At 67.7% G+C, this 54603-nt stretch carries 56 protein-coding genes and 1 tRNA gene (1 of these 57 only partly in view); 30 read left to right on the top strand and 27 right to left on the bottom strand.

The genetic code is table 11. The features are described 5' to 3' along the window. The 4 genes in view from ACQUQR_RS00910 to ACQUQR_RS00895 are tightly spaced (each overlapping or abutting the next) and all read right to left on the bottom strand, a layout consistent with a single transcriptional unit that may run on beyond the window. Positions 1 to 1069, bottom strand: partial view of a SpoVR family protein gene (locus ACQUQR_RS00910; protein ID WP_435194008.1) — the 5' portion only. It extends 2099 nt beyond the left edge of the window; the window shows 1069 of its 3168 coding nt (coding positions 1-1069); it begins with the start codon at positions 1067 to 1069; the stop codon falls past the left edge of the window. After that, a complete protein-coding gene (locus ACQUQR_RS00905) occupies positions 1066 to 2382 on the bottom strand; it encodes a YeaH/YhbH family protein (protein ID WP_435194007.1) in 1317 nt (438 codons plus the stop codon). Before ACQUQR_RS00905 ends, ACQUQR_RS00910 begins: the two co-directional genes overlap by 4 nt. Further along, positions 2373 to 4649 carry a PrkA family serine protein kinase gene (locus ACQUQR_RS00900; protein WP_435194006.1) on the bottom strand — a complete coding sequence of 759 codons (2277 nt, stop codon included), beginning with the start codon at positions 4647 to 4649 and terminating at the stop codon, positions 2373 to 2375. The genes ACQUQR_RS00905 and ACQUQR_RS00900 overlap by 10 nt, the downstream gene beginning before the upstream one ends. Then, on the bottom strand, positions 4646 to 6715 hold the full coding sequence (locus tag ACQUQR_RS00895) for a PrkA family serine protein kinase (RefSeq protein ID WP_435194004.1): 2070 nt from the start codon (positions 6713 to 6715) through the stop codon (positions 4646 to 4648). Before ACQUQR_RS00895 ends, ACQUQR_RS00900 begins: the two co-directional genes overlap by 4 nt. A gap of 474 nt (positions 6716 to 7189) precedes the next feature. Between ACQUQR_RS00895 and ACQUQR_RS00890 the strand changes: the two genes are divergently transcribed. Both ACQUQR_RS00890 and ACQUQR_RS00885 read left to right on the top strand, forming a co-directional pair. Continuing rightward, the gene (locus tag ACQUQR_RS00890; protein ID WP_435194003.1) at positions 7190 to 7570 is read left to right on the top strand and encodes a DUF5820 family protein; all 381 of its coding nucleotides are present in this window, start codon (positions 7190 to 7192) and stop codon (positions 7568 to 7570) included. A gap of 85 nt (positions 7571 to 7655) precedes the next feature. After that, positions 7656 to 8105, top strand: coding sequence for a UPF0179 family protein (locus tag ACQUQR_RS00885; RefSeq protein WP_435194002.1), 450 nt, complete (start codon positions 7656 to 7658; stop codon positions 8103 to 8105). Between the two features lie 19 nt (positions 8106 to 8124). Here ACQUQR_RS00885 and ACQUQR_RS00880 read toward each other — a convergent pair whose 3' ends face one another. The 3 genes from ACQUQR_RS00880 to ACQUQR_RS00870 form a co-directional block, all read right to left on the bottom strand. Next, positions 8125 to 8931 (bottom strand): succinylglutamate desuccinylase, encoded by an 807-nt coding sequence (locus ACQUQR_RS00880; RefSeq protein WP_435194001.1) that lies wholly within the window; start codon positions 8929 to 8931, stop codon positions 8125 to 8127. Positions 8932 to 9619: 688 nt separating this feature from the next. Further along, on the bottom strand, positions 9620 to 10099 hold the full coding sequence (locus ACQUQR_RS00875; RefSeq protein ID WP_435193999.1) for a DUF309 domain-containing protein: 480 nt from the start codon (positions 10097 to 10099) through the stop codon (positions 9620 to 9622). Between the two features lie 2 nt (positions 10100 to 10101). After that, on the bottom strand, positions 10102 to 10548 hold the full coding sequence (locus ACQUQR_RS00870; RefSeq protein ID WP_435193998.1) for a hypothetical protein: 447 nt from the start codon (positions 10546 to 10548) through the stop codon (positions 10102 to 10104). Positions 10549 to 10669: 121 nt separating this feature from the next. Between ACQUQR_RS00870 and ACQUQR_RS00865 the strand changes: the two genes are divergently transcribed. Then, the gene (locus ACQUQR_RS00865) at positions 10670 to 11899 is read left to right on the top strand and encodes an NADH dehydrogenase subunit (RefSeq protein ID WP_435193997.1); all 1230 of its coding nucleotides are present in this window, start codon (positions 10670 to 10672) and stop codon (positions 11897 to 11899) included. A gap of 22 nt (positions 11900 to 11921) precedes the next feature. Here the strand turns inward: ACQUQR_RS00865 and ACQUQR_RS00860 are convergent, their stop codons facing one another. Beyond that, complete coding sequence (locus ACQUQR_RS00860) at positions 11922 to 12086, bottom strand: DUF7331 family protein (protein ID WP_435193996.1); 165 nt, start codon at positions 12084 to 12086, stop codon at positions 11922 to 11924. Between the two features lie 144 nt (positions 12087 to 12230). Here ACQUQR_RS00860 and ACQUQR_RS00855 point away from each other — a divergent pair. After that, a tRNA-Leu gene (locus ACQUQR_RS00855) sits at positions 12231 to 12313 on the top strand. A gap of 174 nt (positions 12314 to 12487) precedes the next feature. On the opposite strand, the gene ACQUQR_RS00850 is transcribed toward ACQUQR_RS00855, so the two are convergent. After that, the gene (locus tag ACQUQR_RS00850; RefSeq protein ID WP_435193995.1) at positions 12488 to 12742 is read right to left on the bottom strand and encodes a hypothetical protein; all 255 of its coding nucleotides are present in this window, start codon (positions 12740 to 12742) and stop codon (positions 12488 to 12490) included. A gap of 65 nt (positions 12743 to 12807) precedes the next feature. Here ACQUQR_RS00850 and ACQUQR_RS00845 point away from each other — a divergent pair, with 65 nt between their 5' ends. Both ACQUQR_RS00845 and ACQUQR_RS00840 read left to right on the top strand, forming a co-directional pair. After that, positions 12808 to 13593 carry an inositol monophosphatase family protein gene (locus ACQUQR_RS00845; protein WP_435193993.1) on the top strand — a complete coding sequence of 262 codons (786 nt, stop codon included), beginning with the start codon at positions 12808 to 12810 and terminating at the stop codon, positions 13591 to 13593. Positions 13594 to 13655: 62 nt separating this feature from the next. Next, the gene (locus tag ACQUQR_RS00840; protein WP_435193991.1) at positions 13656 to 14807 is read left to right on the top strand and encodes a DUF63 family protein; all 1152 of its coding nucleotides are present in this window, start codon (positions 13656 to 13658) and stop codon (positions 14805 to 14807) included. Positions 14808 to 14820: 13 nt separating this feature from the next. Here ACQUQR_RS00840 and ACQUQR_RS00835 read toward each other — a convergent pair whose 3' ends face one another. From ACQUQR_RS00835 to ACQUQR_RS00825, 3 genes are all read right to left on the bottom strand, one after another. After that, the gene (locus ACQUQR_RS00835) at positions 14821 to 16488 is read right to left on the bottom strand and encodes a YcaO-like family protein (protein ID WP_435193990.1); all 1668 of its coding nucleotides are present in this window, start codon (positions 16486 to 16488) and stop codon (positions 14821 to 14823) included. A 49-nt stretch (positions 16489 to 16537) separates the two neighbouring features. Next, a complete protein-coding gene (gene tbsP, locus ACQUQR_RS00830; RefSeq protein WP_435195495.1) occupies positions 16538 to 17356 on the bottom strand; it encodes a transcriptional regulator TbsP in 819 nt (272 codons plus the stop codon). A gap of 84 nt (positions 17357 to 17440) precedes the next feature. Beyond that, entirely contained in the window at positions 17441 to 19408 is a 1968-nt protein-coding gene (locus ACQUQR_RS00825) for a hypothetical protein (protein WP_435193988.1), read from the bottom strand. Between the two features lie 108 nt (positions 19409 to 19516). On the opposite strand from ACQUQR_RS00825, the gene glyA reads away from it, so the two are divergent. The 3 genes from glyA (at position 19517) to ACQUQR_RS00810 (ending at position 22228) form a co-directional block, all read left to right on the top strand. Next, a complete protein-coding gene (gene glyA, locus ACQUQR_RS00820) occupies positions 19517 to 20764 on the top strand; it encodes a serine hydroxymethyltransferase (protein WP_435193986.1) in 1248 nt (415 codons plus the stop codon). A gap of 96 nt (positions 20765 to 20860) precedes the next feature. Then, positions 20861 to 21754 (top strand): bifunctional methylenetetrahydrofolate dehydrogenase/methenyltetrahydrofolate cyclohydrolase FolD, encoded by an 894-nt coding sequence (folD, locus tag ACQUQR_RS00815; protein WP_435193984.1) that lies wholly within the window; start codon positions 20861 to 20863, stop codon positions 21752 to 21754. Then, a complete protein-coding gene (locus ACQUQR_RS00810) occupies positions 21755 to 22228 on the top strand; it encodes an NUDIX hydrolase (RefSeq protein ID WP_435193982.1) in 474 nt (157 codons plus the stop codon). Positions 22229 to 22334: 106 nt separating this feature from the next. Here the strand turns inward: ACQUQR_RS00810 and ACQUQR_RS00805 are convergent, their stop codons facing one another. After that, the gene (locus ACQUQR_RS00805; RefSeq protein WP_435193980.1) at positions 22335 to 23048 is read right to left on the bottom strand and encodes a DUF7117 family protein; all 714 of its coding nucleotides are present in this window, start codon (positions 23046 to 23048) and stop codon (positions 22335 to 22337) included. A 214-nt stretch (positions 23049 to 23262) separates the two neighbouring features. Between ACQUQR_RS00805 and ACQUQR_RS00800 the strand changes: the two genes are divergently transcribed. From ACQUQR_RS00800 to ACQUQR_RS00790, 3 genes are read left to right on the top strand one after another with little or no spacing between them, the layout of a single operon-like run. Next, positions 23263 to 23628, top strand: coding sequence for a DUF7528 family protein (locus tag ACQUQR_RS00800; protein ID WP_435193979.1), 366 nt, complete (start codon positions 23263 to 23265; stop codon positions 23626 to 23628). A 31-nt stretch (positions 23629 to 23659) separates the two neighbouring features. Next, entirely contained in the window at positions 23660 to 24568 is a 909-nt protein-coding gene (locus tag ACQUQR_RS00795; protein ID WP_435193978.1) for a DUF1028 domain-containing protein, read from the top strand. Between the two features lie 30 nt (positions 24569 to 24598). Next, positions 24599 to 24745: a hypothetical protein gene (locus ACQUQR_RS00790; RefSeq protein WP_435193976.1), complete on the top strand. Its 147-nt coding sequence runs from the start codon at positions 24599 to 24601 to the stop codon at positions 24743 to 24745. 297 nt (positions 24746 to 25042) lie between these two features. Here ACQUQR_RS00790 and ACQUQR_RS00785 read toward each other — a convergent pair whose 3' ends face one another. Continuing rightward, entirely contained in the window at positions 25043 to 25315 is a 273-nt protein-coding gene (locus ACQUQR_RS00785) for an amphi-Trp domain-containing protein (RefSeq protein WP_435193975.1), read from the bottom strand. Between the two features lie 224 nt (positions 25316 to 25539). On the opposite strand from ACQUQR_RS00785, the gene ACQUQR_RS00780 reads away from it, so the two are divergent. Both ACQUQR_RS00780 and ACQUQR_RS00775 read left to right on the top strand, forming a co-directional pair. Beyond that, positions 25540 to 25818 carry a PadR family transcriptional regulator gene (locus ACQUQR_RS00780; protein WP_435193973.1) on the top strand — a complete coding sequence of 93 codons (279 nt, stop codon included), beginning with the start codon at positions 25540 to 25542 and terminating at the stop codon, positions 25816 to 25818. A gap of 27 nt (positions 25819 to 25845) precedes the next feature. Then, a complete protein-coding gene (locus ACQUQR_RS00775) occupies positions 25846 to 26115 on the top strand; it encodes a hypothetical protein (RefSeq protein WP_435193972.1) in 270 nt (89 codons plus the stop codon). Here ACQUQR_RS00775 and ACQUQR_RS00770 read toward each other — a convergent pair. Together ACQUQR_RS00770 and ACQUQR_RS00765 are read right to left on the bottom strand one after the other, a co-directional pair. Next, positions 26066 to 27214 carry an AI-2E family transporter gene (locus ACQUQR_RS00770; protein ID WP_435193971.1) on the bottom strand — a complete coding sequence of 383 codons (1149 nt, stop codon included), beginning with the start codon at positions 27212 to 27214 and terminating at the stop codon, positions 26066 to 26068. The genes ACQUQR_RS00775 and ACQUQR_RS00770 overlap by 50 nt on opposite strands. Positions 27215 to 27283: 69 nt before the next feature. After that, the gene (locus ACQUQR_RS00765; RefSeq protein ID WP_435193969.1) at positions 27284 to 27463 is read right to left on the bottom strand and encodes a hypothetical protein; all 180 of its coding nucleotides are present in this window, start codon (positions 27461 to 27463) and stop codon (positions 27284 to 27286) included. 214 nt (positions 27464 to 27677) lie between these two features. Here ACQUQR_RS00765 and ACQUQR_RS00760 point away from each other — a divergent pair, with 214 nt between their 5' ends. Both ACQUQR_RS00760 and ACQUQR_RS00755 read left to right on the top strand, forming a co-directional pair. Further along, positions 27678 to 28934 (top strand): MgtC/SapB family protein, encoded by a 1257-nt coding sequence (locus ACQUQR_RS00760; RefSeq protein WP_435193968.1) that lies wholly within the window; start codon positions 27678 to 27680, stop codon positions 28932 to 28934. A gap of 45 nt (positions 28935 to 28979) precedes the next feature. Beyond that, positions 28980 to 30326, top strand: a complete 1347-nt coding sequence (locus ACQUQR_RS00755) for an aspartate aminotransferase family protein (protein WP_435193967.1) — start codon at positions 28980 to 28982, stop codon at positions 30324 to 30326. Between the two features lie 2 nt (positions 30327 to 30328). Here the strand turns inward: ACQUQR_RS00755 and ACQUQR_RS00750 are convergent, their stop codons facing one another. Beyond that, the gene (locus ACQUQR_RS00750; RefSeq protein ID WP_435193966.1) at positions 30329 to 30652 is read right to left on the bottom strand and encodes a hypothetical protein; all 324 of its coding nucleotides are present in this window, start codon (positions 30650 to 30652) and stop codon (positions 30329 to 30331) included. A 47-nt stretch (positions 30653 to 30699) separates the two neighbouring features. Next, a complete protein-coding gene (gene tenA / locus ACQUQR_RS00745; RefSeq protein WP_435193964.1) occupies positions 30700 to 31365 on the bottom strand; it encodes a thiaminase II in 666 nt (221 codons plus the stop codon). Between the two features lie 109 nt (positions 31366 to 31474). On the opposite strand from tenA, the gene ACQUQR_RS00740 reads away from it, so the two are divergent. The 4 genes from ACQUQR_RS00740 to ACQUQR_RS00725 are packed head-to-tail and all read left to right on the top strand — an operon-like array spanning position 31475 to position 34243. Further along, a complete protein-coding gene (locus ACQUQR_RS00740) occupies positions 31475 to 32377 on the top strand; it encodes an A/G-specific adenine glycosylase (protein ID WP_435193963.1) in 903 nt (300 codons plus the stop codon). A 47-nt stretch (positions 32378 to 32424) separates the two neighbouring features. Beyond that, the gene (locus ACQUQR_RS00735) at positions 32425 to 33396 is read left to right on the top strand and encodes a quinone oxidoreductase family protein (RefSeq protein WP_435193961.1); all 972 of its coding nucleotides are present in this window, start codon (positions 32425 to 32427) and stop codon (positions 33394 to 33396) included. Positions 33397 to 33435: 39 nt separating this feature from the next. Further along, positions 33436 to 33609 carry a hypothetical protein gene (locus tag ACQUQR_RS00730; protein ID WP_435193960.1) on the top strand — a complete coding sequence of 58 codons (174 nt, stop codon included), beginning with the start codon at positions 33436 to 33438 and terminating at the stop codon, positions 33607 to 33609. 55 nt (positions 33610 to 33664) lie between these two features. Beyond that, complete coding sequence (locus ACQUQR_RS00725) at positions 33665 to 34243, top strand: NADPH-dependent FMN reductase (protein ID WP_435193959.1); 579 nt, start codon at positions 33665 to 33667, stop codon at positions 34241 to 34243. Here the strand turns inward: ACQUQR_RS00725 and ACQUQR_RS00720 are convergent, their stop codons facing one another. Further along, positions 34244 to 35188, bottom strand: coding sequence for a hypothetical protein (locus tag ACQUQR_RS00720; RefSeq protein ID WP_435193958.1), 945 nt, complete (start codon positions 35186 to 35188; stop codon positions 34244 to 34246). 99 nt (positions 35189 to 35287) lie between these two features. Here ACQUQR_RS00720 and ACQUQR_RS00715 point away from each other — a divergent pair, with 99 nt between their 5' ends. From ACQUQR_RS00715 to ACQUQR_RS00695, 5 genes are all read left to right on the top strand, one after another. Next, a complete protein-coding gene (locus tag ACQUQR_RS00715) occupies positions 35288 to 35872 on the top strand; it encodes a thymidine kinase (protein ID WP_435193956.1) in 585 nt (194 codons plus the stop codon). Positions 35873 to 35928: 56 nt separating this feature from the next. Then, positions 35929 to 36588 (top strand): YIP1 family protein, encoded by a 660-nt coding sequence (locus tag ACQUQR_RS00710; protein ID WP_435193954.1) that lies wholly within the window; start codon positions 35929 to 35931, stop codon positions 36586 to 36588. 43 nt (positions 36589 to 36631) lie between these two features. Further along, positions 36632 to 36895 (top strand): hypothetical protein, encoded by a 264-nt coding sequence (locus tag ACQUQR_RS00705; protein ID WP_435193952.1) that lies wholly within the window; start codon positions 36632 to 36634, stop codon positions 36893 to 36895. Positions 36896 to 37291: 396 nt separating this feature from the next. Further along, the gene (locus tag ACQUQR_RS00700) at positions 37292 to 39367 is read left to right on the top strand and encodes a DHH family phosphoesterase (RefSeq protein WP_435193950.1); all 2076 of its coding nucleotides are present in this window, start codon (positions 37292 to 37294) and stop codon (positions 39365 to 39367) included. Positions 39368 to 39405: 38 nt separating this feature from the next. Then, positions 39406 to 41088 (top strand): tRNA uridine(34) 5-carboxymethylaminomethyl modification radical SAM/GNAT enzyme Elp3, encoded by a 1683-nt coding sequence (locus tag ACQUQR_RS00695; protein ID WP_435193948.1) that lies wholly within the window; start codon positions 39406 to 39408, stop codon positions 41086 to 41088. Here the strand turns inward: ACQUQR_RS00695 and ACQUQR_RS00690 are convergent, their stop codons facing one another. Then, entirely contained in the window at positions 41089 to 41940 is an 852-nt protein-coding gene (locus ACQUQR_RS00690) for a succinylglutamate desuccinylase (protein WP_435193947.1), read from the bottom strand. Between the two features lie 75 nt (positions 41941 to 42015). On the opposite strand from ACQUQR_RS00690, the gene ACQUQR_RS00685 reads away from it, so the two are divergent. The 3 genes from ACQUQR_RS00685 (at position 42016) to ACQUQR_RS00675 (ending at position 44230) form a co-directional block, all read left to right on the top strand. Then, the gene (locus tag ACQUQR_RS00685; RefSeq protein WP_435193946.1) at positions 42016 to 42696 is read left to right on the top strand and encodes an MBL fold metallo-hydrolase; all 681 of its coding nucleotides are present in this window, start codon (positions 42016 to 42018) and stop codon (positions 42694 to 42696) included. Between the two features lie 45 nt (positions 42697 to 42741). Beyond that, on the top strand, positions 42742 to 43794 hold the full coding sequence (locus ACQUQR_RS00680; protein WP_435193945.1) for an NAD(P)/FAD-dependent oxidoreductase: 1053 nt from the start codon (positions 42742 to 42744) through the stop codon (positions 43792 to 43794). 217 nt (positions 43795 to 44011) lie between these two features. After that, a complete protein-coding gene (locus tag ACQUQR_RS00675) occupies positions 44012 to 44230 on the top strand; it encodes a hypothetical protein (RefSeq protein WP_435193944.1) in 219 nt (72 codons plus the stop codon). Between the two features lie 588 nt (positions 44231 to 44818). On the opposite strand, the gene ACQUQR_RS00670 is transcribed toward ACQUQR_RS00675, so the two are convergent. Together ACQUQR_RS00670 and ACQUQR_RS00665 are read right to left on the bottom strand one after the other, a co-directional pair. Next, positions 44819 to 45571: a YIP1 family protein gene (locus ACQUQR_RS00670; protein ID WP_435193943.1), complete on the bottom strand. Its 753-nt coding sequence runs from the start codon at positions 45569 to 45571 to the stop codon at positions 44819 to 44821. 139 nt (positions 45572 to 45710) lie between these two features. After that, entirely contained in the window at positions 45711 to 46322 is a 612-nt protein-coding gene (locus ACQUQR_RS00665) for an MBL fold metallo-hydrolase (protein WP_435193941.1), read from the bottom strand. A gap of 72 nt (positions 46323 to 46394) precedes the next feature. Between ACQUQR_RS00665 and ACQUQR_RS00660 the strand changes: the two genes are divergently transcribed. Continuing rightward, positions 46395 to 47159, top strand: coding sequence for an MBL fold metallo-hydrolase (locus tag ACQUQR_RS00660; protein WP_435193939.1), 765 nt, complete (start codon positions 46395 to 46397; stop codon positions 47157 to 47159). Between the two features lie 42 nt (positions 47160 to 47201). Beyond that, positions 47202 to 48359 carry a sensor histidine kinase gene (locus tag ACQUQR_RS00655; RefSeq protein ID WP_435193938.1) on the top strand — a complete coding sequence of 386 codons (1158 nt, stop codon included), beginning with the start codon at positions 47202 to 47204 and terminating at the stop codon, positions 48357 to 48359. Positions 48360 to 48365: 6 nt separating this feature from the next. On the opposite strand, the gene ACQUQR_RS00650 is transcribed toward ACQUQR_RS00655, so the two are convergent. The 5 genes from ACQUQR_RS00650 to rqcH form a co-directional block, all read right to left on the bottom strand. After that, positions 48366 to 49433, bottom strand: a complete 1068-nt coding sequence (locus ACQUQR_RS00650) for an mRNA surveillance protein pelota (protein WP_435193936.1) — start codon at positions 49431 to 49433, stop codon at positions 48366 to 48368. A 34-nt stretch (positions 49434 to 49467) separates the two neighbouring features. Continuing rightward, entirely contained in the window at positions 49468 to 50151 is a 684-nt protein-coding gene (locus ACQUQR_RS00645; RefSeq protein WP_435193935.1) for a DUF4013 domain-containing protein, read from the bottom strand. A 31-nt stretch (positions 50152 to 50182) separates the two neighbouring features. Beyond that, positions 50183 to 51286 (bottom strand): DUF4013 domain-containing protein, encoded by a 1104-nt coding sequence (locus ACQUQR_RS00640; protein ID WP_435193934.1) that lies wholly within the window; start codon positions 51284 to 51286, stop codon positions 50183 to 50185. A gap of 72 nt (positions 51287 to 51358) precedes the next feature. Further along, positions 51359 to 52048: a DUF4013 domain-containing protein gene (locus ACQUQR_RS00635; protein ID WP_435193932.1), complete on the bottom strand. Its 690-nt coding sequence runs from the start codon at positions 52046 to 52048 to the stop codon at positions 51359 to 51361. A 128-nt stretch (positions 52049 to 52176) separates the two neighbouring features. Beyond that, positions 52177 to 54309: a ribosome rescue protein RqcH gene (rqcH, locus tag ACQUQR_RS00630; protein ID WP_435193930.1), complete on the bottom strand. Its 2133-nt coding sequence runs from the start codon at positions 54307 to 54309 to the stop codon at positions 52177 to 52179. Positions 54310 to 54603 lie beyond the last annotated feature (294 nt).

Genomic DNA, 54603 nt, shown 5'->3' with positions numbered 1-54603 from the left:
GAATCCGATGGTTGTTCGAGCCGGTGAGTTCGAGCCCACGCCGGGTCGTCACGGTCACCGTCTCGTGGTCTGGGATGACGTTCGCGTCGTAGACCGTTCGCGGAGCGTCCCCGTCCGAGACGGTCACGTGCGAGTCGACGACGTCTCGCATCGGAATGAGGCCCTCGGTGGTGAACACGAGGGTATCGGGGGCGACACAGGCCCACCCCTCGTTCATCACCTTCGTCATCTTCTGCGGGGCGAAGTAGTACGCCTCCTTCCGGAGCATATCGAGGACGGCCCGCTGCCAGTCCTCGTACTCCACCGCCTTCCCGGACTCCTCGTCGTACTGCTTCCCGTGCGCGTAGAGGAACGCGAGCACGTCCTTCTGCGGTTTCGCGGGGAACCGCTTCGGCGTCTCGCTTTCGCGCATCGAGTCGAGCCACTCCTCGTCGAACACCTCCCTGCGAACCTCCTCGGAGAACCCCAGCTGTTCCAGTCGGTCGCCGATGTCCTCCAGCTCCCGCACCGTCTCCGTCCACTCCTCGGCGGGCTCGTAGGGTCGGTGCTGGTCGATGTTGTCCTCCAGACAGAGCACGTCGTCGATGAACGCCTCGACGTCCTCGCGGGAGACCTCCGGGTCCTCCATGATCTCCCGGATGGACTCGGCGTGGCGGGCGAGCATCGCCGCGGCGTCGGGGGTGTCGCCGAACAGCCGGAACCACTCGTTGTTCTTGAAGAAGTCGGCGTGGGCCTCGACGTGGGTGATGACGGCCTTCTGGTCGGCGAGCGTGTTCGACTCCTGGAGGAACGCATGTGAAGGGTTGTCGTTGTTGACGATCTCGAACGCCTTCCCGCCGAGGAACTGCCCCTGCTTGCGCTGGCGGTCGTACTGCATCCCCCAGCGCCAGTGGGGGTAGCGGCGCTGGAACCCACCGTAGGCGATGAGCTCGTTCATCTCGTCGTAGTCGATGATCCAGTACTTCACCGGGTAGGGGTCGAGCCCGAGCTTCCGGGCGAGGTTGTTGGCCTCGCGGACCGGTTCCTCCAGTCCCTTGGCGATGCGTCGTTTCGCGATGATGTCGTTCATGATTCGTGCGAGAGGATGTCGTAGATGGCGTCGACCACGTCGTCCTGACTCTGGACGAACGTGACGACGACGTTGCTGTCATCGCCGAAGTACTCCGCTACCTCCTCCGCGTGGGTGGCGTTGATGGCGTTGCCCGATGGCTGGGTCTCCACGTACGCGTGGAGGTTCGCCGGGATGGACTCCATGAGGGGAATCACCCGCTCGGTGGTGTCGTTCGAGGAGTTCTCGGAGTCGCCCGCGGCGAACACGTAGCGGTTCCAGTCCGACCATGGATACCGCTCTTCTAAGAGCTCCTTCGCGAGGTCGTACGCGCTGGAGATGCGGGTGCCACCGCCCGACCGGATGCCGAAGAACTCCGGGCGTTCGACCTCCCACGCCTCGGCGTCGTGGGCGATGTAGACGAACTCCGCGCGGTCGTACTTCCCGACGAGATACCAGTCGAGCGGCGTGAAGACGCGCTCGACGAGTTCGCGCTTCTTCTCGCGCATCGACCCCGACACGTCGCGGATGTTGACGACGACGACGTTCGTCTCGCGCTCCTCGACGATCTCCGGGTAGCGGAACCGTTCGTCCTCCCGGCGGAAGGGGACCTCCTTCAGCCCCTCGCGGCGCAGGCGGGTCGCCGTCGACTCCTCCTCGACGTTCGCCTCCATCTCCTCGATGGACGCCCACGTGCCGAGCTCGTCGCGCGGGATGTCGTCGTAGGCGTCGTCGATCCACGCCCGCGAGACGGGCATGTGGCGCGCACGGGCCCACTCGAACACCTTCTTCGGCCCCCAGCCGTCGACCTTGAGCGCCTCGCGGACGTAGTTCTCGTCGAAGTCCATCGCGAGCTTCCGCTTCAGGCCGGATTTAAAGAGGCGCTCGAAGTCGAGCGTGGAGGCCGGCCCCACGCGGGTGATGTCGGTGTAGTCGCCCTCCTTCTCCTCGACGACGGACTTCCCCTTCGGTTCGAGGTCGAGCCCGAGCGTCTCGTCGAGTTCGGCCGCGAACTCCTCGGGGTCCATCTCGTAGTACTCGTGGTCGGCGCCCTCCTCGCCCGGCTCCCCGTCCTCGCCGTCACCGTCGCCCTGCCCGGGCTGTGGCTGGCCGACCGGGTCGCCGGGCTGCGGGGTGCCGCCCTGTCCCTGCCCGACGCCACCCCTGTCGAGGCGGTCGTACTCGAAGGCGGGGAGGTCGACGATCTTGATGGGGATCTTCACCTTATCCGGAAGCGACTGGCCCAGATCGCCGTACTGGATGAACTCGGAGAGGTCCTGCCGTCGCTTCTCGCCGACCTCCCGGAACCGGTCTACGTCGTCTCTCAGTCCCATCGGTAGCTCACCTGGCTCATGACGTGGCGGCTCGTCAGCTCCGCGGAGGCCTCGCTGTACCCCCGGTCGACGAGCGCCTCGATGGTGCGTTCTTTCACCGCGGCCGTCTCGGTGCCGGCCGGCGGGTCGGCCCACTGGCTCGGCGTGAAGTCCTCGAAGGTGCGGCGGACGTCCTCCCAGCTGTAGCTTCCCAGCACCGTCTTGATGATGGGGATCTCCTTCACGTCCACGTCGGCGACGCGGAACTCCTCGTCGCGGTGTTTCCACGCGTGGCGGTTCAACGCGGTGACGATCTTCTCCGCGCGGAACGCCCGCACGTCGTCGTTCGGCTCCGTCCCCTCGTAGTCGGCGTCGCGGAACCGCCCGAGATGCTCCGTCTCGAACACCTTCAGCTTCAGCGGGTCCGGCTCCTCCAGCTCGCCGCGGTCGTTCTCGATCTGCTCGCCCTCGACCCACGCGTAGACGTGCTCGATGTACTCCTCGACGGTCTCTCTGTCCACGCGCTTGTCGGCGAGCACGGCGTCGAGCACGTCCCGCTCCTGGGCGTCGAAGACGTAGCTCTTCACCTGGACGAGCCGGTTCTCGTACTCCATCTGCTCGGCGGTGGAGAACACCGGGGCCTCACGCAGCCCCTCGACCATCGCGTTCAGCACGTCACGCGGCATGATGACGTCCTCGACGGGGAGGCTGGGGTGGTGGCGGTCCGTCCGCTCGTGGAGCAGGTCGGCGATGATGTCGCGGGTGAAGGTGACCGGAATCCCCGCCCGCCCGTCGTTCGCGGTCGAGGAGAACCCCAGGTCATCCATATCCCGGCGGTCGTCCCCCTGCTGGAGATACCCCCTGTCGAAGACGACGGCCTTGTCCGTGAGGTCGAGCCCCGGGGGGAGGTCCTCCTCGTCGAGCCGGGAGACGACGGCGTACATCGCCGCGGCCTCCATCGCGTGGGGCGCGAGTTCGCGCTCGTGGACCTCGCCCGCGTGCCCGCGAACGTGGATGCGGACGGGTGCCCGGATGCGCGCCTCCAGCGTCTCGTAATCCTCGGCCTCCCAGACGCTCGTGTCGTTCGTCACCTCGCGGTTGATGAGCTCCGTCTCCAGCGAGAGGTTCGTCAGGTAGCGGAACTCGTGTTTGTTCAGTCGTCGTTTGAGCGCTTTCAGCGGGTCCGACCCCTCCATCTCCGCGTGCTGGTCCAGCCGCGCCTCCAGATCGGGGTTCGAGATGATGATCATCTGCGTGTCGATGTCCATCCCGATGCCCTTGTCGAGTTTTACGTGCCCCTCGTCGGGGACGTTCAGCAGTTTCTGGAGCAGGTCGGCGTGCTGGGCCGCGTCCTCGACGATGGTGAGCAGGCCGTTCCCCTGCGAGAGCACGCCGTCGTAGGAGAACGCCTGGGGGTTCTTGCGTCCCCGAGAGCCGAGCTCCCGGAGCATCCCGGGCATCCACGAGCCGACGAGTCGCTCCTTCGGCGAGCCGTCGTCCTCGCTGTGGAGGACGCCGATCCCGTGGCCCACGTCGACGACGTAGTTCTTCACCCGGAGGTGTTTCGGGGCGGTCACCGCGGAGAACAGGTCCGCCCTCCCGCGCCGGCGGTACTGCTCTTCGAGGTAGTCGTACGCCTCGCGCGAGAAGGGGTCGAGTCGCCCCTCCACCCGGACCGGGACGTGGTCGTCGAGTTCGGCGTTCAAATCGCGAAGCAGCCCCCGGCGCACCGGCTCGGGGAACACCTGCAACGGGTGTGCCTGCACGGGCGACTCGTACCAGTCGTCCTCGCTCTCGGGGGTGGTCTCACCGTAGGAGAGCCCACGCGTCGCGTTCTCCGCGCCCGCGACGTTCCACTCGACGGTGTAGCGTCGCCCGTCCGGGGTCTTCGAGTACTCGCGGAGCCCGTTGATGAGACACCGTTTGAGTTCGGATTTCCCGGTCGCGGTGGGGCCGTCGAGCCAGATGATCTTCTCCTCTTTCCCCCGGCGGGCGGCGATGGCTCTGAGGTCGTCGACGAAGTCGTTCAGCACGTCCGTGTTGCCGAGGATGGCGTGCTCACCGTCGTTGTACGGGTCGTCGAAGAAGCGGTAGCGCCGCTTCGTCTCGCCCTGTTCGACGACCTCGCGGGTGCCCGCAGCCTCGATGGCTTCGAGGAGATATTTCGAGGCGTGGCTCGCCAGCGTGGGCCGTTCGAACACCGCGTCGACGTACGCCTGGAGGCTCATCGGCGGCTCGTACGTCTCCCGCAGTTCCTCGTCCGCCTCGTGGATGTAGTCGGGGCTCATTCCTCCATTTCGGTCTTCGCCACCTCGGCGCCGGCGAACTCGAGCACCTCCTTTGCGCCTTCCCGGGAGTACCCCTGTTCCATCAGGGCGTCGACCCACGCGCTGCGGTCCGCGTCGTCGCTCTCTCCCGACGACACCAACGCCGAGAAGTTGATGTTGTGTTTCTTGTCCTCCCAGAGCTTTCGTTCGAGGGCGCGGCGCAGCCGGTCGTTGTCCTGCGGATTGAACGAGGTGCCCTCGCGCGCACGTCGCGAGACCCAATTGCTCACCTCCTGCCGGAAGTCGTCTTTTCGGTCTTCGGGGATCTCCAGTTTGTCCTCGACGGCCCGCAGGAACTTCTCGTCGGGCTCCTGTTCGCGACCCGTGATCTCGTCCATCACCGTGTCGTCGTCGATGTACGCCATCACGTGGTCCATGTACTTCTCGCCCTGCCGCTGGATCTCCTCCACGTCGTACGCGAGCGCGTGACGCACGTCCTCGATGGCGCGTTCCCGGTACTCCTCACGGACCATCTCGAGGAAGCGGTAGTAGTCCTCGAACCGTTCGTCCGGGATGGAGCCGTGATTTTCGAGGTTCTCCTCTAAGTGGTTGAACGTCGTGAGCGGCGAGAGGAACGCTCTGCCGCGGTGCATCGAGTCCATGATGGCTTCGGCGATCTCGTCGCCGATGAACCGCGGGGAGACGCCGTCCATCCCCTCACCGATGTCGGCGACGCCCTCGGCCTCCTCGCGGAGCTTCTTCACGTCCACGTCGTCGAGTTCGTCGATCTCGCCGTTGTACGCCTTCGCCTTCTGGACGACGTTGACGGTTCCTCCATCGGGTTCGGTGATGCGCGTGAGGACGCCGAACAGCCCCGCCATCTCCAGCGTGTGGGGCTCGACGTGGATGTCGGGCACGTCGGCGTTCTTCAGCATCTTCCGGTAGATCTTCGCCTCCTCGCCGTACTGGAGGACGTACGGGAAGTCGATGCGTTTCGTTCGGTCGTTGAACGCCTCCATCTTCTCGTCGCCCTTCTTGTCCCGGTACTCGGGCATGTTCGTCCGGCCGACGATGACCTGGTCGATGTCGATTCTGGGATTGTTCTTGGGTTTGATCGTCTGCTCCTGGGTCGCGTGCAGGAAGTCGTAGAGGAACTCCCGCTGGAGTTTGAGCAGCTCCTCACCGGAGAAGATGCCCCTGTTCGCGTTACAGAACGCGCCGGAGTAGTCGAAGGCTCGGGGGTCCGACTCGCCGTAGATGGCGATCTTCGAGTAGTTGACGTCGCCGGTGAGTTCGGTCTCGTCCTGGTTCTTCTTGTCCTTCGGCTCGAACGTCTCGATACACAGTCTCCGATTCTCGCTCGCGATGAGCCGGATGACCTCGATGTGGTTCTCTAAGACGGCTTTCAGGTCGTCGTCGTAGTGTTCGAGCAGGCGGTCCATGTAGAACTCCGAGGCGGGGTCGAGGCTCTGTTCGTTCCGGATGGTGTACGGAGCCTCCAACACCTCGTTCAGGTCGTCGATGACGCGCTCGCGCTGTTCGAGCGGGAGCAGGACGAGCGGGTCCTGGTTCATCTGCGACCGGACGCTGTCGTCGGAGGGGTCCTGGTCGTGGAGGATGTCACAGAGGTTCGTCCACCGGAAGGTGTACATCCGCCCCTCCTCGCGGGCCGAGTAGTCCTCGAAGTAGCGCCTGCACTGGCGGTCGAAGTCCGATTTCCCGGAGCCGACGGGACCAAGCAGGAGCTTGATGCGTTTCTCGGGGCCCAGCCCGCGAGCCCCGGATTTCACCTTGTTGACGAACTCGTGGATGGACTCGTGGATGTTCCGCCCGTAGAAGGTGTTCTCCCCGTCACCGAGGGGGTCCTCGCTCGCGAGGAGATACTCCACGATCCCCTCGTCCTCGTCGTAGCGCGTGCCGTAGAAGTCGAACATGTCGGCGACGCGCTGGTGGGCGTTGCGGGCGATTTTCGGGTCGTCGTACAGCTCCTCGAGATACCAGCCGAACGAGCGGGACTCCCGCAGGTCGTCGGGTATCGAGCGTCTGTACTCCTGACTGAGTGCTTCGAGTGTTTCCATTTCGGTCATTCTATCACGGAGACGCCGTCGCGTCTCGGGCCGGAGGCCGGGGGGCCGACGGCCGTAGTTCGGCCGGCGCGAATGGACCCGTCACTGGGCAGGGGCAACCGAGCGAGTCCCCGTCGGGACGGTGCGTCGTGCTGCATGGCAGGGCGGCATCCCCCAGCGCGTCGACGACACACTTCGACCGACGGGCACAGCGGAGGGGAGCGATGGGGGAAGTCCGTATCGAGCCGTACCGATACTGTATTGTAGGTGTGTGCCACGCTACCATAACACTTCCGCCAAATCGCGCCGAATTCCCCCGTCCGTCCGTCGTTTCGTGTCCACGTTCGGGGAGGTTCGGCGACGGAGTTATCACCGGTGAGGACACGACCGGGCCAGAAATTCGATTCCGATGGCTCGCGCGCGAGGCCGGAGTCGGGGGCACGGCGCGACGGCACAGACCGTCGCGCTCATACGGCCCGCGGCTGAATCCCGGGTATGGACCTCCCGACGGGCTGGCAGGTGTGGAACGAGGGCGCACACAAGATCGTCCTCGTCTACCGCCCCGACGTGTTCAACGGCAGCGAGTTCCCCGCCCCCTGTCTCCCCACCATCTACCTCACGCAGGGCCGGCGCTCCCGGCGCCCCGGCGCGGAGCTGACCCCCGACCCCGAGACGCCCTGGTACGTCACGCTCTTTCTGGAACCCGACGTGAACGACACCGAGCAGTCGTTCGACTCCCGGGAGGCGGCGCTCGACGGCGCGCGGGCCATCGCCCGGGCGTTCACCGAGGGGGACGTGGACTACCGCGGGCTGTATCAGGTCCCCCGCGAGCGCTACTTCGAGAAACTCGACGAGCTGACGGGGCGGGCGGACTGACACGGCTCACGGGATGACGCGGGTCGTGGACTGACGCGAGCCGTGGCCCCGCCACGCTTAACGGGCGGCTCGCCCTATCCACCCCATGTCCAAAGTCACGCTCATCGGGACCCGTCTCGCCGAACCCGGCGTGGAGTTCACCTACGGCGGGGAGTCCCCCGCCTGCGAGGGCTGCCCCTACCGGGGGCAGTGTCTCAACCTCGAAGAAGGGCGGAAATACCGCATCACCGAGGTCCGGGAGAACACCCAGACGCTCGACTGTGCCGTCCACGACGCCGGCGTCCAGGCCGTCGAGGTCGAACCCGCCCCGGTCCGCGCGAACGTCCCCTCGAAGGGCGCGTACGCCGGCTCCCGCGCGCAGCTGGCCGGCCCCTGCCCGTACACCGACTGCCCGAGCCACGAGTTCTGTGAGCCCGCCGGCGCCGAGTTCGACGAGGAGTACCGCATCGCGGAGGTCGTCGGGGAGCCACCCCACGACTACTGCATGCTCGAACGCGACCTCACGCTCGTGGAGTTCACACCACCCGAGGAGTAGCGCGACGACGAAGGGGGCCTCAGGCCTCGGTCGGAACGTACGCCTCGTGGGTGAGCTGCCCCGCGAGGTCGGCCGCGTAGCCGAAGACGTCCTCGTAGCCGTACGCGGAGAGGAGGATGGGGTAGAACGGCTCCTCGGCCGCGAACGCCTCGTCGTCCGCGACGGCGAACCGCTCACCCGCCGCGACGCGCTCGAAGTTCTCGACGAACACCTCGTACTCCGCCGGCACGGGCTTCGCGATCTTTCTCGCGAGCCGGAACACCGGCACCTCGGTCGGCTCGGGGCGACCGGGGAGCGCCCCCGTCGCCCGCAGGAACTCCAGACACAGCTCCACGGCGTTCTCCTTCGCGCCGGCGGAGCCCTGGAGCCCACACTCCACCTCGATCACGTCCACGATCTCGATGAGCCGCCCCTTCGAGAAGTGCGCCGTCTCCACGAGCGCGTCCACCGAGAGGTACGGAACGAGACTCCGGTCCGCCCCCGAGACCGCATCCACGAGCGCGAACGGCTTCGCGTACGACTGCGTCGAATGCAGCGAGAGCACCGTACACCCGCGGAGCTCGCGAGCGACGGCGTGGGCGAGCCGCCCCTCGTGGGTGTCGGCGTCCTCGTCGCCCGGGAACGCCCGGTTCAGGTCCTCGTCGAGATAGCGCGTCCCGGCCGCGAGCGCCTCCTCGTTCGCGATGACGAGCTTGACCGGCTTCTCGACCTCGAGGCCCATCTCCAGGAGTGCCTCCACGGCGTGCGGACCGCACGGCTCGTCGCCGTGGATACCACCGATTATCGCGAGTTCGGGCTCACCGTCTCCCACCTGTTCGACACGCATCTGATTTTCGTAGTGGGTGTAGGGTCTAAAGGGACGCGCTTTTTGATTTTTCTCTCGGGGTCGTGTCTCCGTCGAGCACACCTGCAAAGCCCCCACTTGATTCGATTTCAGGAACTACATCACCTGCAAAGCCCCCACCTGATTCGGTAGCCGGACCGCGAACACCTGCAAAGCCCCCACTTGATTCGGTATCCGGACCGCGAACACCTGCAAAGCCATCACCTGAGTCTGTATCCGGACCGCGAACACCTGCAAAGCCCCCACTTGATTCGATTTCAGGAACTACATCACCTGCAAATCCCCCACCTGATTCGGTAGCCGGACCGCGAACACCTGCAAAGCCCTCGGCCGCTCGCGTGTCCTGACTCGCTGCGCTCCTCGCTTCGCTGCGATGCTTGCGTCGTCACGCCACGCGACCGCCCTCGCCCTTTGCGATTCCGCCAGGACCGTACCACACGGCACCGCAGCCACACCCTCCCCAGCCGATTCGCTCACTTCGTTCGCTCATCCCTCGCGCGCTCGCGCTCGCACGGGGCGAGCGCTGCGCGCGCCTGTTGCTGCATGTACGCTGTGCACCTGCGGCATGTACGCTGTGCACCTGCTGCTGTACGCTGTGCGCTTGCAGTCTGTGCGCTTGCAGTACGACGATGCGCGCTCGTTGCGGTCTGCGCGCGTGCACGCCGAGCGATCAGTCGAGTGCGTCGGCGTAGGCGAAGTCGGCCTCGCGGGCCTCGGGCTGCGAGCCGTCGAGGCGGATACGCCAGCCGTCGAGGACCTCGGGGTCGGTGAGCGCGTTCGTGAGCACGGTCCGCACGTCGAGGAGGTCGACGCCGTAGAAGTCGTTGGGGACGCCGTGGAAGTACTGGAGGGCGGTCCGAAAGAGCGAGCGCATCCCGTCGTCGTTCTCGAAGTCGTAGTGTTTGTACGCGCCGGCGGCGACCTGCACCATCCCGTGGAGGAACTTCGATTCGTCCGTCCCTCGGCCGTAGTTGTACCACTCGTCCTCGAAGCAGTCGTGTGATTCGTGGTACTCGCCGGCGTTGTAGAGCCGGACGCCGTGGACGGTCGCGCGCCGGAGCGTCGCGTGTTCCCACTGGCCGTCCGCCCGCCAGCCCGTGGGGTTCCCGTCGGGCGGGTCGACGCTTGGGTCGCGCGTGTGGTCGTCCATCCTCAGAGGTCCTTGGCGATGTTGCGCAGGCCGTCGACCCGGTCCGCACGCGACCGGAGCTCCGCGGGGTCGAGGTACTGTGCGAGACGGGTCTGCTCGACGTGCTCCTTCATCGTCTCGAAGACGCGCTCGTCCACCGTGGTCCCCCGGAGGAACGCCGCGAGCGCGCGGAGTTCGTCGACGGTGGCTTCGCGACCGCCGTCGGCACCGGCGATGGTCCACGCCTGCCCCTGCGGGTCGTACTCCTCGTCGGGGACCGTCGCGGCGCCCGCGATGACGAACGACTTCGCGACGACGAACGGGACGATGTCGGGGGCATCGAGGTCGAAGTCGTCCTGCAGGAGCGACACCGCGCGGTCCGAGAGGTCGAACCGTCGTCGCGTTCCGCCGACGGCCATCTCCAGTGTGAGTTCGTCGCGTTCGTAGGTGAGGTGGGGTGCGCGTGCCATACCGCGAGATAGGGGGCCGGGGGCAAGTGCGTCACGCTTTCGACCCTCTCGCACCGACGGCGGGGGGCGACCCCCGACAACATCGTTATTCGCGCGGCCAACCTATATTTCGGGTGATACTATGACCCTCCACGGCCAGCGGCTCGATGCGGAGACCGTCTCGGGGATCGCCACGACGCTTCGAAACGCCGGTATCTCGGGTGCTGGCGGGGCGGGGTTCCCCACGTACGCGAAGTGGGAACGGCTCGACAGCGTGCCGTTCCTGCTCGTGAACCATCAGGAAAGTGAACCGAACTTCTACATCGACAAGTGGCTCGCGAAGACCCACGCGGCGGGGTTCGCCGGCTTCTTCGAGTCGCTGCTCGAGGACAGCTTCGACCTGATCGTCGTCTGCGCGAAGCAGTCGAATCGGGAGGCGTGGCTGGGCGACCTCGAGGCCGCGGTCGACGGGACGGTCTACGGCCCCGCGGACCTCCCGCTCGACCCCGAATCGGAGTCGGGTATCGTCTTCGCCTACACCGACGACCGCTACGAGTACGGGATGGAGAGTGTCCTCCTGCGGCTCGTCGCCGGCGTCGTCCTGCGTGGCGACCTGCCGATGGACCACGGCTGGATCGTCCAGAACACGGAGACGCTGTGGAACGTCCGCCACGCGCTGGACGATGGTAGCCCCGTCACCCGTAAGTTCGTCCACGTGGACGGGAACGTCGACCGTCACCGCTTCCTCGACGTCCCGGTCGGCACCCCGGTCGCGACACTCCTCGAGGCCGCCGGCCGCGACGCGGGGTCGCTCGGCGGCGACGAGACGGTCGTCGACGGCGGCCCCGGCTGGTGCTTTCCGGTCGATGACCCCGAAACGTTCGGCGTGACGAAGCGGACGAACTGCGTCCTCCTCCTCGATTCGGAGATGGTCGCGGCGAACACCCTCGGCGGCGGGCGGGTGAACGTCCTCCGTGCCCGCGAGTGGACGGGGAAACACGAGACCGAACCCACCGTCATCGAGCCCGAGCTCGTCCGGGTGCCGCTCACCAGCAACCCCGACCTCGCGCCCGTCGTCACCGCAAGCCAGCCCATCGTCGAGGTCGGTGCTGAGGTCGCCGCTGGTGAGATGATCGCCACGCCGGGGGCGGAGGGGTTCAGCACCGCCCAGCACGCCTCCATCGACGGCACCGTGACCGCGGTCACGGAGCGCTACATCGAGATCAGCCGCGATACGGGTGAGCGGGGAAGGGAAACCGGGCAGCTGCTCATCTACTGGACGTGGTGTGAGGAGTGCGGGGAGTACATCGCCCGGCCCGAGCCCGAACGGCTCGTCGGGGCGACGGGGTACGTCTGCGAGGACTGTGCGTGAGCTGGCCGTCGCGGTCGGCGGCTCAGCGTTCGAGTGAGGCCGTCACGTCCGAGCGGATCCACGCGTTGGCGTTCGATTTCTCACAGAGGACGAACGTCGACCCGTCCCGGTAGCCGGTGACGGCGTGGTAGTCCGGAAGCGCGGCTTCCATCGGGTCGAGTCGTTCGTCCGGCGGGTCGTCAATCATGGGTCGGGATGGGAGGGTGTCTCATGTTCAGTGGGGTCGTAGCGCTATCTTCGCGAGGAGGCATATAAATCGCGCGCCGAAGGCCCCTCGCCGACGTGGAAATCACAGAGTAGATAAACCGGAGTGGCCAACGCTCCGGTGCGTGCGAGGGTAGCCAAGCGGCCAACGGCGGCGGACTCAAGATCCGCTCTCATAGGAGTTCAGGGGTTCAAATCCCTTCCCTCGCATGAGTGGACGCCGACAGGCGTCCTCGAATGCGCCAGAAGGGTTTGAACGCTGCCGGGTCTCCCGGCTGACGTTCAAATCCCTTCCCTCGCATGTTCCACGGGCCTCGCTTGAAGGTCCGAACATGCGGGAAGACGACTCTCGGAGTGGTCTTCCCTCGCAAAAACCCTTCTCGGCTACGCGGCTTCCACGTCAGTGACGTCTCCCATGGATTTCCAGCCGCCGTCGACCTGTTTCCCCGCGACGAGCGGGTCGTCTTTCCCGTCGGAGACGAGCCGGTAGGTGGTCCCGTCCTCGTCGATCCCCTCCGCCTGGAACGCGTCCTGGAAGAACTCCGCGGAGCGCATCTTCAGGACGACCGTCTCCTCGCCGAAGAAGAGCCGCACGGGATCCGGCGTGATGTTGTGGATTCGCTTGGCGAGCGTGTGCATACCCGTCCCCTCGCCGGGAGGTGCCAAATCGGTGGCGCTTTCAGCGAGGGTTCACGACTGGAGACATGAGCGAGACACGCGCGGCCATCGCGGAGCGGGCGGCCAGAGCGGGCGGGGCCGTCGCCGCGGCCAGCTTCCGCGAGGATATCGAGGTGGAGACGAAAGGCGGGAAGACGGACGTGGTCACGCAGGCCGACCGGGACGCCCAGCGGGCGGTCATCGAGGTCATCCGGGAGTCCGCGCCCGAGGACGCCATCGTCGGGGAGGAGGAGGACGAACTCAAGACGGTTCCGGAGTCGGGGCCGGCGTGGGTCATCGACCCCATCGACGGGACGAACAACTACGTCCGTGACATCCCGGTGTGGGCGACCTCCGTCGCCGTCGTCGAGGACGGGGCGGCCGTCGCCGCCGCGAACGTCCTCCCCGCGCTCGGGGACGCCTATCTCGCCGACGACTCGGGCGCATCGCTGAACGGGGAGCCCATCTCGGTGAGCGACCGGAGCGACCCCGAGACGTTCACCGTCTGCCCGACCGTCTGGTGGCCGTTCGACCGGCGCGACGAGTACGCCGCGGCCTGTCGGGAGATCGTCGAGCGGTTCGGCGACCTTCGGCGGTTCGGGAGCGCACAGGCCGTCCTGTCGATGGTCGCCGCGGGGTCGCTCGACGCTGCCATCACGAACGTCGACGTGAACCCCTGGGACACCGTCGCCGGCGCGTATCTCGTCGAGCAGGCCGGTGGGGTCGTCACGGACCTGGAGGGCGAGCGCTGGACCCACGCCTCCCGGGGCATCGTCGCATCGAACGGGGAGGCCCACGACGAGGTGCTGGCAGCCGCCCGGAACATCGCGTAGGTCGTGCGTCGCGGGCGCAGGGCATCGGAACGCTGAAACCCGCCGCCACCGGCACACCGGACATGGAACTCTCGCGGATGGACACTGGTCGGCTCTGGCTGGGGACCTTCGGCACCGCGCTCGTCGCGTTCACGGTCGGGGCGCTCGTCGCCCCCGGCCTCGTCTGGGACCGCTTCCTCTGGCACTACTTCTGGGGCCCCATCTACGCCGACGCCAACAACGCCGTCTGCGCCGTCATGGAGGCGGACGGCCCCGCGCTCGTCTACTCGACCGCGACCTGCGAGTCGCTCGACGCGGCGGGACGCATCGTCGCCGAACCGGGCTACACCCTCGTCTCCGAGGTGGGCTATGCCGTCACGCTCGTGTTCATGCTCGTCGGCGTCCTCGAGCTCCTCGACCGCCTCGACGTGGGGCGGACGAAGGAGTTCTTCTACGCGCTGTTCCCGTTCATGTTCTTCGGGGGCGCGCTGCGCGTGGTCGAGGACGCCAACGACGCCGTCCCGCAGGGGATCGAGCCGTTCCTCGCCTACCCGTGGAACACGCTCATCATCTCGCCGATCATCTACTTCACCGTCTTCTTCATCACGCTGGCCGCGCTCGTCGTCGCCGTCGCCGCCTACCGCCGCGGCCTGACCGACTCCTATCACCGCCCGCTCGTCGTCACCGGGTCGGTCCTGACGCTCGCGACGGTCGCCTACCTCACCGTCTTCGTCAGCACCACCCTCGCCGGCGCGTACGAGGGCCCCGGCCTCTACCCCCAGATGACGCTCCTCACGCTCGGCATCGCGCTGGCGCTCACCTACGTCGTCTACGAGGGTATCGAGCGCTACAAACCCGAGATCAACGCGGGGACCGGGCGCGTCGGCTTCGTCGTCATCTTCGGCCACGCCGTCGACGGGGTGGCGAACGTCATCGCCGCCGACTGGATCAACGCCATCGGCGTCCCCGTCGACTACGGCGCGAAACACCCCGTCAATCGGGCCATCATCAACGCCACGGAGGCCATCCAGCCCGAGGCGCTTTCGACCCTTATCGGCACCTCCTGGCCCTTCCTCGTCGTCAAGCTCATCGCCGCGAGCGCCGTCGTCTGGGTGTTCGACCCCGAGATATTCGAGGAGAACCCCCGCTACGCCATCCTGCTGCTCGTCGCCATCCTCGCGGTGGGGCTTGGGCCCGGCACGCGCGACATGCTCCGCGCGACGTTCGGTATCTGATAGGGGGACCGACTCAGGGATAGGGGTGGTGCTCCCGATTCAGCCGCGGTTCGAAGCCCAACTTCTCCGGGACCGTCTCGGCCCGCTCACCGAAGTACGGGGTATCGGTGAACAGCGGCTGGGCCTCGGGGACGAGCACGCGCACGGCCTCGAAGCCGAGCGCCTCGACGTCGCGCGGCGTAGTGCGCACCCCGTAGGGCGTGAGCCCGGCGGCCGTGACCCGGTCGGTGAGCGTCTCCAGCTCCGCCTCGCCGGCGACTGCTCCCTCCCCGAGTGAGTCCGCGGGAATCGTCGTCTCGGGGCTGACGAACTCCTTCGCCGTCCGGGGGAACGAGGCGAAGTGGCCGATGGCCCCGGACTCCTCTGTAGCGCCCTGTTTCCCCATCCCCCTGAGCTCCATCCAGTTCTGGACCGCCTCCTCCAGCGCGCCGCGGGCGGCGGCGACCGGGTCGAGGTTCGCACTCATCCCCGCGGCGAACGCCGGCCACGCCCCCTCTCGGTGGACGCAGGCGGCGACGACCGGCACGTCGAGGTCCTGCGTGAGCAGGAGGGTCGTCACCGAGAGGTCCTCGCTCCGGGCGCGTTTCGCCAACTCCTCGAACCCCTCGTCCTCGACGGCCAGTCCCAGCGGCTCGAAGCTGGAGTACCACGCGAGCATCGCGGCGTCCCGCTCCACGACCTCGTAGAGGCCCGAAAGCAGAGCATCGACCCCCGACGAGCCGAGGCCGAGCCCCGTCGTGATGGCCGGCCGGTGCCGGTGGGTCGGCGGGGGGAAGGCGACGAACTCCGCGGGGAGCATCGCCTCCGCACCCGTGTCGAGCCGCTCGCCGGGGACCCAGTTGATGGGTTCGCTGTCGTCCGGGGCGTCGAATTCGGGCGAGAGCACGAACGCCGCGGGTGAGACGGCGTTCGGGACCATCGACGCGGGGGCGCGGTGGAACTCGCTCGCGCGGTAGACGCCCGCGCTGTAGCGTTCGAGCGCCTCCCCGAGCCCCTTCATGTACGCGCCGTTCCAGTTCGCGGCGACCCCGGCGGCCTGCTGGGGGGCCTGCTGGTCCGAGAACCCCGTCGTCGCCGCGAGCGTGGCGAGGTAGTAGGGAGCCGGGAACGACTCGGCCTCCCCGAGTTCGTGGATGAGCCCGACACGCGGGTCGACGGCGCGCTCGGCCCGGCCGATGGCCTCGTCGAGGGGTCGCTCCTCGTGCGAACGGTCGAGCGTGCGGTCGGGCGCGGTGCCGCACGCACAGCCGGGGACGGGAAAGAGATCACGTTCGGCATGCGGGAGTTCGATGACCCGACCGAAGATCGACTCCTCCCCGGCGACGACGCGCGCGGCTTCCCGGCCGGCGATGGCGCCCGCCAGTCGGGCGTCCGCCGGCGAGAACGCGCCGTCGTCCGTCGCCTCGGCGTTCGCCTCCACTCTCGTCCGGAGACAGTCGAAACACCCCGTTTCCGGTGAAACACCCGAGACCGCGGCGTCGACGCCCGAAACGGGATGGCCGCCGACGCCGCCGAGTTCGACGGTGATGACGCGGTCCGCGTGGCCGATATCGAGGTCACCGACGGGGCCGACGGCGACGGTCAGGTCGGGCGCGTCGCTCCCGAGTTCGGCGTCCGTGTCGGCGAGGGCGGCCGCGACGCTCTCGGCTGCGGGACCGCTACCGACGAGTTCGACGTTCATGCCCGGAGAACGGACGAGGGGGCGAAAAAAGGACCGTTCGGGGCGGGCGTCAGTGCGAGGCGAGGATGGACTGTGCGACGCTCGTGAGCTGTTCGGCGTCCGCGCCCTTCAGCCGGTCGTCACCGAGCATGAGCCGGAGTCGTGGGCGGCCGACGTCGATGGGGACCTTCTCCGTGACGATGAGCCCGAGGTCCTCGAGCTTGGTCTTCGTGCGGGAGAACGTCGCCTTCGAGGCGATGCCGACGTCCTCACCCCACTTCGAGATGTCGTACAGCAGCTCCTCGTTCTTCGCGGCGACGAGCAGCGAGATGGTGACCTCGTCGAGCCCGTCACCGTTGCCGCGGGCGGTCTGCAGCGAGCCGAGGACGGCGTCGAAGTCGTCGGCCGCGTCCGGCCCGAGGTCCTCCTCCAGCGTCGTGCGGACCGTCGAGATGGCGGGGGTGCGCAGCGAGAACTCCTGGGCCGTCTCCCAGGTGTCGGTGTACTGGGCGTGGGCGCCCTCGATGAACTCCGCGTCGTCCGTCGCGAGGCCGGCGACCCGGTCACCCGCGGCGACGACCGCGACGACGGAGCCCTCCGTGACGAGCAGCGTGTTGTCGTCGGACTCGTAAGTTCGCATCGCGAGCGAGCCGTCGTCACGCAGGTCGGCAGCGGTGCTGGCGAGCTTGAAATCGCCCATCACGTCCTTGAGTGTGCGCTCGGCCGCGAGCACGTTCACCGTGGGGGGCGACTCCAGCCCGGCCATCACGTGGACGAGCTCCTCGACGGTCGCCTCGGAGGGGTTCACGACGTACAGCGCCGCGTCCGTGGCCGAGAGCGCCTCGCGGAGGACGTCCGCCACCGTCTGTTCGAGTAAATTTGACTGCACAGTCATGGGTACAACTATGATAAGCAGATATTTAATATTAGCGACTCCTTCGAAAGAAAAGTCGTCCGAGAGGTTACCCGAGGGTTATCGCCGGGAACGGAGCTGTCGTGAGAGCTCGTCCGCCCAGACGAACTCCCCGTCGTGGCGCACCGGCAGCACCCGGCCGTCGAGGAACGCGGCCAGTTCGTGGGGATGACACGTCGCCGTCGCGGCGTCCCCGAAGAGCCGCTCCCGGCCGGTGTACGGGTCCCGGTAGGTCCGGCCCGCGCCCGCCGCGGCCGTCACGTCGTAGGTACACGCGTACCCCTCCTCGACGGGCTCGGTCTCGAGGACGGCCGGGTCGCCGAACGCGGCGGCGGGCGCGTACGCCCCGTCCCCGACGACGGCGTAGTCCTTCCCCATCATGATCCGCCGGCGCGCGAGCTGGAGCGCCTGTTCGAAGCCGAAGCCGTGCGCGAGCAGGCGGGCGAACGTCGTCCCGACCGTCGCGGCCTGCGAGTCGAGCACCTTCGCGAACGTCACCGCGCCGGCGACGCTCCCCCGTTCGATGAGCGTCTCCCCCTCGCTGTAGGAGCCACAGGCGTTGAGAAAGAACGTCCGGGCCCTCGACCGCGAGAGCGAGGACAGCGAGAGGTGGCCGTCCGGACACTGCAACCCCTCGACCTCGCAGTGGCCGATGAAGTGGACGAAGTCCGCGGGCCGCTCGAACACCCGCGCCAGCGCGTGGGTAGGGAGCCGCTCGTGGACCCGGACCTCCACCGGGAACGCCGCCGCACGCTCGCGGTAGGTGTCCGCGACGACCCGCTCACGGGCCATCGCATCGTCGTTACACACCACGTCGACGGTGAGCGTGTCGCCCGGCTCCGCCGCGAGCCGGTTCTCGTCGGCCCGTCTGGAGGTCTTGAACGCGTCGATGGGGGAGCCGTCGGCGAGCCACGCGTGGAACCGACCCACCCCGAGCTCCGGATCCACCTTCGTCGCGGTCGCCACCTCGCCGCGGTAGAAGTCGTCGAGCGTCTGTTCGAGCAGGTCGCGCGCGCCGAGCTCGCTCGCCTCCGCGGGGTAGACCGTCGCCATGCGGTCGAGGAGGTACGGCAGCGAGCGGACCTCGTCGAAGCGCGGCTCGACGTACGCGGAGAGCGGCCACTCGGGGAGGTCGTCGTCGATGGCCAGCGCGGGCGCCACGAGCGTCGCGCGCAGGCGCTCTGAAAGCGGCGCGGTCCGCAACGTCTCGGCGTCGTACCCCAGCTCGTCGAGCAGGGCCGACTCGACCGTCGTCGGCCCCTCGCGGACGAGACAGTCGAGATGGAAGACCCGCCGGAGCGTCGCGGCCACCTCCCCGGCGAACGCCGGCAGGGTGGAGAACGGCTCGTCCACGCCGGGCGCGAGCAGGGTCGGCGGGCCGTCGACCGGGACGACCTGTGCCCCGAGGTAGTACGCGAGCGGCGCGGCGACGAGCAGGTGGTCGATGTCGTTCGGGACCCGGAACTGGATGCCCGTGTCGGGGACGCGTTCGCGAACCGCTGCGGGGATATCGCGCTCGCCGAACGCCACGAGCGGTGGGTGGTCGCGATAGGCGGGATGGGAGCGCTCCGGCCCCGTCGTCGCCAGCCCCGCCGTGAGCTGTGAGATGGCCGTGGCGACCCCCTCGACCGTCTCGGGTACCGTGACGGTGGCCGGTGCGCTCGGCTGCTCACGGAAGCCGACGGTGACGGGGGACGGCGTATCGAACTCGAGGGTCGTCTCCCCCGCTCGTCGGCGAACGGTCGCCGGGCCACCGAACCCAACCGCGGTGTCGATCGGAAGCGAGGCACGCACCCAGTGGTCGCCGGGAGGGAGACGGGGTCGGCGGCGGTCGGGCGCGTCCTCCCCGATCGTGACGGCATCCGTGGGCAGGGTGAGCCGGCGCGTCGTGCCGGCGACGGCAGTGTCGACCCGGACCGGGAGCGGACACTGGGGCGCTCCCGGCTCGAACGCCGGTGCGTCGATGGTTGTGCTCCCCTCGCGGCCGTACACGCGGATCGCGTCGTCGGCCACGGCCCACTCGACCATGGACCTGAGAGTACGGGTGCGTCCCTATAGAGGTGACGGAGGGGGCGACTCCCGCCCCGCTTGCCGCGGACGGATAGCTTCTTCAATCGGGCCCTCCGAGCCTCGCGTATGAACTACGACGAGGTCCGCGCCGTCGACCCCGACGTCGCCGACGCGCTCGAAGGCGAAGTCGAGAGACAACAGGACACCCTGGCGATGATCGCCAGCGAGAACCACGTCTCCGAGGCCGTTCTGGAGGCGCAGGGCTCCCACCTCACGAACAAGTACGCCGAGGGCTACCCCGGCAAGCGCTACTACGCCGGCTGTGAGTACGCCGACGAGGTCGAGGAGCTCGCCATCGAGCGCGCGAAGGAGCTGTGGGGGGCCGAGCACGTCAACGTCCAGCCCCACTCCGGCACGCAGGCGAACATGGGCGTCTACCTCGCCATGCTCGACGCGGGCGACAAGATCCTCTCGCTCGATCTCACCCACGGCGGCCACCTCTCGCACGGCCATCCCGCGAACTTCACGGGCCAGCTCTACGAGGTCGAACAGTACCACGTCGACCCCGAGACGGGCTACATCGACTACGAGGAGCTCGACGAGCTCGCGAAGGAGTTCGACCCGGACATCATCGTCTCCGGCTTCTCCGCGTACCCGCGCGCCGTGGAGTTCGAGACGATTCAGGAGACCGCGGAGTCCGTCGACGCGCTCCACCTCGCCGACATCGCGCACATCACGGGGCTCGTCGCCGCCGGCGAACACCCCTCCCCGGTCGGTATCGCCGACTTCGTCACCGGCTCCACGCACAAGACGATCCGTGCGGGCCGCGGTGGCATCATCATGACCAGCAAGGAGTACGCCAGCGACATCGACAAGGCCGTCTTCCCCGGTGGCCAGGGTGGTCCCCTGATGCACAACGTCGCCGGCAAGGCCGTCGGCTTCAAGGAGGCGCTCCAGCCCGCGTTCACGGAGTACGCCGCCCAGGTCGTCGAGAACGCGAAGACGCTGGCCGCGACGCTCGAAGACCGCGGGATGGAGATCGTCTCGGGCGGGACGGACACCCACCTCGTGCTCGTCGACCTCCGACCCTCGCATCCGGACCTCACGGGTGGCGAGGCCGAGGAGGCGCTCGAGAGCGTGGGGCTCGTCCTGAACGCGAACACCGTCCCCGGCGAGACGCGCTCGGCGTTCAACCCCTCCGGCATCCGCGCGGGCACCCCCGCGCTCACGACCCGCGGCTTCGGTACCGAGGAGATGGAGACGGTCGGGAACCTCATCGCCGACGTGGTCGACGCCCCCGAGGACGAGGACGTGCTCGCCGAGGCTGCGCAGACCATCGACGAGCTGACGGCCGCCCACCCGCTGTACGAGTAGCCGAATACGCACGTCCCTGTATATTCAGCCGATCTTTCGACGAGGATTGCGCACGGTTCCGAGGGATTGATACCCCTCGCTGCCCCACTCCCGGTAATGGCTGACATCATCGACGGCAAGGCCGTCGCCGCCGACGTGCGCGAGTCGCTGTCCGACTCCATCACCACCCTGAAAGACGCGGGCGTGACGCCCGGACTCGCGACCGTGCTGATGAGCGACGACCCCGCGAGCGAGACGTACGTCTCGATGAAACAGCGCGACTGCGAGGAGGTCGGCGTCGACGGCATCCACGTCGAGCTCGATGCCGACGCGCCGGCTCAGGAGCTCTACGACACCGTCGACGAGCTGAACGCGGACGAGGAGGTCCACGGCATCCTCGTCCAGATGCCCGTCCCGGACCACGTGGACACCCGGCGAGTGCTCCGCGCCATCGACCCCGCGAAGGACGTCGACGGCTTCCACCCGGAGAACGTCGGCCGACTCGTCGCCGGCAACGCCCGGTTCAAGCCGTGTACTCCCCACGGGGTGCAGAAGCTGCTGGAAGCCTACGACATCGAAACCGAGGGTGCCGAGGCGGTGGTCGTCGGGCGCTCCGACATCGTCGGGAAGCCGATGGCGAACCTCCTCATCCAGAAGGCCCCCATCGGGAACGCGACCACCACCGTCTGTCACTCCCGGACGCAGGACCTGGAGGGCCATCTCTCGCGGGCCGACATCGTCATCGCCGCCGCGGGCCGCCCGGCGTTCATCACCGGTGACATGCTGAAGGAAGGCGCGACGGTCGTCGACGTGGGTATCAACCGCGTGGACGCGGAGAACGAGAAGGGCTACGAACTCGTCGGCGACGTGGCCTACGAGAGCGCGAAGGAGGTCGCAGGGGCCATCACCCCCGTTCCCGGCGGCGTCGGGCCGATGACCCGCGCGATGCTGCTGTACAACACCGTGCAGGCCGCGAGCCAGCAAACTGGTATCGAAATCGACCTCGCGTAGATGACCCCCGAGGAGCTGGCCGCGCGGTGGGGCGGTGCCCGTCGCGTCGAGAACGTCCACGAGGTCACAGAGGCGGAGTTCGACCCCTCCTACGCCGACCAGTGGGGCGTCGGCGCGTACGTCGAGCACGACGGCCACCTCCTGCTCGTCCGCCAGCGCGACCAGTGGCTCCTCCCCGGTGGGATGCTCGAGGACGGGGAGACCCACGCCGAAGGAGCAGTGAGAGAAGTCGCCGAAGAGACCGGAATCCCCATCGAAATCACAGCCCTCGAAGCCGTCGTCACCCAGACGTTCACCACCGGAACCGAGTCGTTCCAGTTCCACTTCGCGACGTTTAGTGGAGTACCGGAACACACCGAGGTGAGCGAGGACCCGGGCATCGACGGTGAGACCATCGAGGAGGTCGCGTGGCTCGAAGAGGTCCCCGAGAACACCTTCGAGTACGGCCTCATCGCGGCGCTGCACGGGGAGTAACTTTTTATCAGAGTCCGCAGCAGACCCCCCGTCTCCACTTCGAGAGTCGCCGGGTGGCCGAGGCGGGAGCGCGACCCACCCCCGGCGGAGCCGCCGGGTCGCCTGTTCACTCCAGTCGCGAGAGGTACTCCTGGGCCTCCGTCAAAAGCATCTCGTCGCCGTCGATGAGATACTCGCCGAGCGCGCGGGCCGCACGGACGAGGCGTTCGGCGTCCTCGACGGGGACGGCGCCGTCGAGCGCCCGGATGCGTTTCACGTGCTCGCCGAGGGTCTCGAGCACGGGGTCGACGAGCGGGTCGGGATGCTCGTCGAGGTACTCCCGCAGGTCGGAGCGATAGGCCTTGACGGCGTTCGCGTAGGCCAGTCCACGGGCGTCCGCGAGGGAGTCGGGGACCTCCTCGGTCGGCGGGCGTTCCTCCTGGTCGGTACCTCTGAGAAGCGAGAGGAAGTAGTACTCCTCGTCGTCGGTGAGCCGTGAGCGGCGGCGCACCTCGTCGGCGACGGCGCGGAGCTCCGAGGCGGCGAGATACGTCTCCGAGAGCGGCAGGAGCGTCCCGGCCTCGATGAACCCCGAGCCCCGCACGAACGGGCGGACCTCCTCGACGGCGCGTTCGGCGACGCGACGCAGGGGCTCCTCGTCCGTCGCGTTCCGCACGGCCGAGAGGTCGAGTGTCACCGCGCTCGCCGTGTGGAGCTTCCGCTCCTCGTCGACCCCGACGCTGCGAAGGCTCCCGCAGGCCGGACACTCCACGCTCCCCGTCTCGTAGTACGACCAGCGCGTCTCGCACTCCTGACACTCGCGCTCGCCACGAACCTTCATACCCGTATTCGGCACGCGACGGGCGAAAAGGTGCCGGGTCGGCCGGCAGCGCGATCTGCACGACCGGCGAGATTTATATAGGACCGGCCGCTACCGCGAGGTATGTCGGACTCACCGACGCTACTCGAGGATAGAGGAAGTCGCCACACGGCGGCTGGTCGAGAAATTCTCCCGCAGTGACCTCACTGTAACCGCCGACTCGGGCGAACTGGTTTTGCACGCCGGCAGCGACGCGTACGTTCTGGACCGCGGCGAAGCCGTGGACCTGCGCGACGCGCTCGCGAACGCGCTCACCCGCACGGAGGAGTACGTCTACACGACGGGCGAACACCGCGAGGACGGCAGTTATGTCGTCGCGCGCCGTGGCGCCGACTCCGCGGGCCACCGGAAGGTGTTCGAGTCGTTCAGCCATGTAGAGCGGCTCTACGACCGGCTGCCTGAGGAGTTCACGGCCGAGGAAATCGGCCGAACGGGGCTGACGGGCGGGCGGCGCCACATGCTCCTCCGGCATTTCGCAGAGCACCCGGTGTTCGACTGTGAGCTGGTGTCACGGCAACCATTGAGGGTGCGGAAGCTCTAGACTTTTGCCGCGGGGCGGCGACTCCCTGCCCATGACGTTCTCAATCGTCGCGCGCGACCCCGACACGCGAGCCGTCGGTGTCGCCGTCCAGTCGAAGTTCATCAGCGTGGGGAGCGTGGTGCCGTTCGTCTCCGCGGACGCGGGCGCCATCGCCACCCAGTCGTTCGCCAACGTGGAGTACGGGCCGGAGGGGCTGGAGCTCCTCCGGCGAGGCTACGACGCCGAGGCGGTCGTCGAGACGCTCACGGCGCGGGACAGCGAGGCCGAATCCCGGCAGGTCGGCGTCGTGGGGCGTGACGGCTCCGTCGCGGCGTTCACCGGCGAGGAGTGTTTCGACGTGGCCGGGGACCTCCACGGGACCAACTACACCGTCCAGGGGAACATCCTCGAGAACGAGGCGACGCTGACGGCGATGGCCGACACGTTCGAGACGACGGCGGGCGGGCTCCCCGAGAAGCTCATCGCTGCACTCCACGCGGGCAACGACGCGGGTGGCGATTCGCGGGGCGAACAGTCCGCCGCGCTCTACATCGCCAAGCCCGAGGGGGGGTACGACGGCGGGAACGACCGCTGGGTCGACGTGCGCGTCGACGACCACGAGCACCCCATCGACGAGCTCGAGCGCGTGTTCAAGCTCTACGACGTGACCCTGCTCGCGCGCGAGGAGCCCGAGGAGCTGACGGAGCTCTCCGGGGAGACGGCGAGCGCGGTGCTCACGGCGCTCACCGATTTGGGCTTCTACAGCGGCTCCGCCGAGGGGTTCGACGACGAGGCCCGCGAGGCGCTGGAGGCGTTCCGCGGGCTACACAACTTCGAGAACCACTCCGTCGCGGCGCTGGAGGACGCGCTCGCCCGCGGCTGGACCGAGGCCGAGGGGCAGGGGGAGTCCCGGATGGTCGACGCCATCTGGCACGGGCTCTCGCGGCTCGACCGCGTGTAGTCTTTTGGGGCCACCCTCCCAAGGTGGGATATGCGCTCAGAAGAGGAGATCCGCGAGCAGTACGAGTTCCTCAAGTCGGAGCTCGACGACGAGGAGATGAACCACGAGGGAGTCCGCCAGATGTTCACTTACTACAAGCGTGCGCTCGGGTGGGTCCTGGAAGAGGAGTACATCTGAACAGGGTCGGTACCTTTAAGTCCCGGTAGTGGCATGTTGCAGGTGACGCTTCGCTTTGGAGGGCCGAAGCGTCAGCGGGGACCAATTCAGGGCGGCAAGCGCCCGGCCGGGCGTTTTCATCCCGGCCGGGTCGCTTTCCTCTCGTTTGACTCACCCACACGGGAGCCATCGCTCCGTGCAGTCGTTTATATACTCGGAGTATACCCAGAGAACTCGTCCGTGACCCCGTTCGGACGCCGTCAGCGCCCGGCGTGGGGAGTCGTCGGAAGGCGGGGCGAGGCGCCTCGGGAGATCGCCTCAGGAGATGTCCAGGTCGCCGTCGTCGCCGTCGCCGTTCTCGTCCCACTCCAGCTCGAACTCCACGGAGAGTTCGGTTTCGGACCCCTCGACCTCGCGTTCGGCTTTCACCTCGAAGGTGGGGTTCGCGGGGACGTCGAGGGTGACCGTCTGGTCCCCGGCCGAGAGGGTGATGGACTCACCCACCTCGAGCTTGTCCGCGACGCTGCGGAGGAGCGCGGCGACGTCCGCGCGCGACTGGCGTGACTCGGTCTTGAACAGTGTCTCTTCCATGCCACCCGTACGGCGCCCCGGCTAATAAGCCGGAGGGTAGCGACATATGTTTGATACGTCATCCCGTCTGCACGGGAGTTGACTGAACTCCGGCGATGACAGATTCTGCCGATGGAGCACAGCCAGCCAACGGTTTGCCACTCTCTCATCGTTCGGGACGACGGTGGATGTAATCAACCCGATATATTTATCCATACTGGACAACAAGCACTGATAGGATTCAGATGTACGACCTCACAGGGTTCCAGCGTGACCTCATGTACGTCATCGCTGGCAAGGACGAGCCTCACGGGCTCGCCATCAAGGAGGAGCTCGAAGAGTACTACGAGAAGGAGATCCACCACGGTCGGCTCTACCCGAACCTCGACACGCTCGTCTCGAAGGGGCTCGTCGAGAAGGGGGAGCGCGACCGCCGGACGAACTTCTACACGCTCACCCGCCGCGGCCGGCGCGAGATCGAGGCCCGCCGCGAGTGGGAAGACCAGTACGTCGACTTCGAGTGAGCGACCGGTCCGGTTCGGCGTACTGAAATGGTCTCCCGCACCGTCGTCGCCGTCGTCGGCATCGTCGCCAGCCTCGCGGTGAGCGTCGCCATCTACCTGGCGACCGGCCAGCTCTTCGCGTTCCTCGTCGTCCCCTTCGTCCCCCTCCTGCTTTCTCGGGGGCGCGAGCGTGAGACCCGTGTCTGTCCGACCTGTGGGTTCGAAACCGCAAAGGGGTACGACTACTGCCCGCGGGACGGCACCGAACTCAATCCGTCGTCTCGGGAGTCGAGTCGCCCGGACGGTCCGGCTCGCTGACGGGCACCTCCATCACGTTCGCGGGGTCGACGGCGAACGGCCGGATGGTCTCCCCGCTCGTCAACTCGGGGAGGACGAGCCGCGCGAAGTGGACGACGAGCACGAGGATGATCGGCCCCAGGAAGATGCCGTACCAGCCGAACAGCAGCGGGCCGAAGATGTACGCGAACATCACGGTCCCGGTGTGGAGGTTCCGGCCGGAGACGTACGGTCGGAGGACGAGATCCGGAATCGTGTCGACGAGGACGAACGAGACGGCGGCGAAGACGACGGCGACCCAGAGGACCGGTTCACCGGAGAGCAGCTCCGTCGCGAGGAGATACAGCGTCACCGGGACGTACACGAGTTTCATGCCGACGACGGGGATGAGACTCGCCGCCCCCGCGAGCAGGCCGAGCAGGGCGGGGTAGGGGATACCGTGGCCGACGGGGGCGAAGACGTCGATGACCGAGTAGGCGAACACCCCGATGACTCCCGTGACGAGGGCGTTGAGGATGTTGCCGAAGAAGACGCTCGTGAAGTTCTGGTCGACGGCGTGGAGATACGCGTCGAGTACCCCCCGGTCGTCGCCGAAGCGGTTCGTGAACCACCGGGCGAGTTTGGGGCCGTCACGCAGGAGGTAGTAGGCGAGCGCGAGGACGACGAACACGTGGAGCAGCCCGTTGCCGATGAACCCGGCGTAGTCGAGCGTCTGGGTCAGTGTCTCCCGGAGGGTGCTCACGAAGTTCGGATCGTCGAGCAGCGAGGCGGGGTCCTCCACCGCCGAGGAGACGTTGAGATACGGCTGGACCGCTCCCGCGGCGGGCCCGAAGTTCACCGTCGAACTCGCCTTGTTCAGCTCCTGAAGCGCGATGGCGAGCGTGTAGCTGACGAGTAGCAGGACGGGCAGTGCGAGGCCGAGGAGGGCGACGGCCGCGGCGACGCCCGGCCGCCGGATGTAGCGTCTGACGCGGACGTACAGCGGCCGGGTCGCGTAGTAGACGAACAGCGCGAAGACGAACGTCCCGACGAACGAGTAGGCGACGAAGAGGACGGCCAGCGCGAGGGCGAGCCCGACCCCCCACCAGGCGGCCCGTGCGCGGTCGATGTCAGGGACCATACGCTGGGAAGCAGGAGCGCGCGTATAAATCCACGCGCCGGCGCCACGGGCACGGGCCGGGAGAACTCGCTAGTCGCGGTTGCGGTCGGGACACGGTGCCGGCGGGGCACCGACCCGGACCGTCAGCGATCCGTCGTCGAGATCGAGGTCCACGTCGTTGCCGGCGGCGAGCTCCCAGAGTTGGCGCTCCGTCAGTCGCGTCGTTGCCCGCTCCCCGTCAGTCGACTCGGCCTCGCGCGCCCCGCTCATAGTATCGAATAATTCTCGCCTGTAAATAAAACCGTTGTGGCCGTTTCGAGCCGCGAGCCGGGGCCGTGCGCCGCGCCGAAATCCTCGATTGTGGGGGCCGGGTGAGGGGCAGGGTAAGAGGACCGGGTGAGAGGACCGGGTGAGAGGACCGGGTGAGGAGGAGACGGACTGGGCGAGGGCGGGGTTTTTACTCGCGGGCGTCGCACGGGCGAGAGTGAACCACACGGTCCTCGACGCGCAGGTGGCCCGCATCGTCCTCGCGGGCGCGCTCGGGCTCTTCCTGGGGCTCGAACGGGAGTGGTCGGACAAGGCCGCGGGCGTACGGACGTTCGCGCTCATCAGCCTGCTCGCCGCGGTGTTCACCATCGTCGGGAGCGAGGCGCTGCTCGTCGTCGGGGGCCTGCTCGTCGTCGTCATGGGCGTGTTGCTCTCGGTTCGGGGGCTCATCGGGCTGGAAGAGGGGCTCTCGCTCACGACGATGGTGTCGATGGGGCTCGCCTACGGGGTCGGGGCGCTCGTCGCCGCCGAGTTCATCCTCGAGGGCGTCACCGTCGCGGTGCTCTCCTCGACGCTGCTCGTGCTCAAACGCGAGCTCCACGCCGTCGCCGCCTCGCTCTCCCGCGAGGAGGTGCGTTCCGCGACGGAGTTCGCCATCCTCGCGTTCGTCGTCTTCCCCATCCTCCCCGAGGGGGAGGTGACCGTCTCGTTCGCGGAGATCTCGCTGTCGGTCGAGCCGCGCATCGTCTGGCTGATGGTCGTCACCGTCGCCGGCATCGGCATCGTGAACTACGGCGTCGTCCGCAGCTACGGCGGGAAGGGCATCGTCGTCACGGGCTTCTTCGGCGGGCTCGCCTCCTCGACGGCGGTCGTCGGGACGATGCTCGACCACGTGCGCCAGCGCCCCGAAGCGGCGGATTACGCCGCCGCGGCCGTCCTGCTGGCGAACGCCGCGATGGCGCTCCGGAATCTGGTCATCGCCGTCGCGTTCACGCTCTCCGTGGGCGTGCTGTATCAGGCGGTGTTCCCGCTCGCCGCGGTCATCCTCGGGAGCGTCGTCGTCGCCGCCTTCATGGCCCGGGTGAACGAGCCGGTCGAGCTCGAACTTGAGACCCCCTTCAGGCTCCGCTACGCGCTGGCGTTCGGCGCCGTCTTCCTCGTCATCGTCGTCGTCGGTGGGGTCGCGGAGGCACAGTTCGGGACGGTCGGCTTCTACCTCACGGCCGTCCTCGCGGGGCTCGTCTCCAGCGCGGGCGCGACAACCTCCGCCGTCCTCCTCTATCGGGGTGGCTCGCTCACGCCGGAGGTCGCCGCCGTCTCCATCCTGCTCACGACGGCCTCCTCCATCGCCGTGAAGGCCGGACTCACCTACGCCGCACCCGACAAGCGGTTCACGCGCCGCGTCACCCTCGCCTCCATCGGACTGTTGCTGTTCGCCGGCATCGTGACGCTCGTCACGGCCGGTAATATCTGACAGGAACACCGGCATTCTTATTCCGGCCCGTTTCGTCCCGGCGGCATGGACCGGCACACGGCGACGCCGCAGGTCGATTCGCTCCCCGGACCGCGCGCACGCAAGCGGGTGGACTACCACCACGAGTTCGCCGCGCGGAGCACCTACGTCTACGAGTTCGTCTGGGACATCCTCGAGGACGCCGCGGGACCGTTCTGTACCGACGCCGACGGCAACGTCCTGCTGGATTTCACGAGCCACGTGGGCGCGGCCCCGCTCGGCTACAACAACCCCAAGATACTCGACCCGATGGCCGAGTTCGAGTTGGTCGATCCGCTGAAAATCGCCGGGCAGGACTTCTACACGACCGCCGGCGACCCCGACTCCCCCGAGTTCCCGGGGCCTGCGGAGCTGATGGACCGGCTCGTCGACGCCACGAGCCACTACGACATGGACACGGCGTTCCTCTCGAACTCCGGCGCGGAAGCCGTCGAGAACGGCATCAAGATCTGCTACGACGACACGGGAGGAAAGTACGGCATCACCTTCGAGGGAGCGTTCCACGGCCGCACCCTCGGCGCGCTCTCGCTCAACCGCTCGAAGGAGGTCTATCGCCGGAAGTACCCCGAGATCGTGGGCATCCACGACGCCCCCTTCTGTGACGACACCGGCTGTACCCCCGCGACGTGCTCGTGTGGCTTCTTCGCGGGCGACACCTCACAGCTCCGCCGGATGCTCCACCCGGAGAAGGGGTACGTGAACGCCGACGAGGTGGCCTTCCTCATCATGGAGCCCATCCAGGGCGAAGGGGGCTACCGCTTCCCCAGCGACGCGTTCATGCAGGAGGTGGCGGACCTCTGTGCGGAACACGACATCCTGCTCGTCGCCGACGAGATCCAGTCCGGGATGGGCCGAACGGGGAAGCTGTGGGGTGCCGACCACTACCCCATCGAGCCGGATGTCATCACGGCCGCGAAGGGGCTTCGGGTGGGTGCGACCGTCGCGAAGAAGGAGGTGTTCCCCGACGAGAAGTCCCGGCTCTCCTCGACGTGGGGGGCGGGCGCCATCCTCGACACGATGCAGGGCGCGCTCACGTTCGACGCCATCCACGAGTACGACCTCCTGCAGAACGCCACCGACCGCGGTGAGCAGGCGAAGCGCCGGCTCCGCGAGGTCGACCTCCCCACGGTCGAGGACGTGCGTGGGCTGGGCCTGATGCTCGCCGTCGAGTTCGACTCGAAGGAGCGCCGGAACGCCGTGATGGACGCGTGTCTCCAGCGGGGCCTCCTGACGCTCGGCTGCGGCTACAAGACGCTTCGACTCCTCCCCCCGCTCGACGTGACGGAGCGCGAGATCGACCTCGCCTGTGAGATTCTCGTCGAAGCGATCGGGAGCGTCGCGGACGCGTCGTAAGGTTAGAACTGATACCGGCGGTCGTCGTCCGGCGGCGCGAACTGCCCGCCACCGGTCATCTGTTCGTACGTCATCCCCGAGAGGAACTCGTCGTAGGTGCAGTCGTACGTCGAGCGCAGCTGGAAGTCGAGTTTCCCGGTCTCGACGGTCTGTTGAAAGAGGAGATGCACCGCCCGGCGGAGCAGTTCGTCGGGCTCCTCGGGGTCGAAGGCAGCGACGAGCATCGCCAGCTCGTTTCGGGTTTCGGCGTCGAGCGCCACGTCGAGATCGTCGCCCAGGTCCTCGGCGGTGAGTCGCACCTCGGTCTGGAGGTCGTCGAGCGTCATTGTCGGAGCGAGGAGACGCGGCCGGATACCGTTTCCCCTCTCCGCGCTCAGACGGGCCACGCCTCCTCGCGCCACGCGGCGTCCCAGAACAGGTACTCGTAGCGCGCGCTCGTCTCGAACAGCTCCCGGACCCGCCTCTGGCGCGCATCGGGGAGCCCCACGGCCCGCTCGTCCAAAAGCTCCTTACACCACGTCACCAGCTCCGCGAACTCCTCGTCCGTGTAGGTGCGGACCCACTCCGCATAGCGGGGCTCGTCGGGCATCCCCGATTCTCGCAGTCTGACGGCCGTGTCGTGGAACCCCCACATACACGGGAGCAGCGCGGCGAGCAGGTCGTCGAACGTCCCGAGCGCGGCCGTCCGCACGAGGAAGTCGGTGTACGCCCGGGTCGTCGGCGAGGGGGCGGTGGCCTCCAGCTCGGCCTCGCTGATGTCGAACTCCGCGGCGTACGCCCGGTGGAGGTCCATCTCCTCAGTGAGCGTCGCGTCGAGCAGCGTGGCGAACGTCCCCATCCGGTCGAGATCCGGCGCCTTGCTCGCGCCGAGCGCGAACACCCGATTGTACTCGGTCAGATAGCAGTAGTCCTGTTTCACCCAGTAGCGGAACGGCGCCGGGTCGAGGCTCCCGTCGCCGAGCCCGTCGACCATCGGGTGCGCCACGATCTTGTCGACGATCCGCTCGTGAGTGGGCCGGAGCGTCTCGATGAACTCCATGGCCGAGGGTCGCGCTCACGCGGCATAGTAGTTGGTGGTACAACTTATGAATTATCCGCGTGGGGCCGGAAGCGCCACCCCTAAGCGCCGCCGTCGGGTAGGAGCCCCAATGACCGAGGCGCTCCACGAATCGCTTCCCGAGATCCAGGAGGCGCTCATCGCGTGGTACGAGGCCGACCACCGCGAGTTCCCGTGGCGTCGCACCGAGGACCCCTACGAGATCCTCGTGAGCGAGGTGATGAGCCAGCAGACCCAGCTCGGCAGGGTCGTCGAGGCGTGGGAGGCCTTTCTGGAGGAGTGGCCCACCGTCGAGGCCCTCGCGGAGGCAGACCGGGGGGACGTCGTCGGGTTCTGGACGAGCCACTCGCTCGGCTACAACAACCGCGCGAAGTACCTCCACGAGGCCGCCCGGCAGGTGGTCGAGGCGTACGACGGCGCGTTCCCCACCGAGCCGGACGAGCTCCAGGAGCTGATGGGCGTCGGCCCCTACACCGCGAACGCCGTCGCGTCGTTCGCGTTCAACACCGGGAACGCCGTCGTCGACACGAACGTGAAGCGCGTGCTCCACCGCGCGTTCGACGTGCCGGACGACGATTCGGCGTTCGAGGCCGCGGCCCAGGAGGCGATGCCCGAGGGGGAGTCGAGAGTCTGGAACAACGCGATCATGGAACTCGGCGGGGTCGCCTGCGGGAAGAAACCGCGGTGCGACGAGGCCGGCTGCCCGTGGCGAGCGTGGTGTCACGCCTACGAGACGGGGGATTTCACGGCCCCGGACGTACCCACACAGCCGAGCTTCGAGGGAAGCCGTCGCCAGTTCCGCGGCCGGATCGTCCGGACGCTCGGGGAGTACGACGAACTCCCGCTGGACGAGCTCGGTCCCCGAATCCGGGTGGATTATGGGGGCGACCACGGCCGGGAGTGGCTCGAGGGGCTGCTCTCGGATTTGGAGTCGGATGGCCTCGTCGCCGTCGAGGACCGGGAGGGCGAGACGGTCGCCAGCCTCCGGCGCTGAGTCCGCGCCCGCGACACCGTTTTCACCGTGCCCGCAGACCACCAGCCATGTACGCGCTACGCTACCACGAGCCAGGCGGAACCGACGTCCTCCAGTACGAGGAGGTGGAACGACCGACACCCGACCACGGTGAGGTGCTGGTCGAGATGCGAGCCGCCTCGGTCAACCCCATCGACGCCCTGCTCCGGGAGGCCCGTCCACCCGCGCCGGTGAAGACCACCGGCTCGGACCTCGCGGGCGTCGTCGTCGCAGTGGGGCCGACTGTCGAGGGCTACAGCGAGGGTGACCGCGTCGTCGCCACCGGCCTCCACACCGGGCGGTTCACCGGCGGCTCGTTCGCCGAATACGCGACGGTCCCGACCGACCTGCTCGCCCCGCTTCCCGAGGTGGTACCCTTCGAGACGGGGGCGGCCGTCGCGCTCGTCGGCGTCACCGCGTGGCGGGCGTTCGTCCACCACGCCGGCGTCGAACCGGGCGACACCGTCCTCGTCCACGGCGGCAACGGCGGGGTCGGCCACGTCGCCGTCCAGCTGGCGCGGGCCATGGGCGCGACCGTAGCCTGCACCGCGCGTCCCGCCTACCACGAGGCGCTCTCGGAGCTGGGTGCCGACGCCGTCGTCGACTACACCCGCGAAGACCTCGTCGAGGCCGTCCGCGATGCCGTCGGCCCCGTCGACGTGGTGCTCGACCACCGGCCGCAGGAGTACATCGACCGCGACATCGAGGTGGCCGCGTTCGGCGCCGACCTCGTGTTCATCGCCGACGGCGAGGTGACGATTGCGGACACGCTCCCCGCCCGCGGGAAGGAGCTCGACATGCACTGGATGAGCATGTCCAATCTGGCGACCCACGCCGAGTTGCCGGATATCGGCCCGATCCTCGAGCGCGTGGTCGGGCTGGTCGCCGACGGCGACATCGAGGTGCACATCGACCGGAGCTACCCACTGGCGGACGGCGCGGACGCTCACCGGGCGGTGACCGAGGAGAGTTTCCTCGGGAAGCTCGTCGTGACGCTCTGAAAGCGGGAAACTAAACCGCCGGGAGTGAGAAGCGAGGCCATGGACCCCACGAAGGAGGCGCTCGTCGCGGCCGGTGCGGCGTTCTTCGGCGCGCTGCTCGTCGGCTACGCGCAGGGCGTGGCGCTCGTTCCCCTCCTCGAGTTCGCCCTGTTCCTCGGGGTGACGTTCGGCGCGGCGAACCTCTATTTCGCCCGCCGGCGAGCGCGGAAGTGACACCGGGGGACGAGGTATCGCCGGTGTTTTTCCCGGCGACCCCGATAGCGAGGGCATGACCGACACCCACGTCGCCGCCGTCTGTGGCAGCCTCCGTGACGAGAGCTACACCCGCGTCGGCCTCGACCGCGCCCTGGAGGAGGCCGAGCTCCTCGGCGCGAGCACGGACCTCATCGACCTCCGCGAGTTCGAGCTGCCGGTGTTCGACGCCGACCGCGGTGACGCCGGCGACGCCGCCGAGCTGAAAGCCCGTATCGACCGCGCTGACGCCGTCCTGCTCGGGACGCCCGTCTACCACGGCTCCTACTCCGGCGTGCTGAAGAACGCCCTCGACTACACCGGCTTCGACGAGTTCGACGGGACCACGGTCGGACTGCTCGCCGTCGCCGGCGGCGGGTTCCCCGTCACCTCGCTCGACCACCTGCGGTCCGTCTGCCGCGCACTGAACGCGTGGGTGCTCCCCCACCAGGCCGCGATTCCGCAGGCCCGAACCAAGATCGAGGACGGGCGCATCACCGACGAGGGGCTCGACTCGCGGGTGGCGACGCTCGGCCGCCGGGCCGTGGAGTATGCGAACATCGAACCCGACCCGCGGACCTTCGAGTCCCGGGAGAACGTGGGCGCGGACGACTGATTACGCGGGGGAGTCACGCGAGACGACGAACTGAGCGAGAGGCTCCGAACGCCCGTCTTTCGACCAGACGACGTACACCGTCGTCCCGAGATCCACGTCGGAGACCGTTATCGCGTCGCCGGCGCGTACCTCGCCGGAGAACTGGGTTTCGGCGGGACGGTTCCCGACCACGACGGTGAGGTTCGCCGCGTCGAGCGTGTCACCCCCCTCGTGGCGGACCGTCACCGCGCCGTCGTATGCGAAGGAGAAGTTCGCCTGCGGCACCTCGCTGGTCGTCGGGATGTTGTCGGGGCGTGAGAGGACACCCGTCACGTCGTCCGGGGAGTCGCTCACCCGGTCGTAGGGGTAGTTCGCCACGAACACCGCGAGCGGCTCCCTCGGGTCCGCGCCGGGAAGCGCGGACTGCTCGACGACCGCTCGATTGAGATACTCGAAGTGGCGCTCGAAGGCGAGGGGGCGGCTCTTCGAGGTCTCGAACTCGGTGGTACCGACCGAGAGCGTCCAGTCGGCCATCCCGACGAACGCGTCCGTGGCGTAGATGCGGTACTCGAAGGTGCCGTCGAGGAAGACGGGCGCGATGAACACGGTGGGTACCCCCTTCGGGAGCTCCCGGGCGACGCGCAGGGTCTGGCTCGTCTGCCGGTCCGTGATGGTGGTCCCCTCGTACGCGGCCGCGGCGTGGAACTCCACCCCGAGCTCCGGGTACCGGATCGTCCCGTCGCGAACCGACGCCTCGGCGTCCGTGACGGCCGGGAACCGAACGCGCAGCGCGAACTCCGTGCGCTCGATGTCGTCGGGCATCGGGAGCGGTTCCGGCGTGGGCGTCGCCGTCGACGAGGCCGACGAGTCGGGGGCGTCGCTCCCGCCGCCCGCGTCACCCGAAAGGGAGGTACAGCCGGCGAGGCCGCCCGCGGCGAGGAGGCTCAGGAGGTGGCGTCGGTGCATCACCGGAACGACCGGTCTGGGTGACAAATAACTACTGCTTGACACACCCGCTGCGGGGAGAACACAACGGTTTTCTCACAGCCCGCGGCCCCACACGCTATGCACGCCATCACCAACTCCGGGTGGGTGGAAGTCGTCACTGGCTGTATGTTCTCGGGGAAGACGGAGGAGCTCCTGCGTCGCGTCCGGCGGGCGGAGATCGCGGGACAGGAGGTGGCCGCGTTCACGCCGGCGCTCGACGAGCGGTTCGGCACGACGGCCATCGGCTCGCACGCGGGCAACCGCATCGAGGCCACCGTCGTCTCGCAGGACGACCCGCTGTCAGAGATCCGCGAGCATCTCAACGGCGAGCAGGTCGTCGCCATCGACGAGGCGAACTTCTTCTCCGAGACGCTCGTCGAGGCCTGCGAGGAGCTCGCGGCCGAGGGCCGGCGCGTCATCGTCTCGGGCACCGACCAGACCTTCCGCGGGGAGCCGTTCCACCCCCTCCCCGAGCTCATCGCCGTCGCGGAGTACGTCGAGAAGTTCCAGGCCATCTGCATGCAGTGTGGCGAACCCGCGACGAAGAACCAGCGGCTCATCGACGGCGAGCCGGCCCACTACGACGACCCGACCATCCTCGTCGGCGCGGAGGAGGCGTACGAGGCGCGGTGTCGCAGCTGTCACGTCATCCGCACCGACTGACTGCGGAGGCGACCGGGAGCGGAACCGTCATACCGGCCCCGGGGCTACGTTCTCGCGTGACTACGTGGACCGAGAACCCCCGCGGCGGGCGCGAGCGTGGCCCCCGCGGGCTGGCCCGCGCGTGGGTCGAACTCCTCGTCCGGCCCCGCCGCTTCTTCCGCAACGGGGTCGCCCCGGGTGATCAGGCCCCGGGGCTCGTCTTCGGGGTCGCCGTCGCGCTCGTCTACATCGCGACCCGGTTCGCGTTCCTCCCGAGCGCCCGTCCCGACTTCTTCCCCGGCCAGCCGCTCGCGTCGGCGCTCGTCGGCCTCGGCATCGTGGGGCTCATCATCGCGCCCGCCGCGCTCCATCTCACCGCGGCCATCCAGACGCTCATCCTGATGGCCGGTGTCCGCGAGCGGGCGGGGGTGAGCGAGACGGTACAGGTCGTCGCGTACGCCACCGCGCCGTGTGCGCTCGCGGGCGTGGCCGCACCCCCCGGCGCGGGTGCGACGCTCGTGACCCTCGTCGCCGGCTGGCGGCTCCTGCTCGCGCTGTGGGGTGTCGGCCTCCTCGTCGTCGGCATGGCGACCGTCCACGATGTCTCGATTCCGCACGCGGCGGTCGTGACGGTCGTCCCCGGCGTCATCGTCTTCGGCTACCTCTTCGGTGGGCTGTTCGCCGCCGAAACGGTGTTCGGAATCGAACTCGTCGACACGACGCCGCCCGGCAGATAGCCGAGCCCCCGCGGCTTTTGTACGTCCCTCCGAAAGGAGGAGTATGCTCAATCTGAACATCGAGGAGTTCATGGTCGAACTCAAAGACGGGAGCCTGCAGAACGTCGGCCCGACGAACAAATCCGCGACGGCGAAGCTGTTCGACGTGGAGGGGATCGACGTGCGGGAGTTCGGCGACAAGCGAGTGAAACTGGGGTTCTCCGACGGGGAGGGGAACGAGGTGGAGATCGCGCTGTTCCCGGAACAGGCACGCGAGGTCGCGAGAGGCATCGAGGCGCTGGAGGAGGACAGCCCCGTTTTCGAGTAGCGTTGCGGAGCGGAGCGAGGCAACGGAACGACGAACGGCGACTGGAAGGAGCCGTCAGCTACCCACGACTTCAGTCGTGGGCTTGGATAGGGTCGCACCGAGTCCCCGGAGCCAATTTAATTATCGGTGGGCGATGGCCCCCGATGTCAGGGCTGACTGACGGACAGCCCATCCCTGCCAACACATCTGGCTGTCAGGGACTCCCAATCTATCCAGGGGCCGCCAATAAAACCATTACCCATCGCTGCCGTGTCGGCCTTCCTCCCACGGCTGAAGCCGTGGGCTTCCGGCCTTGCGTCAACTGTGAGGAGCGTCCGCGCCTCCCGGAATCGCCACGGGCCAGCCCGCGCCGGGAATCCGACAGGGGTTTAGGGGATGGGTCGCTGTTTGCACGTAATGGCTAACTGTATCATCTGCGGGACGTCTGCCGAGGGTCCCATCTGTGAGACCCACCAGGAGGACGTCGTCTTCGAGTTCCGGGGTGACCGCCCCGGCCAGCTTACGCAGGGTCGCTATTACCGTGGTAAAGTCGATGGCTACGCCGACTTCGGCGTCTTCGTGAACCTCTCGGACCGCGTGACGGGCCTCCTCCACCGGAGCAAGCTCAAGCGCCGCCTCGAGTCGCTCGACTGGGAGGTCGGCGACGAGGTGTACGTGCAGGTGACGAACATCCGTGACAACGGCGACGTGGACCTCGGCTGGTCCATCCGCCAGTCCGACCGCGACTTCCGTGGCGTCCTCGTCCAGACGCCGAGCGGCGACACGCTCCCCGAGGGCGAGGTCGACGAAGAACCGTCAGGACGGTCATCACACGCCGAGCCGGAGCCCGTCGAACGCGAGAGCGAACCCGAGACGGCCCCGGAGCCGGAAGCGGAACCCGAACCGGAGCCGGAACCCGAGAGCGAGGAAGCGGAACCGGAGCCCGAACCGGCCGCTGAGGAAGCCTCCGAAGCAGAGGCCGAGCCGGAGCCCGAACCGGAGCCCGAGTCCCGCGAGCTCGACCTCGTCGCCGTCGAGGACCTGCGTGACAACGTCGGTGCCGACGTACGCGTCGAGGGTGAGGTCGTGAGCGTTCGACAGACCTCCGGCCCGACCGTCTTCGAGCTCCGCGACGAGACCGGTGTCGTCGACGCCGCCGCGTTCATCGAGCCCGGCGTCCGCGCGTACCCCGAGGTCGAGACGGGCGACATCGTCCGGCTCGACGGCGAGGTGCGCGTCCGCCGCGACGAGATTCAGCTCGAAACCGAGACGCTGCTCGTCCTCGAGGGCGAGGAGCGCGAGGCCGTCCTCGGCCGCATGGAGGACGCCCTCGACGAACAGGCAACACCCGAGACCGTCGAGCCGCTCGCCGAGGACGACGTGGTCGCCGGCGTCACCGAGGATATCCAGTCCGCCGCCGCGACGATCCGCCGCGCCGTCTTCGAGTCGCGCCCGGTCGTCATCCGGCACAACGCCACGACTGACGGCTACGTCGCCGGTGCCGCCATCGAGCGTGCCGTCCTCCCGCTCGTGAAGGAGGAGCACGCCAACGCCGACGCCTCCTACCACTACTTCGACCGCCGCCCGCTCGAGGACGGCGTCTACGACCTCGACGACGCGACGGGCGACGTGACCCGGATGCTCGACAATCAGGAGCGCCACGACGAGAAGCTCCCGCTGTTCGTCTTCGCCGCCGCCGGCTCCACGGCCGACTCGCTCGACGGCATCGGCCTGCTCTCCGTCTACGGCGCGGACCACGTCGTGGTCGACGGGCTCCCGGTCGACGACGAGGTCGGCGAGGCCGTCGACACCGTCGTCTCCGCCGACGGCGAGCGCACGGCGAGCACCCTCGCCGCCACCGTCGCCGCGGCCATCAACGAGGACGTGCGCGGTGATCTCGGGCACCTCCCCGCCATCTCCTACTGGGAAGACACGCCGGAGGCGTACGCCGCCCTCGCCGAGGAGGCCGGCATCGACGCCGAGGCCGCCGAGGAGCTCCGCGAAGCCATCGCTCTCGAAGCGTACTACCAGAGCTACGAGGACAAACGCGAACTCATCATCGATCTCCTCTTTGAACAGCAGCACGGGCTCGCGGCGCAGGTGTCAGAGCAGTTCCGCGAGAAGCTCGGCACCGAACTCCGGACCGCTCGCGCGAACCTCGAGACGCGGGAGGCGGGTGGGCAGACGTTCGCCGTGCTCGACACGGACAAGTTCACCCACCGCTTCGACTTCCCGCCGACGGCGCTGCTGCTCGACGCGCTCCACCGCGAGCGCGAGGACTGGGACGTCACGGTCGGGGTGGCCGCCGACGAACTCCTCGTCCGCGCCGACGCGGACCTCGACCTCCGCGACATCGCCGCCGCGGCCGGTGAGGAGCTCGCGAACGCCGGGCTCTCCGCCCGCGGCGCCCGCACGGGCAAGCTCGTCTTCCTCTCGGGCGAGCGCGAGGCCGTCCTCGACGCCGTCGTCGAGACGGTCGCCGACCGCCTGTAACCGCACCACATTTCTTCGTCCGTCTCTTCTCCCCGGTAATGAGTAGTGACGATGCGTTCCAGCGGGTCTGTGAGACCCTCGCGGAGCGTATCCTCGCCGGCGAGATCGACGAGGACGACGTGGAATCCGCGAAGCTGGCGGCGTGTTCGGAGTTCTCCGCGCCGAAGGTGCCGAAGAACGCGGACATCCTCGACGCCGCGCCGGAGGGGAGACGCGAGGAACTGGAGCCGGTGCTCCAGCGCAAGCCCGTCCGCACGGCGTCGGGGGTCTCCCCGGTCGCCATCATGACCTCGCCGCATATGTGCCCGCACGGGAAGTGTCTCTACTGTCCCGGCGGTCCTGCGAGCGAGTTCAGCTCCTCGCAGTCGTACACCGGCCACGAGCCCGCCGCCGCCCGCGGGGTGCAGAACGACTACGACCCGTACGGGCAGGTCACCCTCCGGCTGCACCAGCTCCGACAGATCGGCCACCCCGTCGACAAGGTGGAGCTCATCCTGATGGGCGGGACGATGACCGCCCGTTCGCACGATTACCAGGAGTGGTTCGTCAAGCGCGCGCTGCAGGCGATGAACGACTTCGACCCCGACTGCGAGCCACAGCCCGCGGAGGAGAAGTCGTTCGCCGAGGAGGACCCGGAGTTCGCCTACCTGGAGGACGTCATCGCCGAGAACGAGACCAACTCGATCCGGAACATCGGCACCACCTTCGAGACGAAGCCGGACTGGTGTGACCCCGAGCAGATCGACCGGATGCTCGATCTGGGAGGGACCAAAGTGGAGGTCGGCGTCCAGACCACCTACGAGCGCATCAACCGCGAGATGCACCGCGGCCACGGCACACAGGCCAGCATCGACGCCAACCGCAGACTCCGGGACTCCGGGTTCAAAGTCGGCTTCCACATGATGCCCGGCCAGCCGGGGATGACGAAGGAGATGTGTTTAGAGGACTTCCGCGAGCTGTTCGAGAACCCCGACTGGCGGCCGGACTACCTGAAGATCTACCCGACGCTCGTCGTCCGCGACACCATCACCTACGATATGTGGCGCCGCGACGAGTACGACCCCCTCACCAACGAGGAGGCGGCCGAGCTCGTCGCCGAGGTGATGGACATGATCCCTCGGTATACGCGCCTCCAGCGCGTCCAGCGCGACATCCCGGCCGACTTCATCGACGCGGGCGTCTGGAAGTCCAACCTCCGACAGTTGGCGTGGCAGGAGATGGAGACACACGGGTGGACCTGTGAGTGTATCCGCTGTCGGGAAGCGGGCATGAACGACGAGACGCCCGAAAACGTCGAGTTGGACGTGATGACCTACGAGGTCGGCGGCGGGACGGAACACTTCATCTCCTTCGAGGATTTCGCCGAGCGACGCTCGGCGGACCGTCGGACGCAGTCCGACGATTTCGAGAAGGACCTCCTCGTGGGCTTCTGTCGGCTCCGGTTCCCGAACGACCCCGTCCGGAGAGAGCTCCAGGACGCCGCGCTCGTCCGCGAACTCCACGTCTACGGGAGTGAGGTGGCGATGGGTGAGGCCGGCGACGAGAGCACCCACCAGCACAAGGGGTACGGGAAGCGCCTGTTGAAGAAGGCCGAGGAGCTCGCACGCGACGCGGGCTACTCGAAGCTCTCCGTGATTTCGGGAATCGGCGTCCGGCAGTACTACCGCGACAAACTGGGCTACTATCAGGACGGGCCGTACGTCTCGAAGACCCTGAACTGACTAATCGTCCGCGGGGATGCGACGGTTCTCGATGGCGGCGCGGGCTTCCCCCAGCGAGTCGCCGAGTTTCGCCCCCTTGTAGCCGAAGATGTCGGCGTAGCCGACCGCGCTCATGAGGATGGGGTAGAACGCCTCGTCGGCCGTGAACGCCTCGCCGTCGGCCCGGGCGAACACCTCCCCTTCGCGGACGAGTTCGAAGTTCTCCGCGAGGAACTCGTAGGACTCGGAGGGGGGTTTGGGGACCGCCTCGGTCATCGAGAAGTACCGGGAGTCGGCCGTGTCGGGCGTCCCCGGCAGGCAGTCCGTGACCCGCAGGAAGTCGATGGCGAGCTTCTCGGCCGTCACCGCGGCGGCCTCGGTCCCCTGACAGCCGGCCTCGACGGTGAGCACGTCGTTCACCTCGGAGTGCGACCCGCTCGCGACCCCATGGTGGTCGACGATGTAGGGGACGGGGAGCCGGGCGGCGAGCGCGAGCACCCCGGGCTGGGCGGCGTCGAACAGCGCGATCGGGTCGTCCTGCGAGTGGGTCGCGTGGATGGAGAACGTGAGCAGCCCCTCGGTCTCCGCACAGAGCTTCGCCGCGAGTCGCTCCTCCCGGTTCCCGTTCGGGTCGCCGGGGAAGGTACGGTTGAGGTCCGTATCGAGATAGCGGGCGTTCGCCTCGACCGCTGGCGGATTGGCGATGATCAGTTTGATACCCCGTTGCAGCTCGAGATCGCCCGCCTCCGCGGCCTCGCGCAGGCGCTCGACCGCACGCACGCCCGACGGCTCGTCGCCGTGGACGCCGCCGACGAGGGCGATCTCGGGGTCGCCGGGGCCGTGTGTCGTCACGTCTGGCTCGACAGCTACCATACCAGTTCGTCCAGGCGCGAGCCGCATAAACGGCCCGGGCGGCGACGATTTAACGCTCGAGATCCATCCGTACCCATGGCAAAGCGCCTCGCCGACGGGGTCTGGCTCCTGGAGCTTGGGCTCGTCCCACCGCTGGCGACGAACGTGTATCTCGTCGACGACCGGGACGTGACCCTCGTCGACACCGGGCTGCCCGTCAACTACCCCTCCATGCGCGACGAGCTCGCCGCGGCGGGCTACAGCCCCGAGGAGGTCGACCGCGTGCTGCTCACCCACTACGACATCGACCACGTCGGAGGCCTGGGCGCGCTCCCCGACGCCGCGGTGTATCTCGGGGCGACCGACCTCGACCTCCTCCGGGGCGACTGGACACCCCCGCTGTTCCACCACAAGGGGGCGTTCCACCGCGCCGCCCGCCGGCTGTTCCCCCTCACCGACCGGGAGATAACCGGCGTCGACGACGGGGACCGCATCGGGGGGTTCGAGGCCGTCCACACGCCGGGACACAACCCCGGCCACACCGTCTACGTCCACGAGGAGTTGGGGCTCGCACTCACCGGTGACCTGCTGTGGGAGGACGGCGGCGAGCTCACCCCGCCCTTCTGGCTCGACTCCTACGACATGCACGAGCTCCGGTCGTCCATCCGGACGTTCGCCGACCGCGCGACGGGCGTCGACATCGTCGGGATGGCCCACGGCGACCCCGTGCTCGAGGGTGCCACGGCCGCCATCGACCGGGTCGCCGCCCGCGTGTAGTGCCGGGACACCCGCGTTTTTCTCCCCGCCGTCCCTGGGTCGGGTATGGACATCGCCATCGTCGGCGCGGGCGCGGCGGGCGCGGCCGCCGCCTACACCCTCCGCGAGGAGTCCGTCACCGTCTTCGAGAAGTCACGCGGCGTCTGCGGGCGCGCGGCCACCCGCCGGCGCGGCGACTGCACCTACGACTACGGGGCGAACTACGTGAAATCGAAGGACCCGAAGGTGAACGACCTCCTCACGGAGACGGTCGACACGGACGGGCTGGTCGACATCGAGGAGCCGGTGTGGACGTTCGATTCGTCGGGGGCCATCGACGAGGGGCGCGACGGCGAGGACCACAAGTGGACCTACACCGAGGGGATCACCCAGATCGCGAAGCGCCTGTTCTCGCTCGCGGAGACGGAGGTCCAGCGCGAGACCCGCATCGAGCGTATCGTCCGCGACGAGGGGGCCGACGAGGACGCCGGGCGCTGGCGGCTCTACGACACCGACGACACCGACCTGGGCGCGTTCGACACCCTCCTCCTGACCCCGCCGGCCCCCCAGACCACCCAGCTCCTCCGGGACACCGAGTGGGCCGACGACCGCCGCGAGACGCTGGCAGAGGCCGTCGCGGCCGTCCCCTACCGGAGCATCATCACGGGCGTCCTCCACTACGAGTTCGAGCGCGACGAGCCGTGGTACGCGCTCGTGAACACGGACCGGAACCACGACGTGGGGTGGGTCGCCCGCGAGGAGCTGAAAGACGGCCACGTCCCCGACGGCGAGAGCCTGCTGGTCGCGCAGATGGCCCCCGACTGGTCGACGGCGCGCTACGAGGACGACGAGGAGGAGACGATGGAGGAACTGACCGAGGCCGTCGCGGAGCTCCTGGGAGAGGATCGGCTCCGGGACCCGGACTGGACGGATTACATGGGCTGGCGCTACGCCCTCCCCGACGAGGGCGTCGACAAGGCGACCATCGAGTCGGCCGAGGACGCGGGGCTGTTCTTCGCCGGCGACTGGGTCGCCGGGGAGGGGAGGGTTCATCTCGCGTTACGGAACGGGCTCGATGTGGGCGAGCGGATTCGTGCGGATCATCGGAGCAACTCATAGTTTTGCGCGAGTCTCCCGATTCATTGACAGAATCAGCGTGCAAGATACACGGCACGAGTCGGTCACTCGAACTTCTCGGTCTTAGTGCGACGTACAGAGTGTACGTTCAGAAACCGGCTACTGATGGTTTCACACCGATACAGATAAGCTAGTGAATCAGTAGAACTCCGCTCAATCACGCTCAATTCTATGTTTCTGTAGCTTATAACGGAGCTTGATGAGCGAAGGAATACTGTCTGAGTATAGTGTAAATGAAATAATTTTGCCAGTGAGTATACTTACGACAGCAGTATTCACCGTTATTATCGCGATAGCTGAGGAGATGACAGTTCTCTATGCCGGTTTGACCATTGGTGTGGGATTGGTGGTACTTGCCGGAGTGCTCAGTTTTTATAGAGATGAGGCGAGAAAACCCACGATTTCAGTCGTGGGATGAATCGCCGAACGGTTTGCAACCACTGTAACCACAACAGTTGAGTGCCCACACGTCGTTTCTGTGATCGTCGTTGCGATGGTACCCCATCGTGATTGACCGTCCGAAAACTGGCAGTTGACTTGGTGTTTGCCTCATCAAAAAGTAAGCCTTCGGACGACCCAACCGACGTTAAACAATCAGATACCTCCGAGTCCTTCACAGGATAGGAGTAACGGGGGCGTGGCACTCCCATCGGCGCGTCGGGTCGTAAACGTAAGTTCCCAACCCAGCGCAAACGGGCGTGGGAAGCCCACGACTTCAGTCGTGGGAGGATGTCACACAAACAATCAGCAAGACGGCAGATGAGTCGCGCCTGTGCTGTAACGGCCAACTCAAACGACTCTGATCCCCGAAGTGTAACGTGCTGTGTACACCCTCTATACTTCGTACGTCCGTGCTGACAGCTATTCGGTAGCTCGCTGAGCCTCTACTGGACAGAGTGTGCGTGTCGGTTGACCTCGAACCGTCCACATCGGGCGATGGGATTAGCGGAGTTCCCAGCAGTATCACCGGTCACGGGAGCGGTGCACCGGTCGCAGAGAAGTAGGTTTACAGCGATAACAACGACCAGAGTGACAAGAGCAGTCCTGTAGCTGCTACAAGGGAAACCGCTTCGAGTGCCTGTCTTCGATCTAGCTCACGGACGGCCCTGAGACCGTGATAGTGAATCCACCCGCTCCAGAGAGTCGTGCCCACAGTGATGGTGAACGCAAGAGGGATACTCGCGCGGACGGCAGTTTCGAGTCGCTGTAGTGACGCCTCGAACGATGCGGCTACCGGGGCGGACCCGAGAAGTACCGACACCGAGAGCACGGTCACCGTGAGTACCGTGCCGATGGCCTGAGGAACGGTCCCCCACGCGGTGACGACCAGTGGTCCCCTCGCGGACTCGTCGTCAGTCCGTGTGAACACGTGAAAGGTCCCGCCAACGACGAGCCAACTGACGAATGCTGACAAGAACTCAAACGGTAGCCGCGGGCCCAGTACACGCCAGACGAGACGCTGTGCAGGAATCTGGCGTGCCTCCGCACACGCTTCGGGCGTTCCGAACGTGATATTTTCTCCGTCGACCGTCATGTTTCCCCCGAGTCGGTCATCATCACAGGCGGATGCAGGGGGATGATCCGGATTCTCGACAGTCACCGTCGACGGAATCGTCGATTGTAGTACGACCCCGAATCCGGCCAACGCGAGTGCCGAAATGAGTCCGACCACCCCGACGACGGCGAGGGCACGTTCGATCGAGTAATCGTTGGCCTCAAACGCACTGCTAGGGTGAAGGAACGGAATCGAGGGGGACACACGACCGGCGATAGCCGACGCGAGGATAAGCATTAATATGTGCCGTATATCGACGTATGTCTACCTCAATAGCGATTGACCATGCTTCGATAGACCGGCGTTCTGCAACGACGAGGGGTATGAAGACTTCCGCAAATCCCTATTGGAACACGTAGTCGTCCAGCCGCGCTCGCGCCCCTTCCAGCACCGACGAGCCGTGGAACACGAGCCCGACGTCGAACTCGTACGCTAAGAGCTTCTCCAGCGAGCGCTCCGCGCGGCTCAGGTCCTCGGAGTAGGTCTCCGGTGGGAGGTGGAAATACCCGGCCGGGAAGCCGCGCTGGTCGGCCCCGGAGAGCGCGTCGGCGAGGACGGCCACCCCTCTCGATTCGGAGACGAGCGCGTGCTGGTGACCGCGGTGGCCGGGGAGGTGGATCGCCACGAAGTCGCCGATAGCGTCCCCCTCGCCGTAGTAGTGGCCCGCGTCGTGTTCGGGGGGCGTGCCGACGGGGAGGTAGACCTCCAGGTCGTAGGCCTCGCGCACCGCATCGAGGCCACCGATGTGGTCGCCGTCGGCGTGGGTGATGACGACCCGCTCGGGAGTGACACCCGTCTGCTCGATACCGTCGAGGAGGGCGTCCGTGGAGTCGGAGAGGCCGGTGTCCACGAGCGTCCCGTCGTCGAAGAGGAACGCACGGATGCGCTCCGGCTCCGGGCCGGGCACGCACGTGATGTCGAAGCCGCCGTCGATGAGTTCGGTCACGTCAGCCATGCTAGAGAAGTCGGTCGGGAGGACCGTAGCTCTGTGGGTGGGTTCTTGGTCGCTCGCCGCGGCAGGGGAGATATGAAGGTCACCTTCCTCGGCACCGGGAGCGCGATGCCGACCGGCGACCGCGCACAGACGGGGCTGCTCCTCGAAAGCGAGTCCGCCGACCCCCTGCTCGTGGACTGCGGGAGCGGCGTCCTCTCCGCGCTCGCCCGGACGGAGGTCGGCTACGAGGGGGTGGACACCGTCCTCCTCACGCACCACCACCTCGACCACGTCTCGGACCTCATGGCGTTCTACAAGGCCCGGTGGCTCGCGGGCGCGGACGACCTGACCGTGGTCGGGCCCGCGGGGACCCGCGAACTCGTCGAGGGGCTGCTCGACGTGCACGACTACCTGCGGGGACGACTCGAGCTCACCGTCCGGGAGGTCGAGGCCGGGAGCTTCGAGCTCGCGGGCTACGACGTCGAGGCCGTCGAGGGCGTCCACTCGATGCGCTCGTTCGCCTACCGGTTCGAGTCGGGGGAGATCGCGTTCACGTTCTCCGGCGACACCGAGGCCACGGCGGCCATCGCCGACCTCGCGGACGGCTCCGTCGTCCTCGCGCACGACTGTTCGTTCCCGGACGAGGTCGACGTCTCCAACCACCCGACGCCGTCGCAGCTCGGAGAGGCACTGGCCGGCCACGACATCGGCCGGGTGTATCTCACCCACCTCTACCCCCACACGGACGGGAACCACGAGGCGATGATCAACGCGGTCCGCGAGCGGTTCGATGGAGACGTGCGCGTGGCCCGCGACGATCTGACGATCACCCTGCGCGAGGCGGGCGGGCTTGATTGAACAGGCCCGTACTTATAGGTTCGAGCGCCTCTTACCGCCAGTATGTCCTACGATGCCGGGAACGTCTCCAAATCTCTCGCTGATCTCCCGGCTCCCGAACGCGGTGCCCACGCCTACCGGCGGCTGTTCGCGCTCTCCGGAGACCGCGACCGCACGTTCACCGAAACCGTCGAGGCGATGCTCGAGATCGGCTGTGAGTGGTTCGGGACCCCCTTCGGCTTCCTCGGCGCGACAGACGAAGACCTGACGATCGTCACCACCCACGGCGACGCCGACGGGTTCGAAACCGGCACCCGCATCCCGATGGGTGAGACCTACTGCCGGTTCATCGTCGCCGACGGCAGCCTCGTCGCCATCAACGACGCGGAGAGGGATGGATACGCGGACGACCCGACCTACACCGAACACGGCGTTCGCTGCTACATCGGGACCGCGGTCAAGGTCGACGGAGAACAGTTCGGGACGCTCTGTTTCATGGGTGAGGAGCCCCGCGAACGCGGGTTCGACGACGAGGACGAGCGGTTCCTCGAGACCCTCGCGGAGTGGCTCGGCACGGCGCTCGAACGCCGGAACCGCGAACGGGAACTCGAACGCCGCCGCGACCGGCTCTCGGAGTTCCCCGGGTTCGTCGCCCACGAACTCCGCAACCCGCTCGCCATCGCGCTCGGCCAGCTGGAGCTGTCGGATCCCGATTTCGACACCGTCGAACGAGCGCTCACGACCATCGACACCCGCATCGACTCGCTTCTCACCCTCTCGAAGTCCGAACAGCCGGTCGCCGACGCGGGTGACGTCGCGGTCGGCCGCATCGCGCGCGCTGCGTGGAGCGACCTCGGTGGCAGGCCGGACGCACTAACCGTCGAGTCGGACCGCACCGTCCGGGGGGACGCCCAGCGCGTCCGCACCCTCGTCGAGAACCTCCTGAAGAACGCGCTGACCCACGGGGGACCCGACGTGACCGTCACCCTCCGCGCGACGACGGAGGGGTTCGCCGTCGACGACGACGGCCCAGGCATCCCCGAATCGAGTCGTGAAGCCGTCTTCGAGCGCGGCCACTCCGGGGGCGACAGCACGGGACTGGGGCTCGCCATCGTCGATCGCATCGCCGACGCACACGGCTGGGACGCCGTCGCAGGCGAGAGTCCCGACGGCGGGGCACGGATCGAGCTCCGGACCCGCGTCCGGGGCGAGGAGTTCTGATTCGGGCTACTGGAGCCGGTATCGGAGCAGCGCCGCCACCCCGCCGAGGTTCTTCAGCTGTTCACCGGGGGCGAACTCCCCCGAGAACACCGTCACTTCGCCACCCTTCTGTTCGACCGTATCGATGAGGTCGTTCGCGTCGATCTCCCAGTCTCCCTCCCCCGCCCGCTCCTGTCTGAGGCGGGTGTCGAGGATGAGCAGCGTCTCGATGGCGCCGAACTCCGCGGCCTTGTACGTCTCGTCGACGCCGTAGGTGGCCTTCGCTCCCTCTCCGATGCGGGTCATCAGCTCGTCGATGAGCTCGGCCTCCTTCGCGATGCGGGTCTCCGCCTGCACCCGGTCGACGGCCCCGCGTTTCAGCACCTCGTGGACCCCCCGACCACCCGCGGAAGAGGTGTCCACGGTCGTGATCTTCGACGGGAGCTCCTGGTCCTGCTCTTCGATGTAGTCGAGCGCGTCCTGTTTGGTGAACCCGGGACCCGCGAGGATGATTGCCTCGCAGTCGATACGTTTGAGCACCTCGTACAGCTGCGAGAACAGCTCCTCGCGGGGGCGAGCGAACTCCCCTTTCCCCGTGGGCGCCGTGATGGTCGCCCGCTCCTCGACGCCGTACTGCGCGACGGTGTGGACGTACGCCTCCCCCTCCTCGATGGTCGCGATGACCACGTCGGGGTTCTCCGCGGCCTCGACGGCCTCCTGGAGTCGCTCCAGTTGGTCCGTCTTCCACTCCTTCTCGATGTCGAACTCCGTCCGCTCCTCGATGTTGAGGGTGTGGTGGTAGCCGAGCTGGTCCTCGCGGGAACAGTCGACGATGGTGCCTGAGACCCGCAGCCGGTTGGCGAACTTCGCGAACTCCACCTCGTCCACCTCGAGTTTGACCCAGAGGTGTTCGCGTTCACCGCCCGTATCGCGCGTCATGTCGTCGTCGCGCTGGATGCGACGGGTGGTGTCACCCGAGACGTTGTCACCGGGCTCCAGCACGTAGGTGAGATGCCACAGGTCGTCGAGGCTCTCGGGGACCACCGTGATGCGTTCCCGTCGGCCCTCGACCCGCGTGCGGTCGGCGATGCGCATACCCGAACTCCGTGACCCGACGGAAAGTACCCTGCTATTCGGCCACGGCTGCCCTCGATCCGCCGACCGCACCCGACCGACCCGCACCGTTACCGAGCAGGTAGTAGGTCGCCATCTGCCCGTAGAACGTGATGAAGATCCCGACGATGATGACGCTGAGTGCGGCGCCGACGACCCCGAAGACGATACCGACGATGATGGCGAGCAGCCAGCCGACGGCGTAGTCGGCCGTGAGCGCCATCTCGAACACCGTCCCGAAGCGGAACGCCGCGCCGAGCTCACCCGTCACCGCGTAGTTCGTCGCGGCCGCCGGTAGGAGATACGCCGCCAGCAGGTAGATGAGGACGGCGAGCGCGAGGACGAGCAGCGAGGCGATCCCCGCGCCGGCCACGACACTGGGGTCCGGGGGCCCGCCGCTGGCGACGGTGCCGACGCCGACGATGACGGTGACGAGCACCAACAGCACCGTCGGGACGATGAAGTAGCCGATGGCGATGACGATGAACAACAGCCCCGTGACGAACAGGTCCCCCCAGTCGGAGAACGTCGGCGGCTCGGGGTCCTCGCGGGCACCCGCCGCGAGCACCCGCAGGAAGTAGCCCTGCAGGAAGAACGCGGGGATGATGAGAAACGAGAGCAACGAGAGGATTCCGCCGATGAGGATCGTCTTCAGCCAGCTGTCGCCACGCTTCGGGAACCCGACGGCTTCGCCTAACATGGGGGTGAGTTCTGCGGTCTGATGTATATACCTACGCCCGGTCCTCGCCGAACGACCACTCGTCGATCGTCGTCTCAGGGGGTGATTCCTCCTCGTCCGTCTCCTCGTCCGCATCCACATCTGCATCCTCGTCCGCGCTCCGCTCGGAATCGCCCGAATCCGCCCTGTCGGCGTCCGCTTCGGCTGCCCCCGTCCCGTCCGTCGCTGGCTGGACCGGACGGATGGCCGGTTCGGGAGCAACCCGGTGAATCGCTGGCTCCGGCGCGACGGGCCGAACCGCGGGAACGGGGTCGACGGGGCGGATCGCGGGAACGGGGTCGACGGGGCGGATCGCGGGAACGGGCTCGTCGGGCCGGTCGGCGGTCGAGTCCTCGGTCGGTTCCGGAGCGGGGGCGACGGTCGGTTCGAGCCCCAGGCCGTCCGCCGCGGCGTGTGCCCAGACGTACCGGACGGCGACGGCGACGATGAACTGGAGGAAGAAGCCGACGACGAGCACCCGGAGGGCGAACGCGACCGGGAACGCGACGGTCTGCAGGAGGAGCGCGCCGACCCAGCCGACCACGTAGTCCTCCGTGAGCGTCCCCGAAACGAGCCGACGGAGGTGGAACGCCGCACCGAGGCGGCCGTGGTACGCGAGGTTCGCGAGGGCGGCGGGGAGGAGGTACGCCGCGGCGAGCACCGAGAACAGCGCGAGGACGAGCGAGACGCCGGCGACGTTCCGGAGGACGGACTCCACGGCCGGGGTCAGCCCCAGCTCGCCCGTGAACTGGCCGGCCGCGGCGAGTCCGCCGAAGACGGCGACCGGGAGGGCGTAGGCGACCGCGACGACCACCGCGCGGAGCCCGTCACCGACGAGGCCGACGAGGCCGCCGAACCCCGGCGCCTCCGGCTCGGCGTGGGTCGTCACCTGCCGGAACACGCGGAGGTGGTAGCCACGCAGGAGGACGACGGGGACGACGGAGAGGGTGGCGACACCGAGATAGATCGCCTGTGGCCGCAGCGGGGCCTCGGGGTCGACGAACGAGAGCGGGACGTTGAGCAGGAGCGCGCTCACGAGGACGAGGAGCCCACCGACCAGAACGGACCGTGGGCCACGAGACCCGGACGTGGGGAAGTCGAAAGCCGCTCCTAACATAGCTACTCCGTTCGCCGGGGGGTGACTTAAAAGTCGGTCTCGATACGGGGGCCGTCCCGTGGATCGACGGGGTCAGGCCGCGGGCTGGCCGGTGACGGCCTCCGTCTCCTCGAACGCCATCGCGGCGTCGAAGCCACGGGCGTAGAGGTAGTACGCGACGACGAGCGCGTAGAACTCCACGAACACGCCGAGGATCGCGCCGATACCGGTCGCGGCGAGCGCGCCGGCGAGCGCACCGGCGATGAGGAGGACGACGAGCGCGAGCGCCCAGTGTTTGGCGTAGCTCGCGGAGAACGCCGCCTGCTTCAGCTCGCCGACCGCGAAGGCTGCCGACAGCGAGCCGGTCTTCGCGAAGTTCGCGAGCCCCGCGGGCGCGACGTACCAGAGCGCGAGCGCGAGCAGCCCCGCGACGGAGAGGCCGATGAACGCCCCGCCGAGCGCCGCGAGCGACGGCTCACCGCCCGTGATGGCCGCGAGCGCGACGCCACCGACGCTGAGCCCGACGATGATCGCCGGGACGATGAAGTACGCGAGGAGGACGACGAACGCCTTCAGCCCGTCGACGAGCAGGGCACCCCACTCGGCGAACCGCGGGGGGGCCTCCTCGCCCTCCATCGTGTGCCGGAGGACGCGAATCGTGTAGCCGAGGACGATGAACGCCGGGATGATGAGGAAGCTGAACAGCGAGAGGAGCCCACCGATGAGGATGGTCATCCACGGTTTCTCGCCCTGTCTGGGGTAGTTGATAGCGGTTTCGAACATGATGGTACACCGCTCACGCGCGATGCGACTCCTCGCGTGAGTACTCTCAGTAGGACGCCGAACGACTTGATAAGCATTTCTTGTGTACTGACAGCACAGCACACGCAAAAACAGGCGTTTGCGGGTCGCTACTCCACGATCCGGCTCCCGCCCGTCGGGCAGAACTCCTGGATCTTGTCCGGGGAGGCCACCTTCCGGACGAACGTCTCGTCGGCGAACCGGCTCCGGAGCTCCCGGTACACCATCTTCGCGATGTCGTTCTGTGCGTACTGGCCGGGTTCGAGTGTCAGATAGGTCTCCGCCTGCCCCTCGATGGCGCGTTCGGGGCCGCCGACCACCCGGGTCTGCGGCTCGCAGGTGATGCCGATGGCCACGTCCACCGGCGTGTCGTCGAAGTAGGTGCGGTCGCCGCGGACGACGAAACTCCCCTTCGAGACGAACTCACCCGACTCCGGCGTCTTCGACACCTGGTCCGGCGTCGCCATGTACACGTCTCCCGCGTACTTCCCGTCCTTCCAGACGGAGGAGTACGAGACGGCGAAGCGCGCGGCCTCCTCCTTCGAGCTGTCGGGGATGGTCACGTCACGGGCCGACTCGGAGGGACCCGTCGCCTTCAGAATCGTCACGGGCGCGCCGTGCGCCTGCGTGTGGAAGAACAGGTCACCCCTGTCCATGTACTTCTTCACCAGCTCCTCGTTCTGGTCGGCGTTGCGCCCCCCGATGACGAGGAAGCCGTCCGAGGTGTGGAACCACCGGAACCGCTCGTACCACTGCTCGTTCTTCCGCACGGGGATGTTCTTCCGCGAGAGCCAGTCGATCTCCTCGCCCTCCTCGTCCTCGGTCTCGTCCTCGTCGCCGGCCTCCCACTCGTCGCGCCGGCGTTTGGCGTCCGCGAGGTCCTCGCGGGTGTCCTCGATGGCCGCGAGCGCCCCCTCCTTCTTCGAGGTGATCTCCTTCGCCTCCGTGTAGAGCCGGTCGGCGTTCTTCTCGACGCCATCCTCGGGGTAGCAGTCGATACGGGACCCGTCGAGTTCGAGCGTGACCGCGCCGACGTCGGGTTTGATGTCCACGACGTGGCTCGCTCGCTCGTTGCCGGCCTCGGCGGCCGCCTCGAACCGTTCCTCGATGGCCGCCCACGAGTGGTCCGCGTCGCGGGCCTCCCGGACCGTCGTGAGGATCTCGTCCACCAGGTCGTAGTTCGCGTAGAGCGCTTCGGCCTTCTCCCGTTCGGCTTCGGCCTGCTCCTCGAAGTTCTCGATGGCGCCCTGCTGCTGGTCGATGATGCGCTGGTATTTGGCGATCTCCTCCTCGAACTCCGGGCGGTTCGACGCGCCACCCCGGTCGGTCGGCTCCTCGCTCTCGGCTTCGAGCCGGTAGAAGTAGTCGTCCAGCGCCTCGTTGAACGAGTCGTACACCTCGCTCTCGAGGTCTGCGTGCTCCTCGAGCGGCACGGGCGTCACGTCCACGACCGTCCGGGTCTCGGCGGCTTCGTCGCCCTCTCCCTCGCCCTCGCTTTCGACGTACACCCGCGGGTCGAACTGCCCCGATTCGAGCGTGTCGCGTAAGCGTTCGAGCGCCCCGTACAGCTCCTCGAAGTCGCGCTCCGTGGTCTCCTCGATGGCCTTCGTCTTCTCCACGCCGGCGCGCGTACACAGCTCCTCACCCCACAGCCCCCCGAAGTTCAGCTGGGTCGCGATGGTGCGGACCACGTCCGTGTCCGACTGCGCCATCTTCGCCTCGAACTGCTCGTACGTGCACGTGAGGGGGTTGAACCGCGAGGCGGGGTAGTCGTAGATGCTCCCCGGCGCCACCGTCCGGGACTTGAGCCGCACCGTGTCGAGACAGGAGATGACCTCTCTATCCCGGTTCAGGACGGCGACGTTCCCGTCCCCGAACAGCTCCACGACGATGAACGTGTCCGCATCCTCTCGTTCGAATTCGAAGACAAGGATGCGGTCGAACTCGTACTGCTCGACCCCCGCGAAATCGGCACCGGAGAGGCGATTGCGGAGCATCATCGCGAAGTTGGGCGGTCGCCCCGGCGCGTCCGGGACGTGCTCCTGTGCCGCGACGTGCGCCCGTTTGGGGTCGCCGATTTCTAACAAGAGTTCGACCCGTCCTCGGTCGAAATCCCGCATCTTCAGCCGAACGAGCCCCTCGTCGTAGAGATAGGCCTTGTCGACCTTCGCGCCCTCGTACTGGGCCAGCTCCGTGGTGACGGCGCAGAGATCCACGCTCGTCATCGCCCGCTTTTCGTCCATATTGGTGTGTGGTTTTCACGGCGGGGGAAAAGGGCTGTCGGGTCTAGAGTGGTTGGGATTGTGTTTTGGGTTCGTCGCGAACGCGGTTTCAGATGCCTGTAAATCCTTCTCTCGCGTCGGAGTTTGGGGCGAGAACACCTGCAAAGCCCTCGCCCGCTCGCGGTCGCTGCGCGGGATATCCGCTGACGCGGATAGTGCCCGCGCAGACGACTCCCCTCCGGCGCGACCGGACTCGCCCTTTGCAAGTCCACCAGGGACAGCACCGCGACCGCACCAGCCCTTTTCCGTGGGACT

Source organism: Natronomonas sp. EA1 (assembly GCF_051195035.1).
In the GTDB taxonomy this organism is placed as follows: domain Archaea; phylum Halobacteriota; class Halobacteria; order Halobacteriales; family Haloarculaceae; genus JBNTJV01.
This window is presented reverse-complemented; position numbering and strand designations above follow the sequence as displayed.

Bases quoted from the DNA above. Each gene is read 5' to 3' on its own strand.
- ACQUQR_RS00905 (WP_435194007.1), bottom strand. From the start codon at position 2,382: ATGGGACTGAGAGACGACGTAGACCGGTTCCGGGAGGTCGGCGAGAAG.
- ACQUQR_RS00900 (WP_435194006.1), bottom strand. From the start codon at position 4,649: ATGAGCCCCGACTACATCCACGAGGCGGACGAGGAACTGCGGGAGACG.
- ACQUQR_RS00895 (WP_435194004.1), bottom strand. From the start codon at position 6,715: ATGACCGAAATGGAAACACTCGAAGCACTCAGTCAGGAGTACAGACGC.
- ACQUQR_RS00890 (WP_435194003.1), top strand. From the start codon at position 7,190: ATGGACCTCCCGACGGGCTGGCAGGTGTGGAACGAGGGCGCACACAAG.
- ACQUQR_RS00885 (WP_435194002.1), top strand. From the start codon at position 7,656: ATGTCCAAAGTCACGCTCATCGGGACCCGTCTCGCCGAACCCGGCGTG.
- ACQUQR_RS00880 (WP_435194001.1), bottom strand. From the start codon at position 8,931: ATGCGTGTCGAACAGGTGGGAGACGGTGAGCCCGAACTCGCGATAATC.
- ACQUQR_RS00875 (WP_435193999.1), bottom strand. From the start codon at position 10,099: ATGGACGACCACACGCGCGACCCAAGCGTCGACCCGCCCGACGGGAAC.
- ACQUQR_RS00870 (WP_435193998.1), bottom strand. From the start codon at position 10,548: ATGGCACGCGCACCCCACCTCACCTACGAACGCGACGAACTCACACTG.
- ACQUQR_RS00865 (WP_435193997.1), top strand. From the start codon at position 10,670: ATGACCCTCCACGGCCAGCGGCTCGATGCGGAGACCGTCTCGGGGATC.
- ACQUQR_RS00860 (WP_435193996.1), bottom strand. From the start codon at position 12,086: ATGATTGACGACCCGCCGGACGAACGACTCGACCCGATGGAAGCCGCG.
- ACQUQR_RS00850 (WP_435193995.1), bottom strand. From the start codon at position 12,742: ATGCACACGCTCGCCAAGCGAATCCACAACATCACGCCGGATCCCGTG.
- ACQUQR_RS00845 (WP_435193993.1), top strand. From the start codon at position 12,808: ATGAGCGAGACACGCGCGGCCATCGCGGAGCGGGCGGCCAGAGCGGGC.
- ACQUQR_RS00840 (WP_435193991.1), top strand. From the start codon at position 13,656: ATGGAACTCTCGCGGATGGACACTGGTCGGCTCTGGCTGGGGACCTTC.
- ACQUQR_RS00835 (WP_435193990.1), bottom strand. From the start codon at position 16,488: ATGAACGTCGAACTCGTCGGTAGCGGTCCCGCAGCCGAGAGCGTCGCG.
- ACQUQR_RS00825 (WP_435193988.1), bottom strand. From the start codon at position 19,408: ATGGTCGAGTGGGCCGTGGCCGACGACGCGATCCGCGTGTACGGCCGC.
- glyA (WP_435193986.1), top strand. From the start codon at position 19,517: ATGAACTACGACGAGGTCCGCGCCGTCGACCCCGACGTCGCCGACGCG.
- folD (WP_435193984.1), top strand. From the start codon at position 20,861: ATGGCTGACATCATCGACGGCAAGGCCGTCGCCGCCGACGTGCGCGAG.
- ACQUQR_RS00810 (WP_435193982.1), top strand. From the start codon at position 21,755: ATGACCCCCGAGGAGCTGGCCGCGCGGTGGGGCGGTGCCCGTCGCGTC.
- ACQUQR_RS00805 (WP_435193980.1), bottom strand. From the start codon at position 23,048: ATGAAGGTTCGTGGCGAGCGCGAGTGTCAGGAGTGCGAGACGCGCTGG.
- ACQUQR_RS00795 (WP_435193978.1), top strand. From the start codon at position 23,660: ATGACGTTCTCAATCGTCGCGCGCGACCCCGACACGCGAGCCGTCGGT.
- ACQUQR_RS00790 (WP_435193976.1), top strand. From the start codon at position 24,599: ATGCGCTCAGAAGAGGAGATCCGCGAGCAGTACGAGTTCCTCAAGTCG.
- ACQUQR_RS00785 (WP_435193975.1), bottom strand. From the start codon at position 25,315: ATGGAAGAGACACTGTTCAAGACCGAGTCACGCCAGTCGCGCGCGGAC.
- ACQUQR_RS00780 (WP_435193973.1), top strand. From the start codon at position 25,540: ATGTACGACCTCACAGGGTTCCAGCGTGACCTCATGTACGTCATCGCT.
- ACQUQR_RS00775 (WP_435193972.1), top strand. From the start codon at position 25,846: ATGGTCTCCCGCACCGTCGTCGCCGTCGTCGGCATCGTCGCCAGCCTC.
- ACQUQR_RS00770 (WP_435193971.1), bottom strand. From the start codon at position 27,214: ATGGTCCCTGACATCGACCGCGCACGGGCCGCCTGGTGGGGGGTCGGG.
- ACQUQR_RS00765 (WP_435193969.1), bottom strand. From the start codon at position 27,463: ATGAGCGGGGCGCGCGAGGCCGAGTCGACTGACGGGGAGCGGGCAACG.
- ACQUQR_RS00755 (WP_435193967.1), top strand. From the start codon at position 28,980: ATGGACCGGCACACGGCGACGCCGCAGGTCGATTCGCTCCCCGGACCG.
- ACQUQR_RS00750 (WP_435193966.1), bottom strand. From the start codon at position 30,652: ATGACGCTCGACGACCTCCAGACCGAGGTGCGACTCACCGCCGAGGAC.
- tenA (WP_435193964.1), bottom strand. From the start codon at position 31,365: ATGGAGTTCATCGAGACGCTCCGGCCCACTCACGAGCGGATCGTCGAC.
- ACQUQR_RS00740 (WP_435193963.1), top strand. From the start codon at position 31,475: ATGACCGAGGCGCTCCACGAATCGCTTCCCGAGATCCAGGAGGCGCTC.
- ACQUQR_RS00735 (WP_435193961.1), top strand. From the start codon at position 32,425: ATGTACGCGCTACGCTACCACGAGCCAGGCGGAACCGACGTCCTCCAG.
- ACQUQR_RS00730 (WP_435193960.1), top strand. From the start codon at position 33,436: ATGGACCCCACGAAGGAGGCGCTCGTCGCGGCCGGTGCGGCGTTCTTC.
- ACQUQR_RS00725 (WP_435193959.1), top strand. From the start codon at position 33,665: ATGACCGACACCCACGTCGCCGCCGTCTGTGGCAGCCTCCGTGACGAG.
- ACQUQR_RS00720 (WP_435193958.1), bottom strand. From the start codon at position 35,188: ATGCACCGACGCCACCTCCTGAGCCTCCTCGCCGCGGGCGGCCTCGCC.
- ACQUQR_RS00715 (WP_435193956.1), top strand. From the start codon at position 35,288: ATGCACGCCATCACCAACTCCGGGTGGGTGGAAGTCGTCACTGGCTGT.
- ACQUQR_RS00705 (WP_435193952.1), top strand. From the start codon at position 36,632: ATGCTCAATCTGAACATCGAGGAGTTCATGGTCGAACTCAAAGACGGG.
- ACQUQR_RS00700 (WP_435193950.1), top strand. From the start codon at position 37,292: ATGGCTAACTGTATCATCTGCGGGACGTCTGCCGAGGGTCCCATCTGT.
- ACQUQR_RS00695 (WP_435193948.1), top strand. From the start codon at position 39,406: ATGAGTAGTGACGATGCGTTCCAGCGGGTCTGTGAGACCCTCGCGGAG.
- ACQUQR_RS00690 (WP_435193947.1), bottom strand. From the start codon at position 41,940: ATGGTAGCTGTCGAGCCAGACGTGACGACACACGGCCCCGGCGACCCC.
- ACQUQR_RS00685 (WP_435193946.1), top strand. From the start codon at position 42,016: ATGGCAAAGCGCCTCGCCGACGGGGTCTGGCTCCTGGAGCTTGGGCTC.
- ACQUQR_RS00680 (WP_435193945.1), top strand. From the start codon at position 42,742: ATGGACATCGCCATCGTCGGCGCGGGCGCGGCGGGCGCGGCCGCCGCC.
- ACQUQR_RS00675 (WP_435193944.1), top strand. From the start codon at position 44,012: ATGAGCGAAGGAATACTGTCTGAGTATAGTGTAAATGAAATAATTTTG.
- ACQUQR_RS00665 (WP_435193941.1), bottom strand. From the start codon at position 46,322: ATGGCTGACGTGACCGAACTCATCGACGGCGGCTTCGACATCACGTGC.
- ACQUQR_RS00660 (WP_435193939.1), top strand. From the start codon at position 46,395: ATGAAGGTCACCTTCCTCGGCACCGGGAGCGCGATGCCGACCGGCGAC.
- ACQUQR_RS00655 (WP_435193938.1), top strand. From the start codon at position 47,202: ATGTCCTACGATGCCGGGAACGTCTCCAAATCTCTCGCTGATCTCCCG.
- ACQUQR_RS00650 (WP_435193936.1), bottom strand. From the start codon at position 49,433: ATGCGCATCGCCGACCGCACGCGGGTCGAGGGCCGACGGGAACGCATC.
- ACQUQR_RS00645 (WP_435193935.1), bottom strand. From the start codon at position 50,151: ATGTTAGGCGAAGCCGTCGGGTTCCCGAAGCGTGGCGACAGCTGGCTG.
- ACQUQR_RS00640 (WP_435193934.1), bottom strand. From the start codon at position 51,286: ATGTTAGGAGCGGCTTTCGACTTCCCCACGTCCGGGTCTCGTGGCCCA.
- ACQUQR_RS00635 (WP_435193932.1), bottom strand. From the start codon at position 52,048: ATGTTCGAAACCGCTATCAACTACCCCAGACAGGGCGAGAAACCGTGG.
- rqcH (WP_435193930.1), bottom strand. From the start codon at position 54,309: ATGGACGAAAAGCGGGCGATGACGAGCGTGGATCTCTGCGCCGTCACC.